At 60.4% G+C, this 57,671-nt stretch carries 37 protein-coding genes (1 of these 37 running past the window's edge); 19 read left to right on the top strand and 18 right to left on the bottom strand.

Annotated elements, in window-relative coordinates:
• Together AAF358_09945 and AAF358_09940 are read right to left on the bottom strand one after the other, a co-directional pair.
• A protein-coding gene (locus tag AAF358_09945; protein ID MEM7705862.1) for a response regulator crosses the window boundary here: on the bottom strand, positions 1-608 show its start. The gene continues 2,047 nt to the left of window position 1, outside the view; the window shows 608 of its 2,655 coding nt (coding positions 1-608); its start codon is at positions 606-608; its stop codon lies beyond the left edge, outside the window.
• A 124-nt stretch (positions 609-732) separates the two neighbouring features.
• Positions 733-1,008 carry a hypothetical protein gene (locus AAF358_09940; GenBank protein ID MEM7705861.1) on the bottom strand — a complete coding sequence of 92 codons (276 nt, stop codon included), beginning with the start codon at positions 1,006-1,008 and terminating at the stop codon, positions 733-735.
• A 233-nt stretch (positions 1,009-1,241) separates the two neighbouring features.
• Between AAF358_09940 and AAF358_09935 the strand changes: the two genes are divergently transcribed.
• On the top strand, positions 1,242-4,004 hold the full coding sequence (locus AAF358_09935; protein MEM7705860.1) for a bifunctional aconitate hydratase 2/2-methylisocitrate dehydratase: 2,763 nt from the start codon (positions 1,242-1,244) through the stop codon (positions 4,002-4,004).
• A gap of 346 nt (positions 4,005-4,350) precedes the next feature.
• On the opposite strand, the gene AAF358_09930 is transcribed toward AAF358_09935, so the two are convergent.
• The gene (locus AAF358_09930) at positions 4,351-9,462 is read right to left on the bottom strand and encodes an Ig-like domain-containing protein (protein MEM7705859.1); all 5,112 of its coding nucleotides are present in this window, start codon (positions 9,460-9,462) and stop codon (positions 4,351-4,353) included.
• A 222-nt stretch (positions 9,463-9,684) separates the two neighbouring features.
• A complete protein-coding gene (locus tag AAF358_09925) occupies positions 9,685-10,620 on the bottom strand; it encodes a sterol desaturase family protein (protein ID MEM7705858.1) in 936 nt (311 codons plus the stop codon).
• An 89-nt stretch (positions 10,621-10,709) separates the two neighbouring features.
• Here AAF358_09925 and AAF358_09920 point away from each other — a divergent pair, with 89 nt between their 5' ends.
• The 3 genes from AAF358_09920 to AAF358_09910 all read left to right on the top strand — a co-directional run bounded on the left by AAF358_09920 (position 10,710) and on the right by AAF358_09910 (position 13,600).
• Positions 10,710-11,285: a TetR/AcrR family transcriptional regulator gene (locus AAF358_09920; protein ID MEM7705857.1), complete on the top strand. Its 576-nt coding sequence runs from the start codon at positions 10,710-10,712 to the stop codon at positions 11,283-11,285.
• A gap of 61 nt (positions 11,286-11,346) precedes the next feature.
• On the top strand, positions 11,347-12,705 hold the full coding sequence (locus AAF358_09915; GenBank protein ID MEM7705856.1) for an FkbM family methyltransferase: 1,359 nt from the start codon (positions 11,347-11,349) through the stop codon (positions 12,703-12,705).
• 46 nt (positions 12,706-12,751) lie between these two features.
• On the top strand, positions 12,752-13,600 hold the full coding sequence (locus AAF358_09910) for a family 16 glycosylhydrolase (GenBank protein ID MEM7705855.1): 849 nt from the start codon (positions 12,752-12,754) through the stop codon (positions 13,598-13,600).
• Positions 13,601-13,617: 17 nt separating this feature from the next.
• Here the strand turns inward: AAF358_09910 and AAF358_09905 are convergent, their stop codons facing one another.
• The gene (locus AAF358_09905; protein MEM7705854.1) at positions 13,618-14,433 is read right to left on the bottom strand and encodes an SDR family oxidoreductase; all 816 of its coding nucleotides are present in this window, start codon (positions 14,431-14,433) and stop codon (positions 13,618-13,620) included.
• 227 nt (positions 14,434-14,660) lie between these two features.
• Here AAF358_09905 and AAF358_09900 point away from each other — a divergent pair, with 227 nt between their 5' ends.
• Positions 14,661-16,316, top strand: a complete 1,656-nt coding sequence (locus tag AAF358_09900; protein MEM7705853.1) for a hypothetical protein — start codon at positions 14,661-14,663, stop codon at positions 16,314-16,316.
• 29 nt (positions 16,317-16,345) lie between these two features.
• Here AAF358_09900 and AAF358_09895 read toward each other — a convergent pair whose 3' ends face one another.
• From AAF358_09895 to AAF358_09885, 3 genes are all read right to left on the bottom strand, one after another.
• Positions 16,346-17,167 (bottom strand): sterol desaturase family protein, encoded by an 822-nt coding sequence (locus AAF358_09895; GenBank protein MEM7705852.1) that lies wholly within the window; start codon positions 17,165-17,167, stop codon positions 16,346-16,348.
• Between the two features lie 29 nt (positions 17,168-17,196).
• Positions 17,197-17,616 carry a hypothetical protein gene (locus AAF358_09890; GenBank protein MEM7705851.1) on the bottom strand — a complete coding sequence of 140 codons (420 nt, stop codon included), beginning with the start codon at positions 17,614-17,616 and terminating at the stop codon, positions 17,197-17,199.
• A gap of 124 nt (positions 17,617-17,740) precedes the next feature.
• On the bottom strand, positions 17,741-18,646 hold the full coding sequence (locus AAF358_09885) for a homocysteine S-methyltransferase family protein (GenBank protein ID MEM7705850.1): 906 nt from the start codon (positions 18,644-18,646) through the stop codon (positions 17,741-17,743).
• Positions 18,647-18,810: 164 nt separating this feature from the next.
• Here AAF358_09885 and AAF358_09880 point away from each other — a divergent pair, with 164 nt between their 5' ends.
• Together AAF358_09880 and AAF358_09875 are read left to right on the top strand one after the other, a co-directional pair.
• Complete coding sequence (locus AAF358_09880; protein MEM7705849.1) at positions 18,811-19,158, top strand: ArsC/Spx/MgsR family protein; 348 nt, start codon at positions 18,811-18,813, stop codon at positions 19,156-19,158.
• Positions 19,159-19,259: 101 nt separating this feature from the next.
• Positions 19,260-20,447 (top strand): alanine racemase, encoded by a 1,188-nt coding sequence (locus AAF358_09875; GenBank protein MEM7705848.1) that lies wholly within the window; start codon positions 19,260-19,262, stop codon positions 20,445-20,447.
• A 10-nt stretch (positions 20,448-20,457) separates the two neighbouring features.
• Here AAF358_09875 and AAF358_09870 read toward each other — a convergent pair whose 3' ends face one another.
• Together AAF358_09870 and AAF358_09865 are read right to left on the bottom strand one after the other, a co-directional pair.
• Entirely contained in the window at positions 20,458-22,623 is a 2,166-nt protein-coding gene (locus tag AAF358_09870; GenBank protein MEM7705847.1) for a diguanylate cyclase, read from the bottom strand.
• Positions 22,624-22,678: 55 nt separating this feature from the next.
• Positions 22,679-24,544, bottom strand: a complete 1,866-nt coding sequence (locus AAF358_09865; GenBank protein MEM7705846.1) for an ATP-binding protein — start codon at positions 24,542-24,544, stop codon at positions 22,679-22,681.
• Between the two features lie 112 nt (positions 24,545-24,656).
• On the opposite strand from AAF358_09865, the gene AAF358_09860 reads away from it, so the two are divergent.
• From AAF358_09860 to AAF358_09850, 3 genes are all read left to right on the top strand, one after another.
• Positions 24,657-25,043, top strand: coding sequence for a hypothetical protein (locus AAF358_09860; GenBank protein MEM7705845.1), 387 nt, complete (start codon positions 24,657-24,659; stop codon positions 25,041-25,043).
• A 31-nt stretch (positions 25,044-25,074) separates the two neighbouring features.
• Positions 25,075-25,806, top strand: coding sequence for a YkgJ family cysteine cluster protein (locus tag AAF358_09855; protein MEM7705844.1), 732 nt, complete (start codon positions 25,075-25,077; stop codon positions 25,804-25,806).
• A 156-nt stretch (positions 25,807-25,962) separates the two neighbouring features.
• Complete coding sequence (locus tag AAF358_09850) at positions 25,963-26,832, top strand: hypothetical protein (protein MEM7705843.1); 870 nt, start codon at positions 25,963-25,965, stop codon at positions 26,830-26,832.
• A 93-nt stretch (positions 26,833-26,925) separates the two neighbouring features.
• On the opposite strand, the gene AAF358_09845 is transcribed toward AAF358_09850, so the two are convergent.
• Positions 26,926-30,075, bottom strand: coding sequence for an ExeM/NucH family extracellular endonuclease (locus AAF358_09845; GenBank protein ID MEM7705842.1), 3,150 nt, complete (start codon positions 30,073-30,075; stop codon positions 26,926-26,928).
• 147 nt (positions 30,076-30,222) lie between these two features.
• Between AAF358_09845 and AAF358_09840 the strand changes: the two genes are divergently transcribed.
• Complete coding sequence (locus AAF358_09840) at positions 30,223-30,495, top strand: hypothetical protein (protein MEM7705841.1); 273 nt, start codon at positions 30,223-30,225, stop codon at positions 30,493-30,495.
• A gap of 134 nt (positions 30,496-30,629) precedes the next feature.
• The gene (locus AAF358_09835; protein ID MEM7705840.1) at positions 30,630-31,073 is read left to right on the top strand and encodes a DUF1203 domain-containing protein; all 444 of its coding nucleotides are present in this window, start codon (positions 30,630-30,632) and stop codon (positions 31,071-31,073) included.
• A gap of 30 nt (positions 31,074-31,103) precedes the next feature.
• Here the strand turns inward: AAF358_09835 and AAF358_09830 are convergent, their stop codons facing one another.
• Positions 31,104-31,484 carry a VOC family protein gene (locus AAF358_09830; GenBank protein MEM7705839.1) on the bottom strand — a complete coding sequence of 127 codons (381 nt, stop codon included), beginning with the start codon at positions 31,482-31,484 and terminating at the stop codon, positions 31,104-31,106.
• 100 nt (positions 31,485-31,584) lie between these two features.
• A complete protein-coding gene (locus tag AAF358_09825; GenBank protein ID MEM7705838.1) occupies positions 31,585-32,772 on the bottom strand; it encodes a spondin domain-containing protein in 1,188 nt (395 codons plus the stop codon).
• A gap of 236 nt (positions 32,773-33,008) precedes the next feature.
• Here AAF358_09825 and AAF358_09820 point away from each other — a divergent pair, with 236 nt between their 5' ends.
• Both AAF358_09820 and AAF358_09815 read left to right on the top strand, forming a co-directional pair.
• Positions 33,009-33,560: an RNA polymerase sigma factor gene (locus tag AAF358_09820; GenBank protein MEM7705837.1), complete on the top strand. Its 552-nt coding sequence runs from the start codon at positions 33,009-33,011 to the stop codon at positions 33,558-33,560.
• 168 nt (positions 33,561-33,728) lie between these two features.
• Positions 33,729-33,998, top strand: coding sequence for a hypothetical protein (locus AAF358_09815; GenBank protein MEM7705836.1), 270 nt, complete (start codon positions 33,729-33,731; stop codon positions 33,996-33,998).
• A gap of 16 nt (positions 33,999-34,014) precedes the next feature.
• Here AAF358_09815 and AAF358_09810 read toward each other — a convergent pair whose 3' ends face one another.
• Together AAF358_09810 and AAF358_09805 are read right to left on the bottom strand one after the other, a co-directional pair.
• The gene (locus AAF358_09810) at positions 34,015-36,471 is read right to left on the bottom strand and encodes a tetratricopeptide repeat protein (protein MEM7705835.1); all 2,457 of its coding nucleotides are present in this window, start codon (positions 36,469-36,471) and stop codon (positions 34,015-34,017) included.
• Complete coding sequence (locus AAF358_09805; GenBank protein MEM7705834.1) at positions 36,468-37,046, bottom strand: sigma-70 family RNA polymerase sigma factor; 579 nt, start codon at positions 37,044-37,046, stop codon at positions 36,468-36,470. The genes AAF358_09810 and AAF358_09805 overlap by 4 nt, the downstream gene beginning before the upstream one ends.
• 126 nt (positions 37,047-37,172) lie before the next feature.
• Between AAF358_09805 and AAF358_09800 the strand changes: the two genes are divergently transcribed.
• Entirely contained in the window at positions 37,173-42,026 is a 4,854-nt protein-coding gene (locus AAF358_09800) for a hypothetical protein (GenBank protein MEM7705833.1), read from the top strand.
• A 9-nt stretch (positions 42,027-42,035) separates the two neighbouring features.
• On the opposite strand, the gene mddA is transcribed toward AAF358_09800, so the two are convergent.
• Both mddA and AAF358_09790 read right to left on the bottom strand, forming a co-directional pair.
• The gene (gene mddA, locus AAF358_09795; protein ID MEM7705832.1) at positions 42,036-42,722 is read right to left on the bottom strand and encodes a methanethiol S-methyltransferase; all 687 of its coding nucleotides are present in this window, start codon (positions 42,720-42,722) and stop codon (positions 42,036-42,038) included.
• A gap of 265 nt (positions 42,723-42,987) precedes the next feature.
• On the bottom strand, positions 42,988-43,848 hold the full coding sequence (locus AAF358_09790; protein ID MEM7705831.1) for a hypothetical protein: 861 nt from the start codon (positions 43,846-43,848) through the stop codon (positions 42,988-42,990).
• A gap of 313 nt (positions 43,849-44,161) precedes the next feature.
• Here AAF358_09790 and AAF358_09785 point away from each other — a divergent pair, with 313 nt between their 5' ends.
• The 4 genes from AAF358_09785 to AAF358_09770 all read left to right on the top strand — a co-directional run bounded on the left by AAF358_09785 (position 44,162) and on the right by AAF358_09770 (position 56,015).
• Positions 44,162-47,887 (top strand): magnesium chelatase subunit H, encoded by a 3,726-nt coding sequence (locus tag AAF358_09785; GenBank protein MEM7705830.1) that lies wholly within the window; start codon positions 44,162-44,164, stop codon positions 47,885-47,887.
• A 734-nt stretch (positions 47,888-48,621) separates the two neighbouring features.
• Entirely contained in the window at positions 48,622-49,605 is a 984-nt protein-coding gene (locus tag AAF358_09780) for a hypothetical protein (protein ID MEM7705829.1), read from the top strand.
• A gap of 57 nt (positions 49,606-49,662) precedes the next feature.
• The gene (locus AAF358_09775) at positions 49,663-55,521 is read left to right on the top strand and encodes an Ig-like domain-containing protein (protein ID MEM7705828.1); all 5,859 of its coding nucleotides are present in this window, start codon (positions 49,663-49,665) and stop codon (positions 55,519-55,521) included.
• A gap of 296 nt (positions 55,522-55,817) precedes the next feature.
• Positions 55,818-56,015: a hypothetical protein gene (locus AAF358_09770; protein MEM7705827.1), complete on the top strand. Its 198-nt coding sequence runs from the start codon at positions 55,818-55,820 to the stop codon at positions 56,013-56,015.
• Between the two features lie 1,239 nt (positions 56,016-57,254).
• On the opposite strand, the gene AAF358_09765 is transcribed toward AAF358_09770, so the two are convergent.
• Positions 57,255-57,596: a P-II family nitrogen regulator gene (locus AAF358_09765; protein MEM7705826.1), complete on the bottom strand. Its 342-nt coding sequence runs from the start codon at positions 57,594-57,596 to the stop codon at positions 57,255-57,257.
• Positions 57,597-57,671 lie beyond the last annotated feature (75 nt).

Raw genomic sequence — 57,671 nt, 5'->3', positions numbered from 1 at the left:
CGCTCCGCTTCCCGCCAGGCAGCCTCCAGGTGATGTACCGATCGACGCGGCAGCAGGCGGGTGCTGAAGTGGATGCCCATCGCGTTGTGAGCCCATGCGCGAAGGCCCGGGTCGTCGATTTGCTCGGCCATAACCAGCGTTTGTTCCGCGTGGTAAAGCGACTGGTTATGGTCTCCTTCGCGGTAGTAGAGGTATCCCAGCGTCGCCTCTGCGGCCCCTTGTACAAAACGGTTCGCGTTGAGATTGCCCTGGCGAAGGGGCTGACAGGATTCGGCTTTGGTCGGGCGGTTCAGGCGGTGCTCAAGCTGACAGCGAACAATTGCTGCCCACTGGGCTGCAGGTGAACCTTCTTCCAGCAGGGGCTCAGCGTCATTCAAAAAGGTTTCGGCGATGAGCGTCGATCGATTGATCGCGCGGTCGGCTAGCACGAGATTGATCAGTCCGCGCTGCGCAGGGTCGGGCGTGGTGGATTCGTCGAGGAGCCGCTCGAGTTCCGGGCTTGGTAGGGCGCGCAGGGCGACAAACGTTTCCTGTGGCTGAGCCTGAACCGTCGCAAACGACAGACATAGGTTTAGGCCGAGCCAGAACGCAAAACACCGAAGTGGCATAGGACTGCATCTCAGGAATCGACGTTATTGTAGCCGATTCGGGCTATGGCGGCCGGTTAAAGCTATAGCGATGTGTAATGGTTCGTAACGGTTGGCCAATGACCTGTCGCAGGAATGAGCTCAGCTAACCGAGGGTAATTCGCTCGCCATCCTGCGGCACAAACACCCGGTTTGGCAGGTCTGCAGGCAAGGTCTCCACCAGGTTGAGCAGGTCTTCGCGCGTCGAAAAGCAGTGGTCCAGCGAATCCATATGTACCGCAATGACCTGCACGTTTGGGTTGTAGCGGTTGGCAAGCTTAATGAGCTCAATCCCCTGAGCAGCGTCCATCAGCAGCAGCTCCGGGGACCCGGCTTCGATGACGGGCCCGTCTGCATCGACGGCCTCGCTCAGGGCGCACATTAATATGGCGCCCGATGGCTCAACCTACTGCTGTTCAATCTGCCGCACGAGATCGTTCGCCTCCGGCTGGAGAGCTAGCTAGCGTATTCGGCGGGCGTTCGACCAAGGTCTTGTGATCAGCGCTCGACTTGCCCAGCCCTGTATAATCACCTTAGCAACTGGTTCAGGCGGGCACGCCGTACGCTGCGTCTGCCCAGCATCCCAGCAGTATCAACCAAATTATTCGTAAATCCATGAGCTTATACACAGACTACCTCGCTGAAATTGAGACCCGGAAAGCACAGGGTCTGCACCCGAAGCCAATCGAAGACGCCGCCCTCGTTGCCGAGCTGATCGAGCAAATCAAAGACACTGCCAACGAGCATCGCGACGATTCGCTGAAGTTTTTTATCTACAACACGTTGCCGGGCACCACGGGGGCGGCCGGGGAAAAGGCGCGCTTCCTGAAGGAAATCGTTCTGGGGGCGGCGCTCGTTGACGAAATTACCGCTGATTTCGCGTTTGAGCTGCTCTCTCACATGAAGGGTGGCCCGTCGATCGACGCGCTACTCGACCTGGCGCTGGGCGACGATGCGGCGATTGCAAAGACCGCCGCTGAGGTACTGAAAACGCAGGTGTTCCTCTACGAGACCGACACGGATCGGCTGGAGGAGGCTCACAAGGCTGGGCACGCGCTCGCCACCGATCTGCTGGAGAGCTACGCGAAGGCAGAGTTCTTTACGAAGCTGCCGCCCGTGGTGGATCAAATCCAGGTGGTCACCTACGTTGCGGCGACCGGCGACGTGTCGACCGACCTCCTTTCGCCCGGCAACCAGGCGCACTCCCGATCCGACCGTGAGCTGCACGGAAAGTGTTTGATGGATCCGGGCGCGCAGGAAACCATCCTCTCGCTGCAGAAGGAGCACCCGGATAAGCGCGTCATGCTGGTGGCCGAAAAGGGCACGATGGGTGTGGGCTCCTCGCGAATGTCCGGGGTCAACAACGTGGCGCTCTGGACCGGTGTGCAGGCCAGCCCATACGTTCCGTTCATCAACATTGCCCCGATTGTCGGCGGCACCAACGGGATCTCACCGATTTTCCTGACCACGGTGGGCGTGACCGGAGGCATCGGTATCGATCTGAAGAACTGGGTCAAGAAACTCGCTGCCAACGGCGAACCGATCATGGACGAGGACAACGAGCCGGTGCTCGAGCAGGTGTTTTCCGTCGACACGGGCACCGTGCTGACAATCGATCTGAACGAGAAAAAGCTCTTAAACGAAGATCGAAGCGAAGTCCTGGCCGATATCTCAACCGCGCTGACCCCGCAGAAGCTCGAGTTCATCAAGGCCGGCGGCTCCTACGCCGTGGTGTTCGGGAAGAAGCTGCAGAGCGTGGCGGCTGGCATCCTCGGCGTCGAGCCGACTCCGGTTTACGCCGCGGCCAAGGAGATTTCTCACGAAGGGCAGGGCCTCACCGCCGTCGAAAAAATCTTCAACAAAAACGCGGTTGGCGTGGCGCCGGGCACGGTGCTACACGCTGGATCCGATGTGCGGGTGAAGGTCAACATCGTGGGATCTCAGGACACCACCGGGCTCATGACCTCCCAGGAGCTGGAAATGATGGCGGCGACCGTCATCTCGCCCACAGTGGACGGCGCCTATCAGTCGGGCTGCCACACGGCCTCGGTATGGGATCTCAAGGCGCAGAAAAACATCCCTAAGCTGATGCGCTTCATGAACAGCTTTGGTTTGATCACGGGTCGGGACCCCAATGAGGTTTACCACCCGATGACCGACGTGATCCACAAGGTGCTCAACGACATCACGGTGGACGATTGGGCGGTCATTATCGGCGGTGACTCCCATACCCGGATGTCTAAGGGTGTGGCCTTCGGCGCCGACTCGGGAACCGTTGCGCTGGCGCTGGCCACCGGCGAGGCCACCATGCCGGTCCCCGAGTCGGTGAAGGTCACGTTCAAAGGGAGCCTGAAGCCGCATATGGATTTCCGTGATGTGGTCCACGCGACTCAAGCGCAAATGCTCCAGGAGTTCGGTGAAAACGTTTTCCAGGGGAAAATCATTGAGGTTCATATCGGTACGCTGCTCGCGGACCAGGCGTTTACGTTCACCGACTGGACGGCGGAAATGAAGGCCAAAGCGTCGATCTGTATTTCCGAAAACGACACCCTGATCGAGTCGCTGGAGATCGCAAAGAGTCGGATTCAGATCATGATCGATAAGGGGATGGACAACGATCGCGGCGTTTTGCAGGGCCTGGTAGACCGCGCCGATCAGCGGATTGTCGAGATCCAGTCGGGCGAGAATCCAGCGCTAGCGCCGGATGCCAATGCCAGCTATTCAGCGGAATTTGTCGTTGATCTCGACGTGATTAACGAGCCGATGATCGCGGACCCGGATGTCAACAACGACGACGTATCGAAGCGCTACACGCACGATACGATCCGCCCGATTTCCTACTACAAGGGAGAAAAGAAGGTAGACCTGGGTTTTGTCGGGTCCTGCATGGTGCACAAGGGCGATATGAAGATCATTTCCCAGATGCTGAAAAACCTCGAGGCGCAGGAAGGCAAGATCGAGTTCAAGGCGCCGCTGGTGGTTGCACCGCCCACCTACAACATCGTCGATGAGCTCAAGGAAGAGGGCGACTGGAGCGTACTGCAGAAGTATTCGGGGTTCGAGTTTGACGACGACGCGCCAAAAAGCGCCGCGCGGCTCAAGTACGACAACATGATGTATCTGGAGCGCCCCGGCTGCAATCTGTGTATGGGTAACCAGGAAAAAGCGGAAAAGGGAGATACCGTGATGGCCACTTCCACTCGCTTGTTCCAGGGGCGAGTCGTCGAGGACTCCGATGAGAAAAAAGGGGAATCGCTGCTCGCGTCAACGCCAGTTGTGGTGCTGTCATCAATCCTCGGCAGGACGCCGAGCATCGATGAATACATCGACGCCGTCGACGGCATCAATCTCACGCAATACGCGCCGCCGGCGCATTAGCGTACGCCGTTCAGTGAATCCGTGCTTTGGCGGGTCGCTTTTCGACGGTGGAGAGGATCAGACTCAGTGCCTGGGTAGAACTGGATAGCGATTCCCTGTCGATATTATTCCGGATGAAGAGCTCCAGGCCTTACGGATCGAGACCGGCACGCATTGCCTGCAGCGTTTGGATCGCTTCTGTACCCGACGCGTAGTACTCGGGTGTCTCGAGACCCACCGGGTCGGCCAGCGAATGTCGTGAGAGCATCCAAACTCATTGAGCCCAGAAGTCAGTTGGCGTCGACGAAGTCTAGTCAGCCTGCTGCTTTCTGAGCGGCGTGGCGGGAGCACACGCTTAATGCCTGTACTACCACTCGAGGTAGAGAAGCTCCTGGGTGACTGCAGACCAGCTACCGAGCGTCCAGGTATCGCCTTCTAGGCGGCTCAGGCGGACCTCCAGCTCTCCGTCTCTTAGCCTCGCATGTGCGACCACCAGCGCCAGGGTAGTTGAACCCGGGTCTCGGGCAAAAAAGACGGCCCTACCGGCGCCGTGTTCGCCAAGCCGCGCTCGAATCTCGCTCTGCATGATCACTGAGCGACGTGAGCTAAACCGCTTGGCCGTCATAGGAGCTTCAAACCCGTCCTGAAAAATGACGGGGCCAGCGGTGCTCGCGGTAGCGCTGTTGCTGGAAAGATCGAAGTCTGGGGTCCCAGCGGGTGCAACCACCGTTGCCGTATTTTCGATGGAGCCTGAGTTTTCCCCTTGCGCTACCTCGGCCATCAAGAGGAAAGTGACGCTGCTCCCCTGGGCCAGGTTGATGCTTTCATCGATCGACCCGGTGCCAGCCGAGTTGCAGGTCGCCTGGCCGTCAGCAACGCAGGCCCATTCGGCGTTGATGACCTCTGGTGGAAGTTGGTCAGCAACCCGAGCGCCGACAACGTCTGCAGGCCCTTCATTGCTGACAGTGATCACGTAGTCGAGCGCGTCACCGGCAGCCACGTTGGTCTGAAAAGTGGTTTTGCGAATGATCAGGTCAGCGCCGTTGCCAACGGTGACCCGGAATCCTCTCGGCTCGGACGTATCGGCACCGCCGTTTGCCGTCCCGCCGCTGTCCTGAAGCACGGCCTGGAGTTCGGCGGTGCCGCTGGCTCCGGACAGGACCAGTTCTAAACGTCCGCTAGCATCCAGGCTGGCGGCCTGAACAACGCCGCCGGGATCGCTGGTTTCCTCGACGGATAAACGGATGATGTCCTGATCGTCTTCGCCCATGCCGGGGCTGATGTCGGTGACAAAAGCGTCGATGGTCCGAACGCCCGAAGCCCCCGGGGCAAAATTCTGATCGCCCGCCGCCGAAAATGACGGCGGGTCATTGATGCCCGTCACGGGGATGGTTACCGTCGCGTTGGCTTGCGCTCCGGCGTCGTCTTCAATGGTGTAGCTAAAACTCGCATCGCCAAAAAAATTGTTTTCAGGCGCAAACTCGACGGCGCCTGCCTGGAGCGTTGTCTGCCCGCCCTGCAGACTCTGCACGCTGACGATCTCTATGCTGTCGCCAGAATCTCCGGCGCCCGCATCGTCATTTGTCAGTAGGGTTGAGAACGGAATCGTCACCGTTCCCGAGTCCTCGGCAATTGGCGCCAGCAGGTCGTCGACCGCGTTGGGCGCGTCGTCAACATTATTGACGTTGAAGGTGGCGATCGCCGAGGCTTCGCCGCCAAATCCGTCGGTGATGGTGTAAAGCAGTGTGGCCTGCCCGACCGTGGCCGGCGGCGGCGTGTAGTCGACGCTGCCGTCAGCCTGCAGCAAGACCGTACCGCCAATACCCTGAGCGGAAAACGTACCGGTTGAGGTGACGGTCAGCGGATTGGTTTCCGGGTCCGAATCGTTATCGAGCACGCCTGGTGCCGGGACGCTCAACGATCCGTTTTCGTCTAGAGAGAATGTGTCGTCAACCGCCTGAGGTGGAAGGTTGTCGAGGCCGACGCGGATTGTAACCTCGCCGGAGGTCTGCTCATTTCCATCGCTGACTTCGTAGCCAAATCGGTCCTCGCCTGCGGTATCAGTTGGCGGTGTATAGGCGAAAGATCCATCGGCGCTGGCCGTCAGTGACCCGCCGATGCCGCCCGTGTTGACCACGGTGGCCGGCAGCACCGCGAGGCTGGTCGCATCGCTGGTATCGATATCCGTATCGTTGGCCAGGAGGCCCGAAGCGGCGTCGACCAGCAGGGGCTGGTTTCTCTCGGCGCCGTAGCTATCGTCACCGGCGACCGGCGCGTCGTTTGCCCCGGCGACGCGAACCGTACCGTCGGCAGTATCGGACAGTCCGTCGGGGTCTTCGACACGGTAGGTGTAGGTAACCAGCTGGTCCTCGCCGGTATCCAGGGATTCAAACTGTCCCTGCGGGTCAAAGCTAAACGTGGCGCCGGGTCCAGTCGGAGTAACGATACCCTGGGCCGGCTGCGTTGTGACGGTGTAGCCTAGCACCGTGTCGTCAACGTCTGTGGCGTTAAAGCTGCCGTTATTCGGTCCGTCTTCGTTGGCGGCAAGTTCGGCCACCGGCGAGGCAACGGGTGCATCATTGATGCCGTTGACGGACATCGTGATGGCGCCCGTATCGCTGGCGTTGGCCCCATCAGTCGCGGTGAATCCGATGACGACGTCCGTCGACTCGCCAGCCCCGAGCGACTCAAACTCAGCACCGCTTGCGTCGAAGGAGAAGGTTCCATTTGTGTTGTCGGTAAAGCGCAGGTCGATACTGTCAAAGCTAAACGAGAGCGAGTCGCCCTGGTCTACGTCCGACGCCGGAAACGTGGCGCTCGCAAGGCTTCCTTCGGCCACGCTGAAAGCGCCGGCGCTCGCGGCTGGGGCATCGTTGACGCCCGTAACGCGGACTATCAAGGAGCCTGTCTCGCTGGAGAAGCCGTCGCTGGCGGTGTACTCGATCACTTCAACGTCGTTGTCACCGTCGCCGAGCGCCTCGTACTGTCCAGCCCCGTCGAAATTGAAGCTGCCGTCTGCGTTGATGGTCACGTTGGCGCCGGAGGTCAGATTCAGCGTCTGACCTGCCGAAATTCCCGCGAAACCTGTGACCGTTGTTCCCTGGTCCTCGTCGTCGGTGGCATCGTCGTTCACCAGCACGCCGTCATCGCTGCTGTCGCCCGGCGTGGTTTGGCCGTCGGTATCGGTGCCGGAGACAATCGCGGAATCCTCACTGACGATGAACGGGTCGTTTTGCGGTGTCACCGGGTCGTTTAGCACCTCGACCGCACCAAGGTCGCAGTCTGGGTCGCCCAGCCCGTTGGCATCAACCGGTCTGGTCAGGCCACGCTGATCGGCCGAATCGCCGCCGCACATTCCGTTGCTCGACGTCACGCTATCGACTGCCGGCGAATCGCCCTGAGGGAGCAGCGTTAGCGTGGGCCCGCCATTGTCTTGAAGCGTGCCAAGCAGAGGGCTGTCGATTAGATTCCCGTCAACGCCGTTGGTGACGCCGCACGATCCGTCCTCGAGCAGGCTGTCGGTGACGTTAACCGTTGGAGCCCCGCTGGTAAAACAGTCACCGTTGCTACCGCCGTTGGCCACAATTGCGCCGGACAGCGAGAGCGTTACGCCGGACCCGGCATAGAGTCCATCCCCAGCCGTCGAGCTGGTATTGCCAGCGATTGTGCTGTTGTTAATCGTCACCGTGCCGCCGTTGCGCCAAAACAAGGCACCGCCGCTGGTTCCCGCCGTGTTGCCGTAAAACGTACTTCGCTCGAGGTCGAGCACTGAGCTCACCTCACTGCTAGCGCCACCTCCAAAGGTCGCGCTGTTTCCCGAAATGGTGCTGGCGGTCAGTGCGATCGTTGAGTTGTATCCATAGATCCCGCCGCCAAAGTCCGCCGTGTTGCCGGAGAAGGTGGCGTTGCTTGCCATCAGGGTGGCCAGGTCGACGAACATGCCTCCGCCGAGGGTGGCGGTCCCGGTCCCGTCGGCGCAGCCGCCTTCCACCGTCACATTGCTGATCGTCAGGCTGGCGCCGAGATCCACCATGCCGAGCCTGCGCTCGCCGGCTTCTGCTACACCGTTGATGGTGCAGCTCGTTGCCGGATCGAGGACCAGGTTAAAGTCGGTTGGGCCGTCCACCGAAATCTCCCCCGTGAAGCGCGGCAGCGCGTTTGAGCCTGAGGATGCGGCGTTGTCGTTCTCCGTAAATTCCATGCGCGCCGTGTTGCCAGGGACAATTCCCAGGGTTGCTGCGTCGGCAAAAGAAATGGAAGAAGGGCTGTCTTCCAGTTTGGCCAGCGTGATGGCTTCGCGCAGGCTACAGTCCTCCGTAGCGTCGCTGCCGTCGTCCCCACACGTGCCGTCGTTATCGACGGCCAGCGTGTTTACAACAATTGCGTTGTCCACCTGGAACTCGGTTTCGACTGCGCCAACGTCACAGCGTCCGTTGCGAGGTCGGACTCCCCCTCGCTGGTCGATAGAGGTGCCGTCACAGCTTCCGTTGACCGCTTCGGCGAGGTCAATAGCGGGTGAACCCACTAGGGGCTTCATCGTCTGGGTTGCTCCGCCGTTGTCAGCGAGCGTCCCAAGCTCGGGGTCAATCGAAAGGTTGCCGTCGACGCCGCCCTGAAAGTCGCACGCCAGTGAGGTGCCTACAATCGAGTTGGTGAAGTAGCCTCGAACGCCCGCGCCGGTACAGTCGATGTTGTCGTAGACGACGGTGTTACCAGTGAGAATGCTGTTATCAACCGTTAGGGTGGTCGTGGAACTGCTGTAAATACCGCCGCCGCTGCCACCCGACATCATCGTTCCTGCGTTGTTCCCGGTGATCGTTACGTGACTGAGATTCAGCGTGCTTTCCTCAGCGACCGAGATTGCGCCGCCACGATTGTTCGCCGAATTTGCGTAGAGCGTTGAGTTTCGTAGTGAAACTCGTGACTGAAATCTCCCATGGATGCCGCCGCCTTCGATGGTGACGGTGTTGCCGGTGATCGTACTGCGGTCAACCGCAAGCTGGGAAAAATTGGCGCCGTAGAGTCCGCCCCCTCGGTTGGCTGCTCCATTTCTGAGCGTCAGCGACGAGATTGCCAAAGCGTTGCTGTTGCCGACTCTTAAGACGCGAAAGCTGTTGTTCCCATCGATAATCGTCCCGGCGCCCTGGATCGTGATATTGCTGTCGATCGTGGGCAGCGCACCGGTAAGTGTGACAGTGGCACCAGCGATGCCGGAGAGATCAATGAGGTCGCCAGAAACGTTATTGTTCCCGTCCAGATTGATGTCGAAGGCAGTCGCGTCGATCGCGTCGACGCCGGTATCAACTACGCAGCCATCGGTACCGACGTTGTTATTGGCAGACTCGATTGCTTCATTCAGCGTGCAGTCTCCAACCGCGCCCGTCCCGCCGTTCGACGAAGTGACGCTGATCGTAGCCGCCTCCGCGGTAAAGGCCGCTAGGCTGGCGGACACTGCCGCCGAGAGCTTCAAAATTTTCAAGACGCGACCTCCCTATCGGCGTCGGCGCGACGCCGGGGTTGGCGCCAATGAGATCAGCCGACTCGCGCATTTGGTTCCATCCGGCGAAGCGGGTTGCCTCGCCGTTATCCACCAACGCGACGATATTAAGGCAACTCCTCGAAATAAGCATGAAATTTTTCCGTGCATGCATCACGCATTGACTCCGCGGTCAAAGCGTTCGTAATTCACTCGCGATTCTGGTCAACCTTGAACTTCTGCCGGGGCTTGCGGCCCGCTTTGGGTATCGACAGTCTGCGCCGCGGCTTTTGGGGCCGTTTCGTGGTCGGGTGGCATGAAGAGCACAGCAAGCTTGCCGCCTATCCCTGGCGTCGCACGAACTTTGGCCGCCAGGCGTGTCAGGCCGTGAAAGAAGACCACAAGCGGATTGACCGAGTTGATGGGTTGCGTGATGCCGAAGACGACTTTCTCTTGCTCCTCGGCGAACGTGCCGAACAGGCGGTCCCAGAAAATGAAAATTCCTCCGTAGTTTTTGTCCATGTAGCCCGCGTTGGAGCCGTGGTGCACGCGGTGGTGTGACGGCGTATTAAATACCGCCTCGATGGGTTTAGGCAGCTTCTTGATGGTTTCGGTATGCAGAAACGTCTGGTAAAGCTGCACCATGGCTTCCGAGAAAAAGACCAGGAATGGATCGAAGCCCAAGAGCACCAATGGTGCGTGAAAGAACAGTGGCCAGAGACCATCCATCGGACCGAACCGGTAGGCCACCGACAGGTTGTAGTGGGGCGACGAGTGGTGGACCGTATGGGTTGCCCAGGCGATCCCAACGTGGTGGGAAAAGCGGTGCTCCCAGTAGTAGGCAAAGTCGGCGACCACGATACACAGCGCAACGGTTGCCCAGGTGATGGGTATGTCCACCAGCGCAAACTGGTGCAAAAAGGCGTAGCCGCTCAGATAAACCACGCCGAGCAACAGGTAGGTGATTCCGTAAGACAAGACCGTGGTAAGAAAGTTGGTGGCGGTGTCCGCCGCCAGTCGTCCGTTCAGGCTTTTTCTCAGCGCATACCGCATGAATTCAAACGCCAGGAATAGCAGCGACAGGACGAGAAACCACTCGCTCAGCCAAACCTCCAGTTGGGTCAGCAAATCGACGCTGACCGGGGCAAAAAGATGTTCCACTTCTGCTCCAGAAAATAAATTATCAGAATCGATAAATTACGTGAACTGATGTATATTGTCAATAATGATAATTTAAAGGTGATCCTGAAATGGCGCGACCCAGCCTCAAGGAGGCGAGACGTTCTGAGATTCTGAGCGCTTACGGTGTGTGCGTGGCGCGCTACGGCGTGGAGGGGGCAACACTGGAAAAAACCGCCGAGATCGCCGGCCTTGCGAGAGCGCTGATACGACACAATGTCGGCAACAAAGAGGACCTGCTGGCGGCGTTTGTGGATCGGTTTCTCGACAGTGCCACAGCGGGCGTCGATGAGCTTTTTGACGAACTGCCGCAGAGCGATCGCCTTGAGACTCTGATCGACTGGCTGTTCGACCCGGAGTACTTCGACCCGCAGGAGGTTCGCATCACCAACGCGCTGTGGTTTGCGGCGTCCGAGCGCCCCAGGCTGGCAACGCAGCTTCGCGAATGGATCGATAAGTTCATCGGCCGGATTGCCGATGAGGTCGAGAGGGCTCACCCCCAGGCTCCCAGCCAGCAAAGAGCCGCTGTCGCCAACGGTATCGCCGCAGCGTGTTTTCATGTGGAAACGATGGCGTCTGTCGGTGCCTCGTCCGGCGTTCACTCGGAGCTGGTCCGTTCGGCTCACCTGCTCGCTTCGACGCTTTGATCCTTGCCAACACGTTCTGTTTTACACTCCCGTCTGGGCAGCGGTGTGAACTGAACCCCCATTGACGGCTGAAAATACACGCGATCGGGAGACTCTGACGCTCGACTCTGGCGCGAAGGTGGTGGTTCCGGCCACGCCCAGCGGCATGACACGTTTTGTGCTGCAGGAGCAAGGCGAGTGGTTCGAGCCGGAGCTGTCGTTGCTTCCGAGCATCTTGGCTGACGATTCTTGCAGCATCGATGTCGGTGCTAACTATGGTCTCTATACCCTCGCGTTGGCACACCACAGCCGGCCTGACGGTCAGGTTGCTGCTATCGAACCTACACCCGCAACGGCGGCGTGTCTGCGCGCAACGGTCGATGCCAATCAGCTAACTGGGACGACCGTATGGGAAATGGCGCTGTCGAAGGAATCAGGCCAGACTCAGCTGCACACCTACCCAAATTCAGAGCTCAACACGTTGGGTGGCGCAGGCGTTAAACCGGGCGCGGTAGTGCAGACGGTGAAGGTTCGTACGCTGGACGACGTCTATGCTGAGCTCGGATGGTCGCGCCTCGACTTTCTGAAGCTCGATGCGGAGGGTGAAGAGCAACGAATCGCCGAAGGCGGGCGCCAGACGCTTGAGGCGACCGACCCGCTGCTGCTTTTTGAACTCAAACATGGCGGCAACCTGAATACGCCGCTGATCGATCTGCTGGGCGACTGGGGCTATGTCTGCTATCGACTGATCCCCGAGCTGGGCGCACTGACGCCGTTTGATCAGAGCCGCCCGCTGGATCGGTTTCAGCTCAACCTTTTCTGCTGTAAGGCGCCGCGTGCTGACGCGCTTCGGGCCTCTGGCCTCCTGCTCGACGAGAACCCGCCGCCGAACTTGCCCGATCCGCCGCCGGCGCTTCCCTGGGTAAAGGATCTCCCGGAACCCGCGGGCGTTGACCAAGCCATCTTTCGAGCTTGCCAGGTGGATGCTGATCCAACAGCGGATGCTGCTGACCGCTGGGCAAGCCTTCACGGCGTGCGTGCCGCAGTCGTGCAAAGGCTCGGGGACCGAGCAGCGCCACTGGAGCTTCTCTCGACCGCTGCGCGGGTGGCGTTTGCCTCTGGAGAGCGGGCCCTGGGCGTGGATCTGCTGGCGGCGCTCATTCAGCGCATCCAGGGTGGTGAGCCGTTTGTGCCCAGGTATCGCTTCTTTCCCGCCACGAAGCGCTTTGACGCGATTCCCGTACCCGAGAACCTTCGAGACTGGTTCGTCGCTAGCGCCCTGGAGCGATATCTGAAGGAACACGCGTTCTCAGCCTATTTCTCTCGCAACAAGTCTGCCGCCATCCTGCGTTACCTGACCGAGCTGGGTTTTGCTGACGCGGCGCTGCTGCGCCGGGCGTCAGCTCTGGAGCGTCTTCAGCAAGCGGTCGCCCAGGCGTGACTCGCGCCGACGTCATCTCGTACCCGATATCAGTCAAGGCAAAACTATGATCCGCTCAAAGCTGGCCACACTTTTTTTGCTGCTCGTGCTCCCACTGGGTTTTGCGTCCGCGCAACCTGCCGCTGCCGCCTGGGAAGTCGATTTCTTGGATGAGTTCGAAACGTTCAATCACGAGCATTGGCAGGACCAGCTGCTGTGGGTGAATGACGAAGACCAGTGCTATGTTCGCGAAGGGCAGTTCGGCACACGCGAAGTTAGCAACGGGATGATGATTCTGCGCGTCGTGGATTTGGGAGAGCCGAGGACCTGCTTCAACTGGAACAAACGGGGTACTCAGCATCCGCCCAGCCGATACGTGGCCGGTCGAATCGCCTCAAAGAACCGAGTTGAATTTGCCCGCGGGCGTTGGACGGCCCGCCTTCGGGTCAAGGGCAGCGGCCAGCCGGGCATGTTTCCGGCGTGGTGGCTCCTCGGCGCGCTAAACAACGAGCCGCCCGTCGATGAACCCGATGAAACGGTTTGCTGGCCGGTGAGAGGCTCCGGGGAAATCGATATCTTCGAACATCATTCGGATGGCGGTCCTGACCACTACGCGGCGCGAGCGATCAAGAGCCTCGGGTATTGCGGGGGTGGAGACTGGCAGTCAAAGATGCTGGTCCAAAGCGCGGACCTGAATGAGTTCCACGAGTACTCAGTGGAATGGTTAGGCGAGGACCTGGTGTTTCGCTTGGATGGTAAAGAGGTTTACCGGCTGGCCGGCGAGGCGGCCAACCTCCCCGAACCGATGTTTGCGGTACTCAATTTTGCCAAGATCAATATCTCAGCCATGGCCGTCAGGCGATGGGAAATGGAGGTTGACTGGGTCAAACATGAACGCTGGGTCGGAGAGCCCTAGGCCCTCAAGTCAGCTGCCTACCAGGGCAGCGTTTCGCCGGTGTAGTCGATAAAGCGGCCGGAGTCTTGCATCGACATCCCGTCGATGATGCCGATCAGGTTTTTCACCGCATCCGGCGTGCGCTGGGGCTTCAGCTTGCCCTCGGCAACCATTTTTACCGCCATCTGAAACTCGGGCGGGGCGGTCTCCGGGGTCATATCCAGAATTCCCCGCGTATCCACGTTCCCCGGATTGATCAGCCCCACCAGAACGTCGCGCTGGGCGAGCTGCAGCGACAGGTTGTACATGATGCTGTTGAGCGTTGCCTTGCTGGCCCGATAGCCGAGAAAGCCTGGCCGGGTTCGACCGATCGAGCCGGCGCTGCTGGTGATGTTGATGAGCTTTTTCTGCTCACTCGCGGCGACGTTTTCCACCAGCGCCTCCGCCACTCTCAGCGGCCCCAGGGCGTTCACGTTGATCATCGCGCTGACAAACTCATAGTCCAGCTGGCCGAATTCCTGCCGCGGGCTGAACTCCACCAGCGCCGCATTGTTAATCAGGATATCGATCGGCTGGCCATCGAGCGATTGCTTAAGCGCCGCCATCTGCTCCGCGCTGGTGACGTCGAGCTGCAGAATTTGAATATTGCTGTGCGCTTTGGCCAGGTCATTGAGTTCGCCGGCGGACGCTGGCGTTCGACAGGTTGCGAGCACCGTTGCCCCCTGCTCAGCGTATTGCCTGACAAACTCCAGACCAATACCCCGGTTGGAGCCGGTTACCAGCACCGTGGGCGAACCGAAGGCCGGGCCCACAAAAAGAACCAGCAAAACGATTCGCAAAAATCTGCTCGTCATAACCGACCACCCGTTAAAAACTGAGACTCTAGCAGTCCGCAGAATACCTTAACATTTACTGAGCAGCGTTCACCGCATGAGACCCTTCGATGGGTCAGCACCCAGGTCAGGTGATTGAAACTTGACCGCGACGAAGAGGACTAAAAGCACCGGGCGCGGCGGTTCAGGTGCCGGTCAGCTTTGGTCGGTTAACCTTCATTTCACGTGTTACGTTGTAGCTTGCGCTTGTGGCAGTAAAAGCACAGTTCAGCCTGTCAGTTGTCCTTCGGCTGGTGTCAGCGCTTTTGCTCGGCCTGACGATCGCGTCTCCTCAAGCGATCGCCAAACCCTCCGTGCTGGACCCCGAAGCCATTGAGGCTGCCGGTGCCGTCATTCGTGACGTGGTGCTGGACCGGCAGAATGTGTTCAACCTTGGCGATCCAAAAGAAGATCGGCGCCTGTATCGTCTGGCCAATCGGCTGCATGTGGTGACGCGCGAAGAGGTCATCCGGGGGCAACTGCTGTTTCAGCCTGGCGATCGGTTCGACGCAAGACTTCTGGAAGAGACCGAGCGCATCCTGCGCCGCAACGAGTTTTTTATCGACGCAACGGTTAGGCCCATTGCCTTCGAAGGCGGCATGGTCGATATCGAGGTTGTAACCGAAGACGTCTGGTCGCTGACACCCAAGGCGTCGTTTTCGCGAAGCGGAGGCGAAAACCGGGTGAGTCTAGGCGCCGAAGAGGTCAACCTGCTTGGCAATGGGCAGTTCCTGCGCGCCCGGTATCTGAGCAATGTGGATCGCGATTCAACTCAGCTGGAGTTTGAGGACCGGACGCTCAATCACGGCTGGTGGGGGCTGCTGGTGAGAGCGGCGGACAACTCGGACGGCGACTCGGCCCTGATTTCACTCGAGCGACCGTTTCCGGCGCTCGACGCTCGCTGGTCGGCTGGCCTTCGATTCACCACCGATGACCGTGTCACGCCGCTTTACAGTCTGGGGGACGAGAACGCTGAATTTCGTCACGAGCGCGACTTCCACCGAATCTATGGCGGCTGGTCCATGGGTCTCAAAAGCGGATGGGTACGCCGCTGGACGGCCGGCTACATCCACGATGACAACCGCTTCTCGGCCCCCCTGGAGCCTGACCCGGGTCGCGTCACCGTAATTCCCACCGATCGGAACCTACGTTATCCGTTTATCGGTCTGGAGATCCTCGAGGACAACTTCGAAAAGGCAGAAAACGTCAACGTCATGGGCCGAACTGAAGACGTGCTGCTCGGCGCGCGGCTCGCCGCAACCCTGGGATACTCAAGCACAACGCTCGGCGCAGACCGCAATGCCTGGGTGGCTTCCGCCCAGGGCAGCGTCGGCTTTGGGTCGCTTAACTCCAAAGCGCTGCTGCTGGGTTTTAACGGCCAGGCCCGTCTGGAAGACGGGGACCTGCGCAACGCCCGACTTCGCTTCGACGCACGTTACTATCGGCGTCAGTCCGATCGGCGCACGTTTTTTGTTGAGGTCTCCGGCACCGCCGGTGACAACCTCGACCTCGATGATCCGATCGAGCTGGGTGGCCGAACCGGTCTGCGGGGCTATCCGCTTCGCTATCAGGGCGGAGACTCCAAAGCTGTGCTGTCGGTTGAACAGCGCTGGTTTACCAACAAATACCCGTTCCGCCTGTTCCGGCTAGGGGGGGCCGTTTTTGCCGATGTCGGTCGGGCCTGGGGCGAAAATCCGATCGGCGAAGAAAACCAGGGTTGGCTGCGAGACGTTGGCTTCGGGCTGCGCATCGCGCCAGTCAGAGCGAGCCGGCGGATTGTGCATATCGACTTCTCGTTCCCGCTGGACGGTGACTCGTCTATCGATTCGGTGCAGGTGCTGTTTCGGGCCAGAAGCACCTTCTGACCCTCATTCCAAGCCGCAGCCGCTCCAATTCAGGCAGGTTCGCCCGCATCTCGCGTGTTTACCGTCGCCGGCTCCCGCTGCTCAGCGAGCTGGCGCTCTCGGCGCAGCTCCCCGCGGAGCAGGCGAAACAGCGGTTGCAGCTGGATCGCCAAGGGGTTGTGTCCCATAAATCCGGTGGTCACCCCATAGCGCACTGGCTCCGTTTCAGGCTGGTAGGTTCCGAAGAGACGGTCCCAGATAATGAGTGCGCCACCGTAATTCTTATCGATGTAGGCCGAATTGCTGCCATGATGCACGCGGTGGGCTGACGGCGTGTTAAGCAGCTTGCCCTCAAACCAGCCCAGTTTTGGCAACGACTCGGTGTGAAGAAACAGCTGATAAAGCAGTCCGAGGCCCAGCGAAAGTGCAATCCATAACGGGGAAAAGCCCAGCAGTGTCAACGGCATAAAATAAAGGGGGCTTACAAACTTGCTGATCCAGTTCAGACGCACCGCCGTGGTGAAGTTAAACCAGGGGCTGGAGTGGTGGGTGTGGTGTAACGTCCACATCGCCGGCACCTCGTGGAGCATGCGGTGATACCAGTAATACGCAAACTCCACGAGGATGAACGTGCCGACAATATTGAGGGCGGACGCTTCCAGCCGGAACAGCTGATAGGGCTCGACGAACGTTAGGAATGTATAGGTCCAGGCCAACGCCAGGGGCTTTAACAACGCCCCGACCACCGCCACCGAGAAGTTCGCGAGCGTGTCGCCAGCGCTGTAGACCTTTCGACCAAGCCTCTTCGACCAAAGCAGCTCGCAGATAACCAGCACCAGAAAGACCGCGACGAGAATCCTCTCAACATCCATTTGACCGCCTCCTTAGGTCCTTACTGACGCTAGCGACCGCCGCGGCGCGATTTCATGCGCTCGCGCATCTGAGTGCGGCTTTCCTCCTGAATCTCGCGGTACTCGTCGAGCTGCTCATCGGTCAGTATCTCGGCCAGCTCCTGGTCGGCCTTTTCTCGAATCGGCTTAAGCTCTTTGGCCATGGACCGCATCTCCCGACGGCTCGGCTTTCCTTGACCTGCGCCATCCGGGCTCATGCCGTATTTCTCCATCACGCTCCGTGAGGCGTCGAATCTAGCCCGCAGAATTGGCTCAACCTGCTGCTTTTGCTCGTCGGTAAGCTGCAGTCGCTCCTGAGTCTGAGCATACGACTCGCGGAACGCTTCGGCTGGGTCCTCTGCGGCCTGCGCAGTGACGCCGACAAAGGCCTGCAGCAGCAGGGCCATAAAAACCGTATTGGTGAACTTCATAAAGGCTGACTCCTTAAGGTTGGCCCCCAGGATACAAAGCGGCCTGTAAAGGTGTGCCCGCTTTTTGACAAGAAGTGTCAGGACCGGCGAATCGGCTGTGGCCATGGTCGCTCGACCAGGACCTTCATTTCGGAGCAGTCCGGCGTTTGGCGTCCCGCGCCATCCGCGCTAGCGCAGCGGTATAGGCGGGGCTGGTATCGCAGCACCCGCCAACGATTGTGGCTCCCGCGCTGAACCAGTCCCGAGCGATATGGGCGTATTGATCAGGCGTGAGCGGATTTCGGATAACCCGCAGCGGCTCGCCACCGGCCGGCTCGTCCCGAATGGGATTGGCGTAGCCGCCGATCGGCAGGTCACTGAGCTGGCGGAGGCGTGGGAGCGCTGCCGTGATGGCGCTGGTGCTCGAACAGTTCACGAGCAGCGCCTGCGGCGTCAGCCCCTTCAGCGCATCGACTGCGGCCGCGAAGCTATCGCCGCCGCGAAGCCCTCGGCCGGTTCGTTCGATCGTCCAGCTCACCATAAACGGTTTTCCGGACTCTTCCGCCGCAGTCGCGGCGGCCCTGGCCTCCTCGGCGGTTGATAGGGTCTCACAGAGATAGCAGTCAACCAGGGGGTTGAGGATCGCCACAAGCCGGCGATAGGTTGCCAGGTTGTTCGAAAAGCTGTCGACCAGATCGGCCGCGTAAGACGTATTCAGCGGCGGTAACGAACCTGCGAGCTGGACGTTCCGATCAGCGCGGTCGCGCGCCTCCGCGGCGCAGCGGGCGGTTGCGCGGATTAAGGGCTCGAGATCGTCTACCCGGCCCTCCCGCGCGAGGAGCACCGGCGTTATCGCGTAGTTATTCAGTGTGACCACGTCGGCGCCCGCGTGGATATAGTCGAGGTGAAGCTGGGTGACGGCTTCCGGTGCCTCGACGCAAGCAAGCGCTGACCAGAGTGACGACTGATAGTCGCGCACCTGGACGCCACGGGCCCGCAGTTCGGTGCCGACTGCGCCGTCCAGCAGCGTGATTTCAGGACTGCTCAGCATGGCCATAAGCCTCCGAGCCGGCTGAGTCGGGCAGTGAAAGGGTAAGATCCGGTACGATACTGCAGTGTCATCGCCGCAGTTTAAGCGAGTGTCGACCGCGTGTTCGCGCGTCGTTGACATGCCGGCTGGCACGTTCCCATTTTTTCAACACGTGACTTAAGACCATGGCTTACATTCTGATTCATAATCCGGGCTGCGGCTCATCAAAAAAGGGGCTGGCTCTGCTCCAGGAAAACGGTGTGGAGCCGGAGGTTCGCAAATATGCGAACAAGACTGAGCGGCTGAGCGAGGAAGAGCTGCGAGACATTGCGGCCAAGATGGGCGAGGTGAGCCCCCGGGAGTTTCTGCGCGCGAAGGATGCGGAGCGCGTCGGGCTGGCGGAGACGGCCAGCGACGACGAGGTATTTGCCGCCATGGCCGAAAACCCCAAACTGATTCAGCGCCCGATCGGCATCAACGGCAAGCGGGCCGTGGTGGGCCGACCTAACGACCGTTTGCTGGAGATTGTCTAGCGGAGTGCCTCCGCAACCTGACGACGGTTCTCTCTTCCCGGCTTTGCCGTGACCTCCTAAGATAGGCCGCATGAATTCTGACGGTTTTGAGGCTGAGCGCTATGGCCGCAAGTTCGGCTAGCGTCCTCTCGCGTTTTGAGCCTCGACGGCTCGCCGATCTGGTGACGCCCTGTGCGCTGATCGATGTCTCTTTGGTAGAGAAGAACGTGCGGAAGATGAACGCGTCGGCGGCCAAGGCCGGCGCGCCGCTGCGCCCGCACGTCAAAACCGTCAAAAGTATCGAGCTTGCCAAGCTGATGACGGCGAGTCACCCGGGCGGGATTACGGTGTCGACGCTCGCCGAGGCGCGCTACTTTGGCACCGCCGGCTACACCGACATCCTTTACGCGGTTGGTATCGCGCCCGCCAAGCTGCCGGAGGTGGCTGACCTGCGCCGGCAGGGTATCGATCTCAAAATTATCCTCGATAGCCCCGAGGCGGCCACCGCCGTCCGAGATTGGTCGATGGCGCAGCGCGTGCCGCTGAGCGTGCTGGCGGAAATCGATGCGGACGGCCACCGCGGCGGCTTCGACCCGGGTTCGGCAGAGTTACTGGAGGCCGCACGGATTCTGCATGGGTGCGAGTTCACGCACTTTGCCGGCGTGATGACCCACGCTGGAGGCTCCTACGACTGTCGAGGCAAGGCCGCCTTGCAGGCGATGGCCGTGCAGGAACGCGACGCGGTGTTGGTCAGCGCGGAGCAGCTGGCGCAAGCGAACATCAGCTGCGACATGATCAGCGTTGGCTCCACGCCAACGGCGCTCAACGCGCCGTCGCTGGCCCCCGCAACGGAGATCCGGGCGGGCGTCTATCCGTTTATGGATCTCTATCAGGCGGGGCTCGGCCTCTGCGAGCCTGAGGATATCGCGCTGTCGGTCCTGGCCACCGTGATCGGTCACAAGCCGCGTTTCAATCGTTTGCTGGTTGATGCAGGCGCGCTGGCGTTATCAAAAGATCGAGGCACCGGGGCTCAGGAGATCGACCGGGGGTTCGGCCTGGTGTGCGGCCTGGACGGAACGGTTTGTGGCCGGCTGCTTGTGGAGACGGTCAACCAGGAGCACGGTCTGGTGACCAGCGCCGATGGCAGCACGCTCGACTTTGCTGCCTGGCCAATCGGTTCTCAGCTGAGAATCCTTCCCAACCACGCCTGCATGACGGCCGCCGCCTACGACGCCTATCTGGTGCTCGGGCGCCAGGGTGATACCGTTGAGGCGCGCTGGCCGCGCTGCGGCGGCTGGGGCGTAGGCTGACGACGGCCCGCTAGCCCCAGCGCAGCTTTGCGCGAGAGCCTAAAGACGACTCGAGCTCCCAGTGCGCGGACTCAGCGAGTTCTGTAACGGGCCGACGAAGCTCGGTGCGCAGCGTTGCTTCCGCCAGAGCGCTTGCCCGCATCCCCACCCAGGCGTTACGGCCGCTGGCCTTGGCGGCATAAAGGCAGCTGTCGGCCAAATTGAGCAGGTCGATCCACCGCAGATCTGCGGTTTCGTCGCCCGTAAGCGGGAGTTCGACAAAACCCGCTGAACAGGTCACGCGCAGTGCCCCACCACCCTCTATGAGGAACAGGTTGCTGGCGATCTTCTGGCGCAACTTCTCCGCCCGCAGGGCGCCATCACCACTCGCTTCGACGCTGCAGGCCACAAGAAACTCTTCGCCGCCCCAGCGCACGATGGTGTCGGTCGACCCAAGCTCGTCTCGAAGCCGCTCGGCAACCTGCACGAGCACGCCGTCTCCCGCCTCATGGCCCTGGGAGTCGTTGATGTTTTTGAAATGGTCTAGATCCAGCAGCATGACAACCAGTCCTGCCGATCCCGCGTGGGAGTGGGGAGCAAGCTGCTCAAGAAACCGCCGATTGCGCAGCCCCGTAAGCGCGTCGGTCAGGCTGGCTTCCTCGACGGCTGCGTAAGCCGATTCCAGCTCCTGGGTGCGGTTGGCAACCTCGCGGCTCAGGCGTCTGTTGGACCGTAGCTGGCTGACGCGCGCGTAGCTGAGCGCGAGCACCACCAATAGGATGAAAACGCCTGCAACCCAAACCTTGCGAAGCAGCACCTCTCGGGCCATTCGCTCTTGCTGTAAGGTCTGATTCGCCTCCAGCAGCTCGATCCGCTGGCCCCGCCGCAAAAACTCCGCCTGCGATTGCATCGCCGCCAGGTTTTGCTGGCGGTCGCTACGCAGAATCTCGCTCTTGAGCTGCCGCTGCCGCTTGATGGCCGCCAGGGCGCCGGGCAGATCTCCGGCCGCTTCCCGGGCCTCAGCGAGCAGTCCGGTGAGCTCCTCTTCCCGGTCGCTTTCTCCGTTGCCCCGGGTCATTTCGATTCCAAGAAGGGCTTGTGCCTCCGCTTCTGCGAAGTTCCCGTCAGCGATTTCCAGCGTGACCCGCCGCATGCGGATCTTTGGCAGCAGGCTCCAGGACTCGCGCTCGATGGCGGTTGCCAGCGCCTGATCGAGCAGCACTCGAGCTTCCGGCAAGTTTCCCGCGGTGAGTTCCACCTTGGCAAGAATCGTTTTGGCCCACGCCCGATCTCGCGGCGCGTCGAGCTGATCAAAGAGCTTCACTGCCTTCTGCGCTTGCTGGCGAGCACTGTCGATATCGCCCGCCTCGAGCAACGCCTGCCCAAGCATATTGTGGCTGTAGGCGATGTCGGTCAGGTTGCCGACCTGCTGATCCAGGGCCAGCGCATCCTGTAGATAGCTCAGCGAAAGCTCATGGTCACCGAGCTCCCGGTGAATCTCGCCCAGGTTATATAGCGCCGTCGCCGAAGCGCTCAGATCATTGGTTAGCTGCGCCAGCTCCAATGCCTGCATATGCGCCTCCAGCGCCGGTTCAAACTGGCCCATCAGCTCCAGCACAACGCCCCGGTTGGAAATCTGGCCGGCGACACCATCCATGTTTTCCAGTCGCTGATAGATCGCCATGGCGGCATCCATGAGCTCCAGGGCATCCTGGTAGCGAACCTGATAGCGGCGGACCCGGCCGAGCAGCGCCAGCCCGTGCGCCCTGCGCAGGAGATCTTCAGCGCTGGTTGCAAGGGTCAATGCAGGCTCTAGATGCCGCTCGGCGTTGCGGTAGTCATTTCGGTCGACGTAGATGCCGGCCATGCGGCGATGGATGTCGCTCTGTCGGCCGGGGTCGCCGGCGGAACGCGCCACCTGCAGCGCCTCCTGGCCTGTGTTCAGCGCCTCAACGTGGTTGCCGACAGCGTTTTGCGCCCGCATCACAAGCCCGAGCACATCCACTAAGGGGCCAGGTAATCCGGTCTTTTGGGCTGTATCCCGAAGCTGAAGGCTCAGGCTCAGGGCGCGCCGCGCGTCCGAATCCAGCAACAGCTCCACTTGTTCAAACGAAGGGTCGTTGACTTGACCAAGCGCGAGGGCCGGCGCAGAAACCAGCAGCAGGCTTAAGAAAACGTTCCTTGTGAAATCCCCCATCAGCATCAGCTCCTTTGACGCGATAAGATCACCATAACACGAATGGCCCGCCTCGCTACAAGGCCTCACTGACAAGCGGCGCGGACTCCCTCACCAGATGGCGGCGCATCACCGCGGCCAGCTGCTGCCGTGTATAGGGCTTCGCCTGGTGGTCGTCCATGCCGGCGGCAAGGCACCGCTCACGGTCTTCGGGCATGGCGTTACCGGTTAACCCGATCACTGGGATGGTCAGGCCGAGCTTTCTCACCTGCTCCGTTGCCTCGAAACCATCCATCCCCGGCATTTGACAGTCCATCAAAACCAAATCGATCGACTCGGCCTGGAGGAGCTTTAAGCCATCCTCAGCGCTTTCGGCGCAAAACGCCTGGCAGCCAAAGCCCGATACCATCTCGGTGGCTACCACGGCGTTGACCGGGTTGTCCTCGATGATCAGCACAACCGCTTCAGGCACGCTGATCTCGTGGTCAGCCGACTTTACTAGCCCGGTTGCCGGCGAGGATTCCGGCAACCGAAGTCTCAGGCAGAACGTGCTGCCTATCCCGTAGTCACTCTGGACGGTTATCTCACCGCCGAGCAGCAGCGCCATCTCGCGGCAGATTGCCAGACCGAGTCCGGTGCCACCAAAACGCCGATTGGCTCCATCTTCCACCTGCCGAAAAGACTCGAAGATTGTTTGGAGATGTTCCCCAGGGATTCCGATACCCGTGTCGACCACCTGGATCAACCAAACGTCGGTCTCCTCAGACGGCGTGATCTTGAGGGTCACGCTGCCGTTTTGGGTGAACTTCACCGCGTTGCTGATGAGGTTCGACAGAATTTGCCGCAGCCTTGTGCCGTCGATTTTGACGAAGGGCGGCAGCGCGCCGGCGATCTCCAGCCTGAGCTGAACGTTGCGTTGCTGCGCCTGTCCCTCAAAAGCATGCAGCGTGCTTTTGGCCAGATAGCCGAGATCCACCGGTTCTGATTCCACCCGCAGCTGGCCGGCCTGCACCTTGGACAAATCGAGCACGTCGTTAACGATGGCGAGCAGCGATTGCCCGCTCTCCCGGATGGTCGCCACCATCTTTTTCTGTTTCTGGGCCAGCGACGTCTGGCCTAACAATTCACTCATGCCTAACACCCCGTTCAGCGGTGTCCGAATCTCGTGGGACATGTTGGCCAGAAAGCGGCTCTTGGCGTCGTTGGCGGCCTCGGCGGTTTCCTTCGCGGCCTTCAGCTCCTGCGTTCGTCGATCAACTTCCCGTTCAAGCGCCTCCCGGTGGTCCAGCAGCACCCGTTCCTGTGCGGAAAGGCGTTCCACGGCGTCTGCCAATTCGCTCCTGGATCGGTAGAGCTTGCGCTGGATGGCATTGGAATGAAGTCCGACACGCGCGTTGCAGACCAAAATAAACAGGGCCGCAATCACGACGACGGTCACCTGGGCCGGCGTATCTGTCGGTGGCATGGTTAGCCCGTGAGTCGCAACGATCAGACCAAATGCCGATCCCGCCATCGACGCGTTCAGCACCGTCTGACGCCATGACATCACAACGGCACCAAACGAAAAGATGAAGAAAAAGGTCATGCCCAGATAGAAGGTGAGCTCTGGCTGAAGGAAGATCACCAGCGCGGCCAACGCAATGTTGAAGGGAACCTGCGTCTCGGCGTTGCTCAAGCCTCTAAGCCATGGATGGGACAAGGTTGCATACGCCAGGGCGTAGTACGCAACGCCAACGGCCGCGAACGCAGGTCCGGTCCAGAGCGAAACGTTGGCGCCGACAAGCGCAAACAGCAAGATCACAAGGCCCGAAGCGACAAAATGTGCGCCGGCCTCCAGTACGCTGTAGCGACGACTGCTCAGGCGCTTCACGGGTTCTGCCCCGTCTTTGGTATCCCCCTGGGACACGCTGGCCTCTGACGCTGCTGTCGAAATCTGCTCCATCAGTGATAGATCGGCCGCGCATATATATACTGAAGGGGTGAACGACGGGGGTACCCTTCACCCTCGAGCCTCCTGGGTAGACGATTCGCGGCCGGCGTTGGATACTGAAGCCATGCAAACAGCGTTAACCGAAAAGTCGATCCGAAACAGCGTCCCCGCCGCTCGAGCGCTGCTGGTCAGCGGCGCGGTCCTCTCGCTGGTGGTAGTTGCGCTCGCTTTTCCGGACCGCAAGCCGGTGGTCGACCCGGACCTCTTAGCGCTGATGACGTTTATGGCGACGATCAAAGCGGCGACCGCTCTGGGAGCAATGGGCTTGAGCTGGTGGCGCCTCGGGCGAGCGGCGTCCGACCATTTGTCGTTGGCCCTCCTGCTGGGCCCGGGATCTATGATCGGAGCATCGTTCGCGATCTGGCAGCTTCAGCACCTGCTGCCGGCGATGATCGTCTTCTATGGCGGTCTGGCGCTGGTGCTTTGGGCGGCGTTCGTCGATAAGGATTAGCCCTAATCTCACCTCACAACCGTCTCCGCTGATGTCACAAACAACCAAGCAGAATCCTCCGCCCATCGATCCGGCTATCGTCGATCGTCTCAAGGGCTACCAGGCTCGCACCCAGGAGGCACAGGGGAGGGCGGATAAGGTTGCCGTTCGCCTGGCGCCGGAGCTGGAGGCACTGCTTCCGGCACAGGGTGCCGAGGAAACCATCGAGCGAACCAAGCGTGTCTTGGACGCGGTGGAGACCGTCAACGATGCCGCAACGGCGCCGATCAACGGCGCGATTGAATGCCGAAAAGGGTGCGGCTTTTGCTGTCATCAGCTGCTTCTGGTGAAGGTAGGTGAAGCGCTGACCATGCGCCGAGCAATGAAAAAGCTCCGTCGCCCCGCACGTCGTGAGATCGAGCAGCAGGCCAAGGCGCAGAAGAAAACGCTGCGGCGGGCCGGTTATCAAGGCAGCCAGGATTGGAAGAATCAGCAGAAGATGGTGCAGCTGGGTGACGCCGCCAGAACCGCGGGCCTGCCCTGTCCGTTTCTCGGTCGTGCGTCTCAGGCCTGTGTGATCTACGAAGACCGCGCCGTGCCTTGCCGCTCTGCTTTCGCCTTCGAGCGAAATCTCTGCAAGCAGCACTATGGCTTCCAGGGCAAGCCGCCCAAGACACAGTACATTGAGTTTGGTGTCATCCACCGCACCGAAAAATTCATTCCGGGAGACGGCTCGCTGATTCCCGCCTGCGAAGTGGTGTTAGACGACCGTTTCGATCCCTGAAAAACGACTCTTCTTGTCATCGGTCGAGGCGGTGACTCAGCTTCGGCAGGTGGAATTCCGGCAGCTCAAACCCGCTATTCCTATACGGGTCCAAGCCGTTGTCTCGCAATGGGCTAGACTCAGGTACAGCATCATCGGAGGCAAAAAGCCTAAACCGTGCGTTATCTGAAATATCTGAGTGGGCTGGCTTTCGCTGTGCTGCTCACTGTTCCTGTCGAAGCGCAGATCTTTGATGATCCGTTCGAGCCCGATGATTTGGTGCCGCTGGCCGGCGCGCTGATCAACGGCGCTTCACCCGACTTTGTTTTCCCGCCGGATATCGATATCAACCTCGAGCTGCCCGAGATCGAGCGCTGGCTGATCCAAGGGCGTGATTTGGCCACGCCGCTAGATATCGATTGGTTCGTTTTCTACATCGACCAATACCTGTTTCGGCCGCTGGCGGGGCAGATTCGCATCATCCCGACCTCCACATTTTCGCAAAACAATCTTCGGGTAGAAGTGGCGACCCTGAGCCGCGACTCGCTGCTCAACTTCACGATTGTTCCGAGCATTCTCCAGTCGTGTTTCGAATCACCCGTTGGAGAGTCGGTGGTCAACCTGGGCGAAGCGGACTTCCTGGCGTTCTATCGGGTCCGCGGCTGTCCGGGTTTTTTGCGGGCCGCCGAGCAGGCCGGCGTGGAAAAACAGCCTTACGACTTTGAGTTTGAGGTGAACGATCGAGAGCGGGCGCCGGCGCTGGTGGCCAAATTATCGGGAACGGTGAGAGATATTCGCAACGGGCAAGCCGTGCCGGGCGCTGCGGTCTTTACTCAGGTCAACGACATCACTTTCGGGGACCCGGATACCGGTCTGTGGCGGTTTGCAACCGTTAACGCGCCCAGCATCGTCCTGGATTTCCTGGCGCCTGGTCTCGACTCCACCGGGCCGGTCGACATCGGGCCCGTGGGCCCTGCCGATACAATCTCCAACATATCGTTGGGTGCCGCGCCGGCGGGGCTCATCTTTTTTGCTGGCTTTGAGTAGCTAAGAGCGGCCACCCGAGGGCGGCCGCTCAATACTGATGTCAGCTAAGCCGGGCAGGGCCTAACTGTTCGGGAATGTGCTGCTTAAGTTCGGTCAGCGCATAATCGGCGCGCTTTCCTCGAAGCTGTTGCTGAAGATTTCGTCTGGCAACGGGGCGAGCTCCAGGCCGACGACAATCGGGTCATGGTCTGAAGAGCGGAACGCGGAATCGGAGAAAAAGCTCGCCGGCTTCACCAAGCCGCTTACCGACTCTTCGTTGTAGTCCAGCAGCCGACTCTCATCGGCATTGATCGGCCACGCGGTCACACCGGTGACCTGCAGCGCTAGCGTCCCCGAGGCCAATGCGTAATCCAGGTAGCCGGCCTGTCGATTGAAGCGGAACGAATAGGCGTTGCTACCCAGGTCTCGGGCGATCAGATCGATGAACCCGCCGTCGCGGAGTGCCGTGATGGGGTCTTCCATCGCATAGGCGTTCAGGTCGCCCAGGATCAGGACATCCGGGTCGCCGCTGCCGGTGGGATCGGTCGCAAGCCAGGTTGCCAGCGCTGACGCTGCGTCGGTTCTGGCCGCGTTGAAACACCCCTGGCCATCTCCCTGTCCGAGGTTGTCTCCCGTGGCATTCGAGCAGCTCTTCGATTTGAGGTGATTGACCACAACCGTGAAAGACTCACCGTTGGCAGTGAACGTCTGCGCCAGCGCTGGACGGTTGAGGAACGAATCGAAGAGCGGATCCACCGTGGCATCCAAAACCGCAAAGCTGCCGGTTGGCGTGACCGCCGCCGGCTGGTAGATCAGACCGACCTTGATGACGTCCGCGCCAATCAGACCGGTGTCAACAAACGCGTACCGCCCCGGCTCACCCGCAGCGGTGTTGAGCGCGTCTACCAGATCAGCCAGCGACTGGCTCGCGTTGTTCTCCAGCTCCACCAACCCTACAAGCTGAGCGTCGAGCGCCAGCAGGGCCGAGACGATCTTGGCTTCCTGGCGCGTAAACTCGGACGTCGAGTCGGCCCCACGACAGCCCACCAGGCCTGGCCCGCACGCTGCGCCGCCCGTGTCGATCGTCGTGAAGTAGTTGAGAACGTTGAAGGCCGCGGCCTTCAGGCTGCCCCCCACGTCGTCGGGCTGGGCGGTCCGGGCGTTGGTACCGTCGGCAACAAAAAACTCGCTGTCGACGGGCCGAAGTCGGAAAGCGCCGAACGCAAAACCCATCACGCCGCGGACGTCGGTGAAGGTGTCTCCGGCGCGCTGCGGGTTGTCCGCCGTGAACCCATAGGCGAGGGGTTCATTGTTCGAGCCGTCACGGCCGTCATCCAGCAGCAGCTGGTTGAGTTCGTTGAGCGCAAGCTGATTGTTGGCGTCCACGCCCGGCATGGTCGCCTGGGTCGGCGCGATCAGCCGTCCGTCGGAGACCGTCAGCTCACCGAAGCGTACCGCATTGAATATCTCGCTGACGGTCAGCTCCTGGCTGAACTGCACCAGCATGCCCTCTACGGCCTCGTATTCGACCGCACTTTGTCGGGGCAGCAGAACCTGCGCGGGGCTCACCGAGTTGCCGCCGTCGCAGATCGTGATGGTCGGTGCCGAGAGCTGAGTCTGAGCGAAACTATCCGAGACGGTGCCTATCACGCGGACGCGGTCTCCGGGGGAGACGTCGGTGGCCGTGGGGCCCCCTTCAAAGATAAAGATTCCTTCAGAGGTTGCCGCATCACCGTCCGCGTCACCGTCTTCTTCCTGAATAAAAAAACCGTCGAGCAGGCTGGTGTCGGTGGCCGCGTTCCCGGTGTCGTCTTGGTAGTCGCCCACTACAATCCCTTCGACCACCACGGTTTCGTTCAAAAGATTGGGGGTTCCCATGTTCCCTTGAATTGCGCTGATCAGAGTCGCGCCGTCACCGCAGACGCCCTCGGTGGTGGTGAAGCTAAAGGAAAAATCGTCGCCGCCCGTGCCGTCCGCGTTGCCGTCGAGCGGGTCGTCACCGCCGTCCACGTCGGTAACCCCGCTGGCCAGCACGTTGACCGTACACTGCGTCAGTGCTGGAAGACTGCTGGCTGAGGTGAGCTGGATATCTGCGACGTCGGTTGCCGGAAGCCCGGTGAGCGAGATGGCTGTGCCGCAGTCTAGCGCGACGGCGTTTTGAGTCAGGGAGACGTTCTCGTTGAAATCGAGCGTAATTGTGGTGTTCGTGGCCACCCCGGTTGCGTCTGCCAACGGATCGGTGGTGGCAACCTGGGGCGGTGGATCCGTCAGGGTGTTGAAGCTAAAAACAAAATCGTCGGCCGGTGAGCCGTCGGCCGTACCGTTACTGTTACCGTCCAGTGTATCTGCCGTTCCGTCCTGGTCCGTGATTTCGTCAGCCACGAGGGTTACATCACAGCTGCTGCCGGCGGGCAGATCAGCGTCCGGCGTCAGAACAATAGTGTCGGCGGTTGCGGGCAGGCCGGAAAAGGTCAGCGCACCGCCGCCGCAGTCGAGCGTCACCGCCGCGGCCGTCGCAGCAACAATCTCATCAAACGATAGGGTGAGGGTGGCGGTCACTTGAACGCCTGGCGCCAGGTCCTCCGGTACCGTAGACATCACCTGGGGTGGGGTATCGATCACGGCATCGCCGTTGACAATGATGTTGTCGAAAGCCACATCCTCGTCGCCGGCTTCCAGCGCGACGGCGCGCAGGCGGATAGTCAGGCTATCGGACGGATCGTCCGGGATGGCGCCGCTGAAATTTTGGAAGGTGGGCGACAGGGCCGCACCATCGCCGGTGCCGTCGCAGTCGCTGTCCAGCAGCGGTTCGGTGTTGGTGCCCGAGGAGTCGGCGAAGCACACGAACGGGACAAACGTCGCGCCGTCGTAGGCGTATTCGACGATAAGGGCTGAATCACCGTCCCAATCCTCATTGCCATCGCTCGATTGATCTTCCGCGACAAGAATTTCCAGGGAGAGATTCGTCAACCCGGTGACGTCTATGGCGCTGAGCGTCAGGCTTTCGCTGGGCCCGCAGATTGCATCACCATTCGTGTCTTGAGCCGCCCAATAGAAGCTGCCGTCCTGACCCGTGACCTCGTAGAAAGAGCCGATGTCGCTGCCGTCGGTGCGGGTAAAGAAGTCGGCGGACCCATCGTTGCAAGTGTTGCTTGAGGTGTACCGGGTTCCTTCCCCGTCAGTTTCAAAACTTTCCTGCGAGACGATCGCCGCCTGTACGGAAACAGAGACAAATAGCAGAAAACAGCAGGCATACTTCGGCATCGGTGAGCGTTCCTTAGATTGAGGCAGCCACCCTAGCGGCGACATGTTTCAGTATTTTTTCGCACCAAGATCTTTCCCGGGAAGACCGGTCGCGGACGCTCAGCGCGAAATGCCGTAGTCTAGGCGTTTTAGGCGCGGACAAAAACCATGGCATCAGGTGCGGACGTGAAGCTGCAGCGTTTCTCAGACACGGAGCTTGCCGAAAAAAAGAAAGCGCTCACTGGCCTCCTGGTGGTGCTGATGATCATCGAGGGGCTGTATCTGGCGTACTACGCGTATCTCTTTGTGAACGGTAGCTTCGACGCGGACCGCCACGTGCTGGGGCTGGTTCCGCTGGTGGGGATCAACGTGGTACTGGCCCTGAACGTTATGAATATCAGCAAGCTCACGCAGGAACAGCGCCGCCGAGAAGGTGGCTAGTGTCCTGTCGGCGATCTGAGACCTCGCGAGAAGCGCAAAAAACGGGGTGATCTACCCCGGTCGCGAACCTAAGCTGACCCCACCATCAGCTACCGAGGCCTGTCGCCATGTCGTTCGTGATTTCTGGAATACCCGTGTCCCGTTTTCAGCATCTAGTCGATCTCACCGACGCCCAGCTTGAGGCCAAAGGTGTTGTGCGCCAGACGGCGACCTGCAACCCCGGATTCCCTTGCCGCGTCACGCTGGAGGATGCGGAGGTGGGGGAGCCCGTGCTGCTGCTTAACTATGTCAGCCATCGGGTTAACAGCCCGTATCGATCGAGCTTCGCCATTTACGTAAGGGAAAACGCGAACCAAGTGGCGACGTTTGTCGATGAGTTACCGCTGGTGATGCAGGGGCGACCGATCGCCCTGCGGCTGTTTGGCTCCGACGGGGCGCTTTGCGGGGCCGACCTTTGTTTGAAGGAGGGCCTGGAGCAGAAAATCGTCGACGCGCTCGAGCGCCCGGGTGTGTCGTACCTGCATGCCCACAACGCGGCCCACGGCTGCTTTTCAGCAGAGATCCGTAGAGCTTCGTAGGCAGTCGAACCGACGCTTGTCGGAATCGGCTTAGTCCTGGTCTTCGAGATCGTGGGCAAAAACGAGCATATATCCGTCGGGATCCCGAATGGCGATTTCCCGCATGCCGTAATAAGGCCGGTCCTCGGGGCCATGAACAGCATTGACGCTTTCTTTGATGGTCTCCCAGAACTCGTCGATGTCGTCGCACCAGAAATAGGCGTCCCAGCAATCGATGGTGCCGTTCGGCTGAACGTTTTCGGGTTTTGCCTCTTTCAGCATCACGGTGAATCCATTGCGGGACGGCATGGCAAAACTTGGCGGCTCACCCCACAAGCGTGGTTCGTCAAAACCCAGGACATCAACGTAGAAACGCACCGACGTGTGTATGTCCTTAACAAAAAAATGGGGGGCGCTGGCTTGAATCTTCATGTCGTAGATCCTGTTTGTTTTTAGCCAGCCTAAGCCATTTTCGGCGCAAAAAAAGGCCCGCCGAGGTGGCGGGCCAAGGGAGTGATGCAGCGGGGTGGGATCAGTTTCCGCTGATCTGCCCGCGGATTTCTCCTGCGGGGTTCCGGCGGGTGTGGATGTTGATGTAGACATCGCCGGCGTCCATCGCGTCCAGCAGCGCCGTGAGCGGCTGTCCGGCCAGCGGTCCAACCAGGTCAGCGGCGTTCACCTCGCCGACCAGCTCCCGGATCGGTACCAGGCGCGAGGTGTCAATGCCGGGCAGCAGGTTGACGATCACCGGGCCGTTTTCACCGGCCGGCGCAAGGTGCAGGTGCGCCATCGTGACCTGGCTGAGCGGTCCATTTGAGCCACTGCGCAGCTGGATGTCGTAGGTCAGGCTCATGCCGTCATCCGACACTTCCAGCAACGCGTCGCCGGACGAGTTGGTGGCCACCGGCGGCACTTCCTGATCGCCGGACAGAACGGCGTCAAAGATCTGATTGGTGTCAACCAGCTCAAAGCTGAACTTGGTGACGGGATAGCCAAACTGGGTGAAGTCCGCCATGGCATAGCGTGGATCGTCGAGAATGCCGCCGCTGCCCGCCGGCAGGAAGCCGCCACCATCAACGTCGCTGCCAATCGTGCCGATCAATCCGTCTTCCACCACACCGGTGTTAGGCGCAGCCTGACCAAAAAACGCGGTGTTGGCCGGAATTTCGTCGTTGACCTCGGTACCGGCATCCAGCACTTCGCTGCCTATGACAAAGAAGTTCTCCGCGACAAACTCACCGTCAGCGGTGAAAACCTGGTGGGCTCGCGGGTTGCCGTTCGAGATACAGAAATCGTTGCTGGGCAGGATCATGGAGGCGTACGAAAACCAGCGGTTGGCCAGCAGTTCCGAGTCCAGATCAAACTCCATGGCGGTAATATCGCCCGGGGCAATCGGGCCATTGGGACCAGGCACCGTGGCGTCGACACCCGCGGGAACCAGCAGCGCAAAATCGTCAGAAATAGGCCCGTTGTTGCCGTCTTCGCACAGCCGTTCCATCGCTACGGAGCCCTCGATGGGAAGGCTGGAAGCCGGCGTGCCGCCGTTGTAGGTGTCGAAGGTGGCGTCGTGAAAGCCCACCCAGAAAGGGGTCAGAAAGGTTGCATTCTGGGGTGCAAGGTTTTCGATCGTCACCCGCAGCCGCACGGGTTCAGCGGTAACGGCTGACGCCGCCAGGACGCCGGTTACGGCGGCGGCGAGGGAGGTTTGAAATCGGTTCATGGTCGGATCCTCTTTTTTCTGTTCAGCAAGTAGGCGAAAGGAAGTATTTTTTGGCCAAGCTTCGCTGCCGCGTTCCCTGGCCTGCCCGTACATCCCGCCAAACAGGCAAAAAGTTTTTTTTTCTTCGATTGATTTTGCGAATCCCGGTCATCGAATTTTTCGATGAAAGAAAATTGGGTGTATTCGTGTCCTTTTAGTGTTGGGGTCCACGCATCGCGTCAGGAGCGGGCAAAACGATGAGCGCAAAAGCAGCGAGAATCCGTGATTGGTCACTGATGGTTCGGGTCGGACAGGGCTGCAACGAGAGTTTTGAGCAGCTGTACAACGATTATCATCCCCGGCTGGTGCGGTTTCTGAGTCGCCGTCTGAGCGACAGCCACACGATCGAGAGCGTGGCCTCCGACACGCTGATGACCGCCCGGGACAAGGCCGATCAGTTCTTTGCCAACAGTCAGCTTTCGACGTGGCTCTTCGGCATCGCGGCGCGCAAGGCGATGCGGGCGGGTGAACGAGAAAACCGACGCCAGCATGCGATCCCGCAGGTAACGTTGAACAACAGCGTTAACGGCACCAATCAGGTGAGCCGCGTCCGCGAACTCGGTGATCTGCTGAAAGCGGGTCTGGGACGCCTGCCGGAGTCCCAGAAACGTGTTGTCTCTCTTCACCTGATCGAGGGTTATTCGCTCGCTGAGACGGCCGACAAGCTCGACCTGCCGCTAAGCACGGTGAAAAACTGGATGTTCCAGGCGAGGAAACGCCTCAAGCTGCAGCTCGAACAGATCGCCTGACCGACTCCTCAATGCGGCGGGACCCCGAAACGTCGCGCGTTACCCCACTAAAGATCGCCGCGAGACTGGCCGACGTGACTTTAGTAACTGCGTTCCTCACGGCCCGCCAGGCGAGCCGTTGCCCGATTGCGGCCGAGTGGTAGCGCGAGCTTCACTGAGGAGGTCCTTATGACGTTGTGGATGCCATGGGCGTTGGCGCTGCTGGCAGTATCGCTTGGCTATCAGGAAAGCCAAGACGCCGCTATCGCGATGGCGCTCATGTGCTTACTGGCGCTAAGCATGATTTTCCGGCCCGGCTGGTGGACGTTCTGGATGGCGCTCGGGTTCTGGGAACAGCGGGCGCGAGACAGCCATCGACCGGAAGCCAGCGGCCCGGCGATTGCGCTGCTGGGCTGGATTTTGCTGCTGCTAGCGGTTTTTCTCGCGTTTCGGTTTTAGCTGGCTGTGACGGATATCAGCGTGAAAGCCGGTTGAATAGACTGGCCCCTTGCTGCGCTAACTTGTGGTCGACGCCAAGCTTCTCTTCGATGGTTGCGCGTAACGGATCCAGTTCGGCCAGCGCTTCCGCGTTGCGCCCCCGATCGGCCAGCAGCTCACAAAAGAACATTTCGGTTTCTAGTGCCATCAGGGAGGCACGGCCCGCATTGCGAGCCGATTCGATGGCCATTCGAAACTGTTGTTCGGCCGCGTCGAGCGCGCCGCGCTCGTGGAGTGCTCGGGCGAGTATGGCGCGCGCCCCGGCGGTGATGGCGCTTTGTTCGCCGAGGCTGTCCGAGGCGTTGTCTGCCACTGACTTGGACAGGGTTTCGGCATCCTGCGGCCGCTCCCGCATCAGCATGACCTCCGCCAGATTCACGCCGTTCAGCAACGTCATCCGGTGACGTTCGCCCCACTTCTGCATTAGGGCCTCCTGGGTATCCGCCATGCGGACTTCTGCTCTGTCGAGCTGACCGGATTCTTTGTAGCGAACGCCGAGGTTGATTCGCGACACCAGCGCCCAGGGATGGTCGGCCGCGTAAAGTTTGATTGTGCCCGCAAGCGCCTGCTCGTTCAGCGCGATGGCCCGCTCATAGTGGCCGAGTTTCGACAGAACAACCGCGAGCGTCGTCGCGTTGGAGATCCAGGCGTCGCTGTCCGTGCCGAAACGCTTTTGGGCACTGGCGAGCAGGGGTTCTAGCATTTCGGCTGCCCGGGAAAACTCCGACAGGTCAATAAAGACACTCGCCAAAGCTTCCGCGGCCATCTCGGTGTTGGCGTGTTCGGGGCCGACCAAGGCGACGAGCCCCTCATGGGCTCGCTCGAGCACGTCGCGAGCTTCCCCCACTCGCCCCTGTCGCTGCAGATTATCGCCGAGATGAATAAGGGTGCCCCAGTCGTTGGGATGGCCTGAGGTTTTGGACGGCGGGCGGATTTCCAGCGCCTCGCGAAGCCATTTTTCGGCCTCACTGAAATCACTTTGTATTTCCGCGACGCAGGCCAATACCTTGCGGCCCGCTCGATGCACCGAGTGGCCCTTCGGCAGATTTTCGGCTGCCGCTAGCGCTTTCTCGGCGTACGCTTTCGCTCGGCCTGGTTCATCTTCGCAGAGCTGCAGGCCAAGCTGCGTTGAGGCCATGCCGATTTCCGAAGCAACCGGCGAGTCCATGTCTTCGAGTCGTGCGAGGCTGGTCTCGAGCAGGCTCATTCCCTCCTCGATGCGCCCGATTCGCACGTAGGCGCCACCGAGGGTGTACTCGACGGTTGAACGAACGAACTCGTCGGTGTCGATGGCCAGCTGTCGTTCGGCTTCTTCCAGGACATCAATCACTTTTGCGTCAGCGCCCCGCCCCCCTTGAAACGATGCCCCGATTACGTCCTGGAGAAAGGAGATGGCTTCTCGGCTTCGAGTTGCCGCGAGCTCCGAGGTCTCGCGAGCCTGGTTTGAGACGACCCAGCCGACAGCTGTCGCGATAACCACCGCGGCCAGTCCCGCGAACGCCAGACCGACGGAACGGCGTTGTCGGCGTCGTTCCGGTGCCTTGAGTATGTCTTGAAGCCGAGTCGAGATTTCGTCTGGGAGAGGGCGTGCGTCCGGGTCAGAGGCCAGCGTGCTCCGCAGCAGTTCGCGAAAGTCTCGAGGCACGTCTTCCAGTGCTGGCGGCTGATGATGGACCTGCCGCAGATCTTCCAGCGTCTCCGCCTGGAACGGGTAGCGACCTAGAAGGCAGCGGTAGAGCAGGATGCCCAGCGAGTAGACGTCCGATTCGGGGATGGCCGGGTCGCCGGCTAGCGTCTCCGGCGCGGCGCTCAGCGGTGACGCGGCGCTCAGCGCCTCACCCTGGCGATGGTCCACGGCCGCACCAAAATCCAGCAGGATCACCCGACCACCGGGCTCGACGATCACGTTGCTCCCCTTGACGTCGCCATGCACCAGCCCAGCCTCGTGCACGGCCGACAGCGCTGACGCCAGAGCGCTCGCGATTTCATGGCTTGCGTCTTCCGCCAACGGGCCGTCATTCAGCAATTCATCCAGCGAAATGCCTTCCACCAGATCCATCCAGATGCCGCCGTAATCGCCTTCCGTTTCTGCGCCGTGAATGGCGATCACATTGGGATGTCGCACTCGGGCAAGCCGGCGCGCTTCGTCGAGCCAGGCGCGGATTTCGGTTGACCCGGAGGGCAGGAGCTTGAGGGCCACGTAGCGGCGGAGCTGGCGATCATAGGCGCGGTAGACGCTGCCGAAGCTGCCGCTGCCGATCTGCTCGAAGACGTTTAGGTGGCGCCAGGTGAAGTCGCCGGCGGGCCTCTCGGCGCCCGGGCTGTTGAAGTCGTCGAACAGCGATACGACCCGGCGCAAACGATCGAGCGAAGGCGAACTGTCGCCGAGCTCCTGTTCGATTTCAGACCAATTGAGTTTGTCGTCGTCGCTCACGATTCCTCTGGGTCAGGCAGTTCTTTGGCCAGCGTTGCCAGGGCCCGCTGGACCATCATCCTCGCCGCGTTAGCGGAAGGGCATTCCAGCTCTCGCGCAATGGATTCGAAATCCATGCCGAGTTCAACCCGCAAAACCACTGCGGTACGCTTCGGTTCCGGCAACCGATTGACCGCCGCCTCAAAGGCCTCCAGGTCCTCGAGGTTGGCGATGCTGTCGGTCCCCTCGGCGGTGCGGAGTTTCACGCTCTGTGCCAACACGATGCGCTGTCGCGCCCGGCTGGTGCGTCTCACCTCGTCTTTGACGCAGGACAGCAGCACCGTTCGCAGGTAGGCCAGAAAGGCGCCGGGCCCCTTCGCGTCAAAGTTCTCTAAGTTATTTAAGGCCCGGACCAGCGTTATCTGCACAAGGTCATCGGTTTCGGACAGATCCCGTCCGTATTTCGGCAGGCGACCGCGAGCCCAGCGGGACAGCACAGGCAGGCAGCGCTCGGCCAGGTGGTCGCGAGCGGCGTTGTCCCCGGCGTTGCTGCGGCTGATTAATTCACGCGTGGAGCTGAGATCCGGCTGGCTCATGACCCGACTCGGCGGTTGTGAGCCTTGATTCTAGCTTGAATCCCTGGCGCTGGTTGGGGTTTGGGAGTGCGGTTGCCAACGCGCTCGGCCTTTGCAAAGAGAGCAATGGCTAAATCAGGATCAGCGATGCGCCCTTTTCGAATTGTTTTGTGTTTTTTTGTGATGGCAAGCCAGGCGGCAGCGCTAACCGTTTCGCCGCCGGCGCCAACGCCTGTGTCTGAGGTGCTGGTCGATATCGGTGGTCTCACGCCGGGAATCAGCTATGAGCTCGAGCTGGCCGATGGCTCAGGCACAAACTGGCCCCTTGCCGGCGGCACCGCCGACCGGATCGGCGCGCTCTCGCTTACCGCCACCATGCCGCGCGTGGATCCCGGCAATTACCTGCTTGAGCTGTATGCCGCTAGAACGCTGGTTGTCTCGCAGTCGGTGACGATTGCGGCGCCGGCGCAGGTGTCGTTTGATCCGCCGGCCGCCGCGCCGGGGGAACGCGTGAGCTTTTTGGCCAGCAATCTGCCATTTGGTCAGTACACGCTGTTTCTCGAAGGGTTGCGGCTATTTGGTCCGCAGGCTGCCCAGGGAGAATTGGAAGGTGAGTTTATCGTGCCCTTTCAGCGAACGCTCAACCCAGCAGAGGTGGACATACAGCTCCGAGGTCGCAGCGGCCGCTTGATTCTGGTGAATGTGAGTGAACCCTTTTCGATCCTCGAAGGGGAGGGCCCTTACACGGTTCCCAGGGCCGTCACGGCAGAGCTACCCGATGAACCGCTAAACCGGCGGCAGCGAACGCGCGTTTCGGGAGAGCTCGAACTGCCACCGCGCGTGCTGCAGGACCCCGATGCACGCGTTTCGATTGTCACCTCGGTCTGTCCGGAAGACGGCGCGCTGCCTGACCACATCACCGAATGCATCATGTTGCCGGTGAACCGTGGGCCGGCGACGCTCGATGCGGACGGCGCTTTTTCCGCCGATGTCAGCGGTGTGAGCATTCTGTCTGGCGACGCTACGTGGCCCAGCTTCAACGAAGGCACCGTTGACGGCGGGCTGGTGTTCATCTCACCAGGTGAGCGCAGCGGCAGCGTGCCGTTGGGCAGGCTGAACCCCGGGACGCCTCTGCCAACCAAAACGCTGACAGTGAAGTTGATAAAAGGCTTCAGCGATGACGAGCCGCTGGAAGGGGCTCTCATCAACCTTCAGGGTGGCATCCTGATCGATCCGGATTGCCCCGAGGGCAACTGCGATCTCGCTCGACAGGTGGCCGGGTCCGGAGCCTTCCAAACCGTCAACCAGTTCTCGGATTGGATCAGCGATGTAGGCAATCTGGTCAGCAACCCCGGGTTCTCTTGTCCGCTGTCCCTTGCGCGGGGATTCACCGATGCCAACGGTGAATTCACCTTTACGCTCGATCCTGAGCACATGGTTTTTGTCGCGAAGGCGCTCAACGCCACGGGCAGCGTTCTCGAGCAGCTTGGGGACATCGTCCCCGGGGCGATGCCACCCTGGACGCGCTATTTTCCGCTTCAGCTCAAGATGAACGCCTTGAGTTTGCTGGACGAGGAGCAGAGTTACGGTTTTATCAACGCAAACGGACAGGCGACGGGGGCCGTATACCCATTCTTCTACGACGTGCAGACCAACAAGTTCCATGAAGGCAACCTGGAGCTGACGCTGCCCGCGCCCGGAGAGGACCCAGATACCAACCAATATCCGGTGCTGTTTGGGAACTCGGCCAGCAATAATCTCTCGTTTGTGTTTCCGCCCGTGAACGCTGACGAGCTCGAGCTGAATAGCGATCCGTTCATGCCGGGGTTAACCGTAGGGTTGGCAACGAGGGAAAGCCCGAATTCCGAGCCTTTGCTAAGATTCAGCGCGATTTACGGCTACCCGGACCGTTCCCGTTTCCCCGACGCCATGTTCGATATTTCCCGGGAGCTGGAGGTGCGCTTCGTCCACGACGCGCTCACATTTGGCGCGCTGCAGAACGTCACGCTCAAGTTCGGCAATTCGCGTTATTCCCTAGCGGTAACAACCGACGGCGAGACCTGTAGCGTCGAAGGGGACCAATACTCAACGACGATTCCGAACGCGCATCGGCTTGAGCCTGGTATCCACACGCTGCGGCTGGAAGCCTCGCTGCAGGCTAGCGACAAGCCCGTTTCGCGCGATTTCCAGCTGGTGGTCCTATCGGGACCCGACTGGCTCGCGGCCGACTCCCTCGAGAATCCAAGAATCGCCTGGTCGCCCGACAGACTGGAGCTGATCGCCAACGAAAAACCCCAGATGCTGGACGTTTCCGCGACGGTGAATGAATACGACATCGGAACGCTGCAGAATGACTCCCACAATGACGCAATCCTGACAGAGACGGTCGACTCGCACGGCTTTTCGGGCATTCGTCGCTTTGGTATGAGCGACAACCAGGCGATGAACCGGGTTCCGGCAAACGTCCCGTCAGGCTTGAATCCACCGCCGCTGAGCGGCGGCGTGGGCACGATGCAGTTTGGTAGTCCGGTTCCACAGACGCTGATCGACACCGGCAAGATCCCGCTGTTTCGTTATGTGTGGGGCGTGCCGCCGATCGCTGACGCAACGCTGGGCGTCGATTTCTGGTTCAAGCTGCTGCTGACGTATTTTGGCCAGGTCACCATCGGCGAAAGCGTCACCAGCAGGGTCGAAATCAATCCGGTCGTTCAGGCCGGCCTCGATTTGTTTATCGATGTCTCAATTCTGTTCGATATCGTGAGCCTGGACATGACCGCCAGCCCGCAGATTGGCATCGAAATGCCGTTTTGCGTCATCGACGGTGCGCCGCAAACCAGCGAGGAACTGTTCAAATTCCTCCTGCGTCTCAGCTATGAGGTTTCGGTCGGTGTATGTCCATTATGTATCGGCGCTGGCGGCACGTTTACGCCGGTTGATCTGTGCGAAGGAAACGGATGCCCGTCGAGCAGTCCCGGGACCATCTGCCCCGATGCCAAGCGGAGCGCGCTCCGGCTTGATGTGAGTAAAGGCGATGAGATCAACCGGCCTCAGCTCAGCGGCCGGCATAGCAGCATCGCCAGCAATGGCCGTGGCAGTTCGCTGGCTGCCTGGGTCGGTGATGACGGGCACATCTATTCTCAGGAAGTCTCAGCCGGCGGCAGCCTGATCGATCAGCTGGCCATTGCGAGCCCGCGAGGCGTCACCGGCCTTGACACGGTCTGGTTCAGCCGAACTCGAGGCCTGATGGTTTGGGCACAGAGCGGCCTCGATGAGCAGACGTTCGAACAGTTTCGGCAAGACTTTGGCGCCCGTGGCTTTGCTGGCGATTGGCAGCCGGTCAGCAGCCAGCAGCATCTTCGCTACGCGCTCTACGAGGACGGCGGCTGGTCGGCGCCGATGGACCTGACGCTACCCAACGGCGGCGAGGGCGGGGTGAAGCTGGCGGTCTGTGCCGATGACCCTGTGCGAGGATCCGGTTGTCCCGCTGACGGTGAGGCGCTGGCCGTTTGGACCCGGGACCTTGATGGTGATCTGGCAGGCAATCAGCGCGTCTTCTTTTCAAGATTTAACGGCAGTAGCTGGTCCATTCCGGAACAAGTCGATCCAGGCAGCAACTTCAAGGAACTGCAGCCCAGCGCAACCTACGTCAGCGGCAATCCCGTTGTGGTCTGGGTGCGTAACCAAAGTCGCAGCCTGGCCGATCTCTCCCAGCGGGAGTTGGCTTACCGCTTTTTGAACAGCCCCGATACCGCCATCGTTCCCACCGAACTGTCCAAAGGGGTGGCATCGCCAACCGTGCGGAGTGACTCGCTGGACCGGCTCATCGTGGCCTACTCGGCAGCGACAGACCCGGCCGCTTTCCTCGGTAATCGGCGCAGCCTGCGCCTCGCTGTTGCTGACTGCACCATGCAGCCCTGCACCTGGGCTGAGCAGGAGATTCTGGACGATGACCAGCGCCGAATCTACGTGGAACGGCCTCAGCTTGAAGTCACCCCAGAAGGTTTTGCGGTCATGGTCTTCCGACATCTGGGTTACGGGAGCCTGAGCGGTCAGCCGCTGGCGCGCGCCGACGACAGCCCCGGCGCCATCAGTGGTTTGGGGGATCTCGCCATGGTCAGCCTGGATCTGGAAACCAACGCGAGTTTTCTGGAACCACTGACGGTCGACGGCGCGCTCAACCTCAATCCGCAAATGGCTTATGACCCGCTGCTGGACGAGTTGCTGGTGACCAGCGCGCCGGCCGAGGGGTTGGCTGCTGGCAAGAACTTGCCCGGCAGCAAACGTCGCGTTGCTGGAGGCTCAAGCCGGCTCGGCAATGGCTCAGGTCCACGTCTGAACCGCCTGGGCAACGTTCCCGATCTGGCGGTTGTCAGCATCACGGCGGACGCTGAATGGCCCGATCCTTTCCTGCCGATCACCGTTCGTTTCGTGAACCGCGGGGCGCCTTTCGATGGCGAGGTGCCGATCCGTCTGAGCTGGGACGGCCCGCCGGATACCGGCCGAAGCGTGTGGTTTGAGACGATCCCCGACCCTGGATTCAGCGGTGCAACGCGCCAATACTCCATTGGCTTTGCGGAAGGTGACTTCCCCGACGAAATTCATCGTCTGTACGTAAACATCGATCCCGAGGGTGAGTTCTCAGACCGCAACGGCAGCAACAATCAGCTCACTCGCCTGTTTGGCCAGCTCCCGGAGCCGGCGATCACGTTGGTCAAAACCAGCCCGCGAACGCGAACAACGCAGATCGATTTTACCCCGGTGAACGATTTGCGTGTCGTGGGTTACCGGATCTACCGGTCGACCGATGGTGAAACGTATTTGCCAATCGGAACGACGTTTACGAACGGTTATCTGGACGTCACCGGAACTTCGCAACAGAAGGCGTTCTATCGTGTAACCAGTTTCTCGGCTCGGGGTCAGGAATCGACCCTTGGACCCCCGGCCGAGCGCCAACCGGTCAAAACGGAAGTCATTTTCCAGAGCGGTTTCGAGCCACGGTAACGGGTGTTGCTAGCGCACGTAGTCGGCGCCGTGGTAATGCACCAGGTCCTGTTCTTCCAGCTGGATGGCCGCGACGATATAGACGGTGCTTACAAGAGCAAAAACCGCATGCGCGAGGGTCATCGTCGGCGTCGCCCAGGCGACGATAATCCAGCCGACGTAGAGCGGATGGCGCACGAGTCGGTAAAGCCCTGGCGTACAAAACGCTGGGTGCCGGTATGCGCGTCCGCGGAAGTTTGCCCACACCTGCGCCAGGCCGAAGAGATCGAAGTGGTTGATCAAGAAAGTGCTGACCAACACGACCGCCCAACCGACCACATAGAGGGTGATCAGGGTGATGCGACCTGCCTCACTGGTCACGTTCCAGCAGAGTCCTCCGACCGGCTGCCATAACGCCATCAGGGCTGCCAGCGCGACCGAAGCAAAGAGGATATAGGTGCTGCGTTCCGCGGCCTGCGGAATGATCTTTGTCCAGCGTGCCTCGAATCCCCGCCGTGCCATGCCGCTGCACTGCCGGGCAAACAGCGACAGCAGCCCAAAGTTGATGAATAGCGCCTCAAGCATCGGCCGCGTGGGTTCCGCATCGAGGCTGGTGGGCGTGCCGAAATTGCCGATGAAGCCGATCGCGTATACAAAGACGACCAAAAAGAGCAGATAGCTGAGGGCCCCGTAGGCCAAGATCAACGTGCGTTTCATAAGGGGTTCCTCCAGTGTTTGGGTGTTGCTGAATGCGTATGGAGGGCAGTATTCAGGGTTGGCGGCCGCAAGTAATGACGCCCGGGTGACCATCTGTTGACCGTTGTCTGACCCACAGAAAAAACTTAGTAAAGGGTCTGTTTTGACCCATGGAGGCGCGGTGTCAGGACCTTCGTTTGTCCGCCGAGGGGAAGGTCCCGAGACGGGGAGGGGGCCATCGGAGGAAAGGCACCGAGGTTGCCGGAGAATGAGAGGGCCTGGCGGCTTACAGCAGCTTGGCGGGCTCTGAGCTCAACCAGTCGAGTCGGACCTGCTCCATGTGATCGATCGCGGAGTGCGCGTCTTGCGCAATAAAGTCGACGTCGATCAGGTTGCCAAGGTTTGGTTCCAGATCGGTGATATGACCGCTGACCATGATGTGGGCGCGTGGCTTAGACACCCGGCAATCCAAAATGAGTTTGGCCAGGCTGATGATCATGTCAGGCCGGCTGGCTGAAATGCCTAGAAACTGATGGTCGGAGCGGGAGAACAGCGACACGAGCTCCTTATGCGGTTTGCTGGTTTCCACCTCGATGTCCCAGCCGCGCCGGCGGAACATATCAGCGGCGATCGTCACGCCCAACGTGTGGTATTCACCGGGGACGGCGGTAAAAAACGCGTGCCGTGAGTTATTGGGTAGCGGTGGCACCAGCGATCGTCGGAGCTTCCGCAGGATGGCGTGGAGCCGTCCGGAGGCGATGGTCATCTCTACAAAGGTTCGGGTGTCTTCCTGCCAGCACTCGCCGAGTCGCTCGGCGGCGCCGGCAAAGTAGCCAAGATAGATCGTGTCCATCGACACGCCGCTTAAGATCGCCTGATCGATGACTCGCTCGGCGCGCTGCTGGTCGGGGCAGGTCAGCGCCTCACAAAACAGATCCAGCTGCAGGGGCGAAAGCCGGTCGGCGTCACTCCCGTTGGGTGCCAGGGTGCTGGCCAGCGAATCGGCCAGGTTGGCAATGATGTCGCCCGCAATCTCTGTGATTGACTCCTCGGGCAGGCGGTGCAGCGGACCAGGCTGGCTGATCGAGCCGGGGCCTTCTGTAAGCCCGGCTTCACCGTTGCCGGCGTGAAGAGAGTCCGATGTCACGAGTCCTGCTTGTCCTTTTCAGCATCGCTGGCTGACTGGCGCGCCTCGACGACGCGCGTACTAGGGTGGTGATCCTGGGTCAGCTTCAGGGTCACAGAGCCCCCATTTACGCCGCTAGACGACGCAAAACCGGGCCAGCTTTTTCTACCCCATATTTGTAAGATATGTTAGACAAACAAGTGTGTCAATATTAATTGACACAGTCTGTCGAATAACTATTATGGGACGTCGGAAGCCCGTCATTACGGATGCGTGTTAAGGGATGCATCCACGGGTGTTTGGGCTGCAGCGGCCTCATTGGAGACAACGTTTAGTGCGGGAAACGAAGCATAAGAAAAAAGCTGGACAGTCGATCCTGCTGACAATCGTGACCCTGGATCGACACCTGGCGGCCTCCATTGGGCGAGCCAACAAGGCGCTTGCAAAGCACTATCCGGGGTTGGAAATCCGCCTGCATGCTGCCACCGAGTGGGCGAACCATCCCGACGCTCTGGCGTCGGCCATCAAGGATGTCAGCGCATCGGACCTGGTGGTCTGCTCCATGATGTTTGTCGACGATCAGGTCCAAGCGATCATGCCCGCGCTCGTGCAGCGACGAGAGCAGTGCAAAGCGATGGTGTGCTGCGTATCAACGGAAGAGCTGGTCAAGCTGACACGTATGGGCCAGCTCGACATGAAGAGAGAGCGCAAGGGTCCGCTGGCGCTGCTCAAGAAGCTTCGACCCAAAAAAGAGACGGGTGTAAAAAACGGCCACACGGGCGCCGGGCAGATGGCCATGTTGCGACGCCTGCCCAAGATCCTGAAGTTTATTCCGGGAACGGCGCAAGATCTGCGCGTGTATTTCCTGGTGATGCAGTACTGGCTGTCCGGATCGGACGAGAACGTCGCCAACATGATCCGGTTGCTTGTCGCCAAGTACGTGACCGGCACCGGCGCTGGCGACGTGCCGCCGCCCATCGAGTATCCCGAAGTGGGTTTGTATCATCCAAGCCTGCGAGACAAGGTTTCCGAATCGCTGGAAGATCTCCCGGCGAAAAACGCTGCGCCAACGGTTGGTCTGCTGCTGCTCCGCTCTTACGTGCTGGTCGGCGATGCGCGCCATTACGATGGGGTAATCGAGGCGCTGGAGCATCGTGGCCTGCGCGTTGTGCCGGCGTTTGCCAGCGGGCTGGACCAGCGGCCGGCGATCGAACGGTTTTTTATGCGCGACGGCAAACCCACCGTTGACGCGGTGCTCTCGCTAACCGGTTTTTCACTGGTTGGGGGTCCCGCCTATAACAATGCTGCGGCCGCGGAGGAAATACTTAAGCGACTGGATGTGCCCTATCTGGCGGCCCACGCGCTGGAATTTCAGACGCTGGAGGAATGGAACCAGGACGACCGCGGGCTCTCGCCGGTGGAGTCGACCATCATGGTCGCCATTCCAGAAATCGACGGTGCGACCGTACCCTCGGTGTTTGGCGGACGCTCGAGTTCAACCTGCGGGCATTGTGAGGGCTGTTCCCGCCAGTGTGAATTTAAAGACGGCGCCGCCGGCAGAGACATGATCGCTTGCACGGAGCGGGCCGACCGGCTGGCTGACCGAGTGCAGAAGATTGTGCGTCTGAAACACGCGGAGCGCGCCGACCGTCGTCTTGCGATCACCCTGTTCAATTTTCCGCCGAACGCCGGCGCCACCGGCACCGCTGCGTACCTGTCGGTCTTTGAGTCGCTGCATCAAACGCTGGGTGCGCTGAAGGTCGCGGGCTATCACGTTGAGATTCCCGAGACAGTCGACGAGCTGCGTGATCGCGTGCTCGGCGGCAACTCATCGCGCTATGGGCAGGACGCCAACGTACACCAGGTGATCGCGGTGGATGACTACGTTCGCCGGGAAACCCACCTGGCTGAGATCGAGGCGCAATGGGGCCCAGCGCCGGGGCGCCAGCTGAGCTCAGGCTCGTCGCTGTTTGTGCTGGGAGAGCGGTTTGGCAACGTGTTTGTCGGCATTCAGCCAAGCTTCGGCTACGAAGGCGATCCGATGCGGCTGCTTTTTGAAAAGGGGTTTGCGCCGACTCACGCCTTTAGCGCCTACTACCGATGGCTGCGGGAAGATTTCGACGCCCACGCGGTGCTGCACTTCGGCACCCACGGGGCCCTTGAGTTTATGCCGGGTAAACAGTCGGGCCTCGGCGAGGCCGACTGGCCCGATCGACTGATCGGCGACTTGCCGAACTACTATCTCTATGCCGCCAACAATCCCTCCGAAGGCGCGCTGGCCAAACGTCGAGCCAACGCCACGCTGATCAGCTACATGACGCCACCGCTGACGGAGGCGGGCCTGTATCAGGGGCTCAATGATCTAAAGGCGACGCTAGAGCGCTATCGCGGCACGCCGCCAACGGCCAAAAACGAGCTCGCCGAGATGCTCGAACTGATCCAGGCACAGGCGGCGCTTGTGGATCTGGCGCCCGCTGAGCCGGCCTGGGAAAACCCCGCACAGGAAGCGGCAGCGCTGGGCCAGAAAATCCTGGAAATGGAATATGCGCTAATTCCCCATGGCCTTCACGTCGTCGGCGTTGCGCCGAGCGAGCAGGATCGGGTTGATATGCTGGCCGCCATTGCCGCGAGCCGCGATGATGGCGAGGTCTCTCGGGATACGCTTGGCCAACTCGTTGCCGGCGTCACGCCTGACGAGCTGGCGGACAACACCGAACACCGATCGTTGCTCGTCGAGCTGGCTGAGACCGATCGACTCCTGACCCACGAGGCGGAGCTGCCGGCCCTCGTGGCAGCGCTGGATGGGCGTTTTGTGGCGCCGGCACCCGGAGGCGATATCGTTCGTAACCCCGAGGTGCTGCCGACGGGCCGCAACATCCACGGTTTCGACCCGTTTCGCATCCCGTCCGCGTTCGCCATGCAGGACGGCGAGCGGCAGGCGCAGCGTCTACTCGACACCCACATGGCAGACGGGTCTCCCATGCCCCGAACGATCGCGCTCGTGCTCTGGGGGGCTGACAATCTGAAGTCTGAAGGAGCGCCGCTCGCGCAGGCGCTGGCGCTGATGGGCGCGCGCCCCCGCTTTGATGGTTACGGTCGGGTCTGTGGCGCCGAATTGATTTCGCTGGAGGAGCTCGGCAGACCGCGGATCGACGTGATGACCACCCTGTCGGGTATATTCCGCGATTTGCTGCCGCTGCAAACGCGGCTGCTTTCCGAGGCGGCGTATCTGGCGGCAAGCGCCGAAGACGAACCGGCGCCCATGAACTTTGTGCGGGCCAACACGCTGGCATTTATGGCGCGTAACGGTACCGATCTGGAAACCGCCGCTCTGCGGGTTTTCTCGAATGCTGAGGGCGCTTACGGTGCCAACGTCAATATGCTGGTCGATAGCGGCAGCTGGAATGACGATGACGAACTCGCCGAGGCGTACAGCCAGCGTAAATGTTTTGCCTTTAATCGTAAGGGCACCGCCACCGCGCAGCCGGAGCTCCTCAACAGTGTCCTGTCCAAGGTTGATCTGGCATACCAAAATCTGGAGTCGGTGGAGCTGGGTGTGACCACCATCGATCACTACTTCGACACCCTCGGCGGCATCGGCCGGGCCGTCAAGTGTGCGAAAGGAGAGGCGGCGCCCACCTACATCAGCGACCAGACCCAGGGCGAAGGCAAGATCCGAACGCTGGCCGAGCAGGTGGCGCTCGAGACACGCACCCGAACGCTGAATCCAAAGTGGTTTGAAGGGATGCTCGAACACGGCCATGAGGGTGTGCGGCAAATCGAAGCGCAGCTGACCAATACGGTCGGCTGGTCGGCCACCACCGGCCAGGTCGACCCATGGGTGTACCAGCGGGTGACCGAGACCTTTGTGCTGGACGAAGCGATGCGTAAGCGTATTGCTGAGCTCAACCCCAAAGCGTCGGTACGACTGGCCAATCGCCTGATCGAGGCACACGAACGGAACTATTGGTCCCCGGATGAGGAGACGCTCGAAGCGCTCAACCGGGCCGGCGACGAGCTCGAGGATCGGCTGGAAGGCATCGCCCTAGGCGCTGACTGAGCCAGGGCGCCTGCTCGGCGTCCGTCCGATCCGCAAGCAGCAAAATCCTTAACAACGACCCTCGGCGGCACCATTGCCGCCATATTCCGACGTGAGGCGTTGTATTGGCTCGCATACACATCCCGCTCGGCTCTTAGCACTCCGTTGGGCAGCGCTCGGGTTAGTGTTAATTGGTGGCAATAGCCGGTAAGGCACTGATTTTCCGTGAGCTTGGTGTGAAATTCGGGACTTTTGCCTGCCAATTATGACAAATATCCCTAAATCTTCAACGCCTAGAATACCTGATTGCTCGACAGCGACACTTCGTGGGTTTCGGGTTAACAATCCGGCGGATTTTCTGCGTTCGACTGACGTGTCGGCAAGCCTAGCTCCTCTCGCCGTCGTCGTGTCAGGGTGGCGAACACGCAGCGGGGAGCGTTTGGCGCACTTGGGTTGAATTGCGCAGTCAGCGGCCGTGTCGGCACAGCTGCTAACGGCCGATTATTTGCTTAACTAATTCATTAATAACGTTTTTCTAAGGCTGGCACCCAGGCTTGAAAGCGTAGTGTCAGCCACCGTTCACGCGAACTCACGTTGGCCCGCAACCGCAAATTCCGGGTCTTCGGACCGAGTGGTGCCAAACCCGAGAAACTGCTTGCTCCGCGTTGTTACAATTTGTTACCGTTGTGTCCGTGTTGTTTCACAGCGCAAAAAAACCCCGCCAATGCGACCATTTGGTTGCTCAACTGTCGCCTATGGCCAGGCGTTTCTCCCGTCGTGTCTGTCTTTTTTCCCTCATAATCGCTGCCAACAGTGCATGGGCGGCAAACCAGACGCAACCGCCCTCCTGGGACCTGCAGGATCAGTCGAACCATCGACTAATCATTGCGACCCCGAGCGAGATCGACGGCGCAGCCGTCACGTTTGACGTCATTCAAAAACTTGCCGGTGAGCCTGGCGAAAAGACGATCACGCTGGCCTTCGATGACGCGACGGTTGCGCTCATCGGCGGCAAAGGTCGCTACCTCGTCGCCTATACCGACGCGGAAAAGAAGCGTTTCCCCGCCGAGGGCTATCACCGAACCGAGCCTCGGGTTGTGCGCAACCTGCTGGCCGGCGAGATCATCAGCGGTTCCTCGCCCGCCGCGATTGAGATGCTGGACGGTACCGCCCAGCGCAAGTTTGCTGACTCCCCTTCAGACCACGCGGACTTCTTGCTCGCTCAGCTGCGAGTCGGAGATCCCTTCCTTCAACGCCTCAGCGCCGCCGAGATTCTCGGGCGTCCCTCGTTGATGGAGCAGTTCAATGCAGACCAGACCAGTCAGGTTTGGGACTTTGCCGCAGACGTCAACCGCGACCCCATGGCGCGAACAATGGCTCTGCGAATCGGATTTGCCAGCGATGGCTACACAGAACGAGCCAGGACGGTGGTTCGCGGGCTGCTCGATACCACGCCGGTGTCGGTTGTTCGTAACGACATGTACTGGCCCGGGCTGGTCTATACAGCGTTGATTGCGCTAGCGGATCAGTTTTCACCCGGGGAGAAGGACCTACCCGCTTTTGCCAGATGGATGGGTGCTGCCCATCGGGGTGTTGTGGAAGCAGCGCTTCGAGGCATTGGCAAAACCCAACCTGAGAGGGAGCTCACGGAAATCTATCGGGCCTTGGCGCAGCCATTTTTGGCGGCTGAAGCTCGGCAGGTGCTGCAACAACGTGTTCAGGGGGTTAGCAAGCGGTAGCCACTTGTGGCGTAGCCACGGTAGCCCGTTTGACCATTTCAACTTGGGAGGTTCTGCGTGAAACGACGCTCGTTTAGGGGGTTCTATACCCTCGTTCCACTACTTATCGCCAGCGTGGTCTTTGGGCCACTTGCACTGGCGCAAACCAAAGACGGTCCACAGGTCCACGAGGCCGTGCGAACCGGCGTATCCCCGCCGCTGAGGCAGCTCGCCAGAGAATTTGAGGCCAACCAACCGGCCCGACCCAGCGAGCAACAAAAGCCGCAAACCGTGCCTAACATTCTGAAGCCCGATTTTCTCGATCGCGGCCGCAAGCAGGCACCGGCCTTCGATCCGACTCGCAAAGCGCCAACCGATAAGCGCGCTCCGACGCTGGATCTGAGCTTCGACGGCTACAACAACCTGGACAACGTTGAGGTCTTCGGCGGCCAGATTTCGCCCCCTGACCCGAACGGTGACGTCGGTCTGAATTTCTACATCCAGTACATGAACCTGGGCGTCAAGATCTTCAATAAGGCTGACGGTTCACTCGCAGCAGGCCCCCTGCCAGGAAATATTTTCTGGACAGGTTTCGGCGGACTCTGCGAATCGAACAACAACGGTGACCCGATTGTTCTGTATGACGAAGTCGCCGATCGCTGGCTTTTCTCGCAGTTTGCTGCGCCAGTTTCCGCCAACGGCCGCCAGTGCTTCGCGATCTCCCAGACCAACGATCCCCTGGGTGCCTATAACCTTTACGAGTACGCCATTCCGGGCATCGACTATCCGAAAATCGGAATCTTCGATGACGAGACCGGCGCTAGCAGCGGTTACTACCTGACCACCAACAACTTCCCCGGCGGAACTTTCGGAGGCGTGTCTATCATCGCTGCCGATCGCGACGCGATGCTGGCTGGTGATCCGACCGCAACCTTTATCGAATTCGAGGACCTGGCAGGCAGCAGCCCAGATTTTGCTTTTGCCCTGCAGCCAGGCCACATTGAAGGAACGGCCGTTGCGCCCGCGGGTACCTGTAACGTCATCATCCAGGCCTTTGACGATGAAGTCTGGGGTGTGGGTGGTGGACCCGACGGGTATCGAATCTGGGAATTCTGCCCGGATTTCGACACGCCGGCTAACTCAACATTCTCGGCACCAACCCTGCTTGAATCTGCCGCCGAGTTTGACTCCGAACTTTGCGGTTTTGGCGCGTGTATCCCACAGCCGGGTACGCCTCAGCTGCTCGATTCGCTCAGTCAGTTCACGATGTATCGGGCCGCAATCCGCGTTAATCCGACTTCCGCACCGAATTCAACCCGTTTGGTTCTCAGCCACACGGTTGACGTCGGAGGCGATCAGGCGGGCGTGCGCTGGGTAGAAATCGACTACGCCTCCGGCGCTTCAAGCATCGTTGATGAAGGCGTTTTTGCGCCGGATTCCGAGAATCGCTGGCTGCCGTCTATCGCGATGGATATCTCCGGCAACATCGGCATCGGCTACTCGCTGGGCAGCGAAAACACCGAGCCTTCAATTTACTACACCGGTCGCGAGGCCACCGACCCGGCAGGCACGCTTCAAACGGAAGCCTCCTGTGTCGACGGCGGCGGCGTCCAGACCGGATCTGATCGCTGGGTGGACTACTCCTCCATGAGCGTTGACCCGGTCGACAACTGTACCTTCTGGTACACGACTGAGTATTACGCGGCCACCAGCGCAGTCACCTGGAACACGCGCGTGTGCTCGTTCCGGTTTGAGAGCTGCGGCGTAGACCGCGTTGTGCTGACCGAAAACACCGGCAACACCGAACAGCTGGTCTGTACTCCGGGCAACCTCGAGGACATCGGTCTTGACGTAGCGCTGAGCACGGGCGCTGTTGATCCTGTGGACATGAGCACGGCTAACCTGCCGGCTGGCTTCACGGTGGACTTCACCGCCAACCCAGTTGACCCGACGCCAGGATCTACCGTTGCGCAGATTTCCGTTGACGGCAGCGTCGCTTCTGGGAGCTATACGTTCGACCTCATCGGCTCTGCCGCAGGTCTCGAAGACGGGGCCGTTCCGGTTACCGTGGGCGTATCTAATGGGGTACCGGCGAACGCACCTGAACTGATCGCGCCCGTGAACGGCATCCGCGACATCGGCGGCACCGTCACGTTTGAGTGGGCCGCCGTACCTGGCGCCACCAGCTATCGCCTCCAGGTGAGTGAGTTTGGCGCCATTGTCGTCGATCAGGAATCCACCGAGACCACGTTGACCGTAGACATGGATCTGGAGCCTGGCGACTACTTCTGGCGCGTCGCAGCGATCAACCCGTGTGGCGAGTCAGCCACTTCGCCGGTGAACACCTTCACGGTGGCAGCGGCGGCTGGGGCATTGGTACTGCTCGTCGACGACGATGACAACACGCCTGACGTCAGCGATTTCTATGCAGACTCGCTGCAGAACCTCGGCCTGACCTTCGACGTCTTTGACACTCTGAACAGCGACACCACCGAACCTGACGCCGCAACTCTGGGCGACTACCAGGCCGTGGTTTGGTTCAGCGGTGACGAGTTTGGCTTCCCGGGCACCTCAGGTCCTTCGGCCGACAGCGAAGTAGCGATCTCCAGCTACCTCGATGGCGGCGGCTGCTTCCTGATCAGCTCGCAAGACTACTTCTTCGACAAGGGACTGACCCCGCTGATGACCGACTACCTCGGCGTTGCCGCAGGCCAGTCTGACGTCGCGCAGGGTACGGTCACTGGCGACAACGCGTTTGCCGGCCTCGGTCCCTACACCCTGGACTACGGCGCTGCTGGCTTTAGCAACTTCAGCGACCAGCTCGACCCGATTGGTCCAGACACCATCACTTACCAGGGTGATTCCGGAAACAACTCTCAGGTCGCCGCTACCGGCGTCAGCAACGGCGTCTACAACGCTGCTTACCTGGGCTTCTCGTTCCCGGCTGTTCCGACGCAACCCAACCGGGATGCGCTAATGGAGCAGTTCCTGGTCACCACGTGTGGTGTCGGCGGCAGTGCCGGTGGTGGATCGCTTGAAGGTACGGTCACGGTTGCGGGAACCTCGCTGCCGATCGAAGGTGCCCTCATCACAGCGACCCGTGCCGGTGCCAGCGTTACGGCCCTCAGCGGCGAAGATGGCTCCTACAGCTTCGACGTCCTGACCGCCGGCTTCTACGTGCTGGAGATCGATGTACCCAACGGTGGTGATGTTGATCCGACGATCAACGTCGAAGTCACCGAAGGTGGTATCACCGTATTCGACTTTGCGGTCGATGCGCCTGCCATCGCGTTTGACTCCTCGGCGGTCGTTGAGACGCTGGGCAGCAACGAGTCGGTCACCAACCCGCTGGTCCTCAGCAACCTCGGCACGTTGGCCCTCGACTACCTGGTGAACATTGGCAGCTACGACTTCGGTCTGCCGGCGGCACCGCTGTCAGCCTCGGGCAACAACAACGCAGTCGGCCGGCGCAGTTCTGCCGGTGAGTCAGCGGCCCTTACTGCGCCTGAGTATCAGCGCGGGCCTGCCGACTTCACGGCACTGCCAGGTGACGTCCTGCTGTCAGCACCGTATCCAGAGGGTTCACCCCTCGGTATCACCATGTCGCCGGAAGGAGACATCTGGGTGGCTGACCTGTTCAGCGGCAACACCGTGCGCTACAACTCCTCGCTGTTTATCGAAGAAACGATTCAGCATCCGAGTTTCGGCACGACCACCGGTGTGGCCTTCGACAGCTCAACCAACACCCTGTGGTGGCTGGACGCTGACTTCCCGGCAATGGTTCAGGGCGACCTCGACGGTAACTTCCTGAACTTCTTCATCCCGCCGACCTCGCCTGGTGGTCTGATCACCGGTGTTGAATACGACGCAACGCTCGACGCGTTCTTCTACATCGACATCGTGACGGACGACATCTACGCTGTGGATCGTCTGGGTAATCTGCTGCCGGGTTATCCGGTTCCGCAGACCAGCCTCGACACCGGCGCAGGCCTGTTTGGTAACGGCCTGGATGTCATCGAAGGCAAGCTGGATGTGCTGGTGGGTGAGATCTCTGCCGGTCAGGTGACGCAGTCTGAAATCACCGACATCTTCGGCACGAGCCTCGGCGTCAACACGCCGCTCGCGGCCATTCCGGATGACTTCATTAACGACCTGGTCCGCAGCAGGCTGGATCCGAACGGTGTGGTGTATGTGGTCGGTAATGCCACCAGCGCCATCTACGCCGTCGAGCCGGCTAACCTGACCCTGGCAACGCCATGGGCCAGCGCTGAGCCCGAGGTTGGAACAATTCCCGCCGGCAGCGATGCGATGCTGGATCTAACCTTCGACTCAACGTCACTGCCCTTCGGCAGCTACAGTGCTGAGCTGAACGTTGGCGGTAACTTCGTCAACCAGGCAGAAGCCAAGCCGCTGGGTCTGACGGTTGAAGGTGCACCGGGTCTGTCTCTGTCACTGACCGCGTACCTGGGTTCCGATACTGGCGACCTGTGTGCCGTCGGTGGCGGTTCCGACACGTTCCCCGCCGAGACGACTCAGGCCCTCACTTTCTGTGTGGATCTGGCGAACACCGGCGACACGTTCTTCTCGAACCTGAGTGTCGAAGTGCCGTCCCTCAACATCACGCTGGACGACATGCTGCTGAAGGTCGGAACACCGCCGCTTGGACCGGGCAGTGAGCTGACCTACTACTTCGTGGTTGCCGCGCCCAGCGGGCTGCCGTCTGCCATCGAGGCAACGGCGAGCGGTGATCCGAGTGATGCCGGCGGCGATCCGATTCCGGGTCCGGGTACTCAGACGTCAAGCGATTCGGTGACGGTCGACCAGGGCAACACGCCTCCGGTTGCGCTGAACCGTAACGTGAGAACCGATGAGGACGTGGCAACGTTCGTGAGGCTGCGTGGAACCGACGAAGACGGCGATCAGCTGACCTTCACGGTGACTAGCGGTCCCAGCAACGGCACCATCAGCGGTACGCCGCCGACGTTGACCTACACGCCAGACGAGAACTTCAACGGTGTGGATTCGCTGACGTACACCGCCAGCGATGGAACCTCCACCTCCAACGAAGCGACCGTGGCGATCACGATCAACTCGATCAACGATGTACCCATGGCTGATCCGCAAAATCTGGCTACCAACTCGGGAACCTCTGTTGCTATCACCTTGACGGCAACCGACGTGGAGACCGCAGCGCTGGATTACGCGGTGGTGAATCTGCCCAGCAACGGCGCCCTCACGGGTATTCCGCCGGTGCTGACCTACACGTCCAACCCGGGCTTTGTCGGTACGGATTCATTCCAGTTCGTCGCGCTTGACGGCACTGACTCTTCGGCAGAGACCACGGTGTCCATCACCGTGAGCGATCCGAACGGACCGCCGATTGCTAACGCCCTGGAGACCACCACGAGTGAGGATTCGCCGATCGCCATTACGCTGTCCGGCTTCGACCCGCAGGGTGGGGTGCTTTCCTACACCTTGCTGAGTCAACCGGTGAGCGGAACGCTGTCGGGTACCGCGCCGAACCTGGTCTACATGCCTGGCTCCGACTATAACGGTGCTGACGCATTTACCTTCCAGGTGAACAACGGTGTGGACAGCTCGAACGTCGCAGCGGTGAACATCAACATCGCAGCGGTGAACGACGTCCCGGTCATCCAAGGTGAGTCGTTTGACACGGCGGTTGGAGCCGAAGTAGCTGGAAACCTCAGCGACAACGACTCCGACATCGATGGCGACACGCTGGCCTACGAGGTGCTCTCAGGAGTGCAGAACGGCACGCTGACGGTTAACCCCGACGGCACGTTCACCTACGAGCCCAACGCCAACTTCTCCGGCGTCGAACGCTTCACCTACGGTGTAACCGATGGTGCAGCTGCCGGCCAGGCTGAAGTGGTCATCAGCGTTGGCGAGAGCCTCTTCCGTAACGGCTTCGAATAACCGAAGCTCACAAGTAAGGAGAAAAGCGCGGCTTCGGCCGCGCTTTTTTTTGGGTGGGGGTTTCAGCCTGGCTGGCCGTGCTGCTGGCGAAGAGCGCTCACACTCCCAACGGGGCGCTTCCGATATCACTCGAGCGTTGATGAACACCTTGGCGTGTTGTGCGCGTCTTAAATTATTGAATTACAAGTTTATTTTTGCCTGCGGCGTGAAAAAGCCAATCAACCGGCTAATTCCTGCAACTTTTTGTCGGCTGGGACGTATTACTGATAACAGCACAGCAGGTAGGCAGGATCGAAATGAAACACTTCCACACCATCATGAGCGTTTTCGCCGGAGTCTTTTGCCTAATTTACGATCTGTGGATGATCCAGGCGGGCCATCTGCCAGCGGTCACGATGATGTTGGCGCTGGTCGCCTGGATGGGCCTGCTGCTGGGTTTTTTTGCGAGACGTCAGCGTGCAGCGCACACTCGCCACCTGGCAAATAATTTTTAACCCGCTTCTTATCAAACCACCAGACAGCGGACTCGGGCGTCAGCGCGGAATCCACTACATCTGTTCGCCTCCCCTGTTCGTTAGAGTCCTGACCGCCGTTTTTCGGCAATTTCTCAGCGGGCCGGACAATCCTTTTATCCGCGTCAAAAAGACTCTCGATTTTTTATTGATGAGGGTTGGCAGAGTCTTGTGGCGTCGTTCGGCCTTAGCAGCAACACGCTAGCCACCCGGCATAAAGCGGTCATGGCGTTTGCCTCAGGATCTTGAAGCCTTTTGCTAATTGAATATCGGCCGATACCTGAATATTTTGGGCGCGGCTTGGCTTGAATGGATGCAGTAGACGGGCGATGCCCGCGCCATTCGTGAACCATGCTGGGCACCGGCCCTTGGTGCGGCGTGATTCGCCATCGCCATTTACTGAAGCTGCTGCAGTGCTGCCACGTTGGTATCCGGCTTTTCTGGGGTGGGTCGAACGCAAATTCTGCTGGAGTACGGCATTGACGACTCAAAAGAGCCAGTCGTCACGACAGCCGCCACGCAATCAAGCCCGCGTCACAGGGAGAGCTGGCTGTATGCCGACGAAGCTGCGGAACAGGTGTACCGACGGGCCCCTCTCGCTCAGCTGCCTCCTCACACCACTGATGGGATCAATCTGAAGCCAAAATGTACAGGCCTGGCCCGGAAGGGATCCGCGCCCGCTTCATCGACATCACGGCCATCTCCACCATTCCCCCAATAACCTTATTTGGAGTCTTCGCCGCGCCGGGTGTTGCACCGGCCCGGGTCCATTCCACCTAAGTACGTCCCAGCGTGCTTAGGCTGATCAAGGCCTTTGGCAGCCCCTCCTTCATGCCAGGACAGCCAATGCAGCACAACGTCTGGGTTGGATACATGAGGGCGGCTGGCGCATTCAACCGGAGCCGATACCGGGCTGCGGTGCGGGTTGCCCGGCTGGCGAGATTGGGTGCGGTTTACGTCGCGGTTTAGCTGAGATGGTCAGTGGCCTGGAAGCAACGCGTTATCTGCGCAGTTGCTGTTAATCAGTTTCAAGCTGATCTTGCCGACGCCACTCGCAGGAAGCTACGCGCCTCGGATGAGGATTCGGCGGGACTAAGACGAGGCGGTAGTGGGCTTACCACCGCCGGTGTAAACGCGACCCAGCGGGTAACTGGGATGCCGCGCAAAGCGCCGAAACTTCATTGCCGGCGTCACCGCCGGCAATGAATAAGCAGGAGTGCTTCAGCTCAGCGCTTCAGCGTTGGTTTCGCCGGTTCGGATTCGAACTACCTGCTCCAGGGCGTGCACAAAAATCTTGCCGTCGCCAATCTGGTCTGAATTTGCGGCCTGGGCGATAGCCTCAACAACAGCGTCGACCCGATCGTCGGTGACGGCGATCTCCAGTTTGACCTTGGGCAGAAAATCCACCACGTATTCGGCCCCCCGGTAAAGCTCCGTGTGGCCCTTCTGGCGGCCAAAACCCTGCACTTCCGTAGCCGTGATGCCCTGCACGCCGACTTCGGACAGGGCGGAACGTACGTCATCGAGTTTGAACGGTTTGATCACCGCCGTCACCATTTTCATTGGTCTATAGCTCCTAGTTTCAGATCGCTTACTTCATGGCGCCATGCATGAACTCGGGGTAGGCCTCCATGCCAC

The organism is Pseudomonadota bacterium (assembly GCA_039033415.1).
Lineage (GTDB): Bacteria > Pseudomonadota > Gammaproteobacteria > Xanthomonadales > SZUA-38 > JANQOZ01.
This window is presented reverse-complemented; position numbering and strand designations above follow the sequence as displayed.

Coding starts and splice junctions, on each gene's coding strand:
- AAF358_09870 (MEM7705847.1), bottom strand. CDS start 22,623: ATGGGGGATTTCACAAGGAACGTTTTCTTAAGCCTGCTGCTGGTTTCT.
- AAF358_09895 (MEM7705852.1), bottom strand. CDS start 17,167: ATGGATGTTGAGAGGATTCTCGTCGCGGTCTTTCTGGTGCTGGTTATC.
- AAF358_09905 (MEM7705854.1), bottom strand. CDS start 14,433: ATGACGAGCAGATTTTTGCGAATCGTTTTGCTGGTTCTTTTTGTGGGC.
- AAF358_09800 (MEM7705833.1), top strand. CDS start 37,173: ATGCGCCCTTTTCGAATTGTTTTGTGTTTTTTTGTGATGGCAAGCCAG.
- AAF358_09935 (MEM7705860.1), top strand. CDS start 1,242: ATGAGCTTATACACAGACTACCTCGCTGAAATTGAGACCCGGAAAGCA.
- AAF358_09825 (MEM7705838.1), bottom strand. CDS start 32,772: ATGAACCGATTTCAAACCTCCCTCGCCGCCGCCGTAACCGGCGTCCTG.
- AAF358_09765 (MEM7705826.1), bottom strand. CDS start 57,596: ATGAAAATGGTGACGGCGGTGATCAAACCGTTCAAACTCGATGACGTA.
- AAF358_09885 (MEM7705850.1), bottom strand. CDS start 18,646: ATGCTGAGCAGTCCTGAAATCACGCTGCTGGACGGCGCAGTCGGCACC.
- AAF358_09805 (MEM7705834.1), bottom strand. CDS start 37,046: ATGAGCCAGCCGGATCTCAGCTCCACGCGTGAATTAATCAGCCGCAGC.
- AAF358_09830 (MEM7705839.1), bottom strand. CDS start 31,484: ATGAAGATTCAAGCCAGCGCCCCCCATTTTTTTGTTAAGGACATACAC.
- AAF358_09780 (MEM7705829.1), top strand. CDS start 48,622: ATGGCCAGGCGTTTCTCCCGTCGTGTCTGTCTTTTTTCCCTCATAATC.
- AAF358_09855 (MEM7705844.1), top strand. CDS start 25,075: ATGTCACAAACAACCAAGCAGAATCCTCCGCCCATCGATCCGGCTATC.
- AAF358_09840 (MEM7705841.1), top strand. CDS start 30,223: ATGGCATCAGGTGCGGACGTGAAGCTGCAGCGTTTCTCAGACACGGAG.
- AAF358_09875 (MEM7705848.1), top strand. CDS start 19,260: ATGGCCGCAAGTTCGGCTAGCGTCCTCTCGCGTTTTGAGCCTCGACGG.
- AAF358_09880 (MEM7705849.1), top strand. CDS start 18,811: ATGGCTTACATTCTGATTCATAATCCGGGCTGCGGCTCATCAAAAAAG.
- AAF358_09815 (MEM7705836.1), top strand. CDS start 33,729: ATGACGTTGTGGATGCCATGGGCGTTGGCGCTGCTGGCAGTATCGCTT.
- AAF358_09910 (MEM7705855.1), top strand. CDS start 12,752: ATGATCCGCTCAAAGCTGGCCACACTTTTTTTGCTGCTCGTGCTCCCA.
- AAF358_09865 (MEM7705846.1), bottom strand. CDS start 24,544: ATGGAGCAGATTTCGACAGCAGCGTCAGAGGCCAGCGTGTCCCAGGGG.
- AAF358_09845 (MEM7705842.1), bottom strand. CDS start 30,075: ATGCCGAAGTATGCCTGCTGTTTTCTGCTATTTGTCTCTGTTTCCGTA.
- AAF358_09920 (MEM7705857.1), top strand. CDS start 10,710: ATGGCGCGACCCAGCCTCAAGGAGGCGAGACGTTCTGAGATTCTGAGC.
- AAF358_09860 (MEM7705845.1), top strand. CDS start 24,657: ATGCAAACAGCGTTAACCGAAAAGTCGATCCGAAACAGCGTCCCCGCC.
- AAF358_09770 (MEM7705827.1), top strand. CDS start 55,818: ATGAAACACTTCCACACCATCATGAGCGTTTTCGCCGGAGTCTTTTGC.
- AAF358_09940 (MEM7705861.1), bottom strand. CDS start 1,008: ATGTGCGCCCTGAGCGAGGCCGTCGATGCAGACGGGCCCGTCATCGAA.
- AAF358_09890 (MEM7705851.1), bottom strand. CDS start 17,616: ATGAAGTTCACCAATACGGTTTTTATGGCCCTGCTGCTGCAGGCCTTT.
- AAF358_09820 (MEM7705837.1), top strand. CDS start 33,009: ATGAGCGCAAAAGCAGCGAGAATCCGTGATTGGTCACTGATGGTTCGG.
- mddA (MEM7705832.1), bottom strand. CDS start 42,722: ATGAAACGCACGTTGATCTTGGCCTACGGGGCCCTCAGCTATCTGCTC.